This is a genomic window from Ruegeria sp. H3, from assembly GCF_056533095.1.
Genome location: NZ_JBQFOD010000006.1, coordinates 1 through 57278, shown reverse-complemented (window position 1 = coordinate 57278; position 57278 = coordinate 1). Strand labels below are relative to the sequence as shown.

Annotated in this window: 54 protein-coding genes, 1 pseudogene and 1 riboswitch (1 of these 56 running past the window's edge); of the genes and pseudogenes, 21 read left to right on the top strand and 34 right to left on the bottom strand. The window is 57.9% G+C overall.

Features of this window, described 5'->3' with window-relative positions; translation table 11 throughout:
- The 5 genes from ACR0JE_RS09010 to ACR0JE_RS08990 form a co-directional block, all read right to left on the bottom strand.
- On the bottom strand, nt 1–765 hold the start of the coding sequence (locus ACR0JE_RS09010; RefSeq protein WP_480863940.1) for a DUF2339 domain-containing protein. Its footprint begins 1926 nt before the window's first position; the window shows 765 of its 2691 coding nt (coding positions 1–765); its start codon is at nt 763–765; its stop codon lies beyond the left edge, outside the window.
- A gap of 80 nt (nt 766–845) precedes the next feature.
- Nucleotides 846–1556 carry a VIT1/CCC1 transporter family protein gene (locus ACR0JE_RS09005; RefSeq protein ID WP_480541976.1) on the bottom strand — a complete coding sequence of 237 codons (711 nt, stop codon included), beginning with the start codon at nt 1554–1556 and terminating at the stop codon, nt 846–848.
- Nucleotides 1557–1615: 59 nt separating this feature from the next.
- The gene (locus ACR0JE_RS09000) at nt 1616–2605 is read right to left on the bottom strand and encodes a YcjF family protein (RefSeq protein WP_480863939.1); all 990 of its coding nucleotides are present in this window, start codon (nt 2603–2605) and stop codon (nt 1616–1618) included.
- A complete protein-coding gene (locus tag ACR0JE_RS08995; RefSeq protein WP_480542972.1) occupies nt 2598–3050 on the bottom strand; it encodes an N-acetyltransferase family protein in 453 nt (150 codons plus the stop codon). Before ACR0JE_RS08995 ends, ACR0JE_RS09000 begins: the two co-directional genes overlap by 8 nt.
- Nucleotides 3050–4465 carry a YcjX family GTP-binding protein gene (locus tag ACR0JE_RS08990; protein ID WP_480541972.1) on the bottom strand — a complete coding sequence of 472 codons (1416 nt, stop codon included), beginning with the start codon at nt 4463–4465 and terminating at the stop codon, nt 3050–3052. The genes ACR0JE_RS08995 and ACR0JE_RS08990 overlap by 1 nt, the downstream gene beginning before the upstream one ends.
- Nucleotides 4466–4572: 107 nt before the next feature.
- Between ACR0JE_RS08990 and truA the strand changes: the two genes are divergently transcribed.
- Nucleotides 4573–5337 carry a tRNA pseudouridine(38-40) synthase TruA gene (gene truA, locus ACR0JE_RS08985; protein WP_480826659.1) on the top strand — a complete coding sequence of 255 codons (765 nt, stop codon included), beginning with the start codon at nt 4573–4575 and terminating at the stop codon, nt 5335–5337.
- Here truA and ACR0JE_RS08980 read toward each other — a convergent pair.
- Genes ACR0JE_RS08980 through ACR0JE_RS08965 form a run of 4 tightly spaced genes read right to left on the bottom strand, consistent with a single transcriptional unit; the run spans nt 5334 to nt 9048 of the window.
- Nucleotides 5334–6293: a nickel/cobalt transporter gene (locus tag ACR0JE_RS08980; protein WP_480826658.1), complete on the bottom strand. Its 960-nt coding sequence runs from the start codon at nt 6291–6293 to the stop codon at nt 5334–5336. The two genes, truA and ACR0JE_RS08980, sit on opposite strands and share 4 nt — an antisense overlap.
- A complete protein-coding gene (locus tag ACR0JE_RS08975) occupies nt 6278–6952 on the bottom strand; it encodes a DUF1007 family protein (protein WP_480863938.1) in 675 nt (224 codons plus the stop codon). Before ACR0JE_RS08975 ends, ACR0JE_RS08980 begins: the two co-directional genes overlap by 16 nt.
- 47 nt (nt 6953–6999) lie before the next feature.
- Nucleotides 7000–7806: a thioesterase family protein gene (locus ACR0JE_RS08970; protein WP_480863937.1), complete on the bottom strand. Its 807-nt coding sequence runs from the start codon at nt 7804–7806 to the stop codon at nt 7000–7002.
- Nucleotides 7807–7812: 6 nt separating this feature from the next.
- Nucleotides 7813–9048 (bottom strand): acyl-CoA dehydrogenase family protein, encoded by a 1236-nt coding sequence (locus ACR0JE_RS08965; protein ID WP_480541962.1) that lies wholly within the window; start codon nt 9046–9048, stop codon nt 7813–7815.
- A 124-nt stretch (nt 9049–9172) separates the two neighbouring features.
- Here ACR0JE_RS08965 and ACR0JE_RS08960 point away from each other — a divergent pair, with 124 nt between their 5' ends.
- Nucleotides 9173–10108 (top strand): 2-hydroxyacid dehydrogenase, encoded by a 936-nt coding sequence (locus ACR0JE_RS08960; protein ID WP_480863936.1) that lies wholly within the window; start codon nt 9173–9175, stop codon nt 10106–10108.
- Nucleotides 10109–10113: 5 nt separating this feature from the next.
- On the opposite strand, the gene ACR0JE_RS08955 is transcribed toward ACR0JE_RS08960, so the two are convergent.
- Nucleotides 10114–10470 carry a hypothetical protein gene (locus ACR0JE_RS08955; RefSeq protein WP_480541958.1) on the bottom strand — a complete coding sequence of 119 codons (357 nt, stop codon included), beginning with the start codon at nt 10468–10470 and terminating at the stop codon, nt 10114–10116.
- A gap of 175 nt (nt 10471–10645) precedes the next feature.
- Here ACR0JE_RS08955 and ACR0JE_RS08950 point away from each other — a divergent pair, with 175 nt between their 5' ends.
- From ACR0JE_RS08950 to ACR0JE_RS08940, 3 genes are all read left to right on the top strand, one after another.
- Entirely contained in the window at nt 10646–11476 is an 831-nt protein-coding gene (locus tag ACR0JE_RS08950; RefSeq protein ID WP_480826655.1) for a bifunctional allantoicase/(S)-ureidoglycine aminohydrolase, read from the top strand.
- A gap of 101 nt (nt 11477–11577) precedes the next feature.
- Nucleotides 11578–11901: a hypothetical protein gene (locus ACR0JE_RS08945; protein ID WP_480826654.1), complete on the top strand. Its 324-nt coding sequence runs from the start codon at nt 11578–11580 to the stop codon at nt 11899–11901.
- A 54-nt stretch (nt 11902–11955) separates the two neighbouring features.
- Nucleotides 11956–12942, top strand: a complete 987-nt coding sequence (locus tag ACR0JE_RS08940) for a type I glyceraldehyde-3-phosphate dehydrogenase (RefSeq protein WP_480863935.1) — start codon at nt 11956–11958, stop codon at nt 12940–12942.
- A 101-nt stretch (nt 12943–13043) separates the two neighbouring features.
- Here ACR0JE_RS08940 and ACR0JE_RS08935 read toward each other — a convergent pair whose 3' ends face one another.
- Nucleotides 13044–13532 carry an ureidoglycolate lyase gene (locus ACR0JE_RS08935; RefSeq protein ID WP_480546370.1) on the bottom strand — a complete coding sequence of 163 codons (489 nt, stop codon included), beginning with the start codon at nt 13530–13532 and terminating at the stop codon, nt 13044–13046.
- The gene (gene puuE, locus ACR0JE_RS08930; RefSeq protein WP_480826652.1) at nt 13529–14947 is read right to left on the bottom strand and encodes an allantoinase PuuE; all 1419 of its coding nucleotides are present in this window, start codon (nt 14945–14947) and stop codon (nt 13529–13531) included. Before puuE ends, ACR0JE_RS08935 begins: the two co-directional genes overlap by 4 nt.
- A gap of 165 nt (nt 14948–15112) precedes the next feature.
- Here puuE and uraH point away from each other — a divergent pair, with 165 nt between their 5' ends.
- Nucleotides 15113–15469, top strand: coding sequence for a hydroxyisourate hydrolase (gene uraH / locus ACR0JE_RS08925; RefSeq protein WP_480863934.1), 357 nt, complete (start codon nt 15113–15115; stop codon nt 15467–15469).
- A gap of 4 nt (nt 15470–15473) precedes the next feature.
- On the opposite strand, the gene ACR0JE_RS08920 is transcribed toward uraH, so the two are convergent.
- A complete protein-coding gene (locus ACR0JE_RS08920; RefSeq protein WP_480546364.1) occupies nt 15474–16388 on the bottom strand; it encodes a LysR family transcriptional regulator in 915 nt (304 codons plus the stop codon).
- A 97-nt stretch (nt 16389–16485) separates the two neighbouring features.
- Here ACR0JE_RS08920 and ACR0JE_RS08915 point away from each other — a divergent pair, with 97 nt between their 5' ends.
- The 3 genes from ACR0JE_RS08915 to ACR0JE_RS08905 all read left to right on the top strand — a co-directional run bounded on the left by ACR0JE_RS08915 (nt 16486) and on the right by ACR0JE_RS08905 (nt 23735).
- Nucleotides 16486–17709, top strand: coding sequence for a urate hydroxylase PuuD (locus tag ACR0JE_RS08915; protein WP_480863933.1), 1224 nt, complete (start codon nt 16486–16488; stop codon nt 17707–17709).
- 135 nt (nt 17710–17844) lie between these two features.
- Nucleotides 17845–19650 (top strand): autotransporter assembly complex protein TamA, encoded by a 1806-nt coding sequence (locus tag ACR0JE_RS08910; RefSeq protein WP_480863932.1) that lies wholly within the window; start codon nt 17845–17847, stop codon nt 19648–19650.
- On the top strand, nt 19650–23735 hold the full coding sequence (locus tag ACR0JE_RS08905) for a translocation/assembly module TamB domain-containing protein (RefSeq protein ID WP_480863931.1): 4086 nt from the start codon (nt 19650–19652) through the stop codon (nt 23733–23735). Before ACR0JE_RS08910 ends, ACR0JE_RS08905 begins: the two co-directional genes overlap by 1 nt.
- A gap of 78 nt (nt 23736–23813) precedes the next feature.
- Here the strand turns inward: ACR0JE_RS08905 and ACR0JE_RS08900 are convergent, their stop codons facing one another.
- The 5 genes from ACR0JE_RS08900 to ACR0JE_RS08880 all read right to left on the bottom strand — a co-directional run bounded on the left by ACR0JE_RS08900 (nt 23814) and on the right by ACR0JE_RS08880 (nt 32532).
- Nucleotides 23814–24776, bottom strand: coding sequence for a porin (locus ACR0JE_RS08900; RefSeq protein ID WP_480863930.1), 963 nt, complete (start codon nt 24774–24776; stop codon nt 23814–23816).
- Between the two features lie 1130 nt (nt 24777–25906).
- Nucleotides 25907–26803 (bottom strand): LytTR family DNA-binding domain-containing protein, encoded by an 897-nt coding sequence (locus ACR0JE_RS08895; protein WP_480863929.1) that lies wholly within the window; start codon nt 26801–26803, stop codon nt 25907–25909.
- 260 nt (nt 26804–27063) lie between these two features.
- Nucleotides 27064–29847: a formate dehydrogenase subunit alpha gene (gene fdhF / locus ACR0JE_RS08890; RefSeq protein ID WP_480863928.1), complete on the bottom strand. Its 2784-nt coding sequence runs from the start codon at nt 29845–29847 to the stop codon at nt 27064–27066.
- A gap of 14 nt (nt 29848–29861) precedes the next feature.
- Nucleotides 29862–31565: an NAD(P)H-dependent oxidoreductase subunit E gene (locus tag ACR0JE_RS08885; protein ID WP_480863927.1), complete on the bottom strand. Its 1704-nt coding sequence runs from the start codon at nt 31563–31565 to the stop codon at nt 29862–29864.
- Nucleotides 31566–31650: 85 nt separating this feature from the next.
- Nucleotides 31651–32532, bottom strand: a complete 882-nt coding sequence (locus ACR0JE_RS08880; RefSeq protein ID WP_480863926.1) for a LysR family transcriptional regulator — start codon at nt 32530–32532, stop codon at nt 31651–31653.
- Between the two features lie 195 nt (nt 32533–32727).
- On the opposite strand from ACR0JE_RS08880, the gene ACR0JE_RS08875 reads away from it, so the two are divergent.
- The 3 genes from ACR0JE_RS08875 to ACR0JE_RS08865 are packed head-to-tail and all read left to right on the top strand — an operon-like array spanning nt 32728 to nt 35132.
- Complete coding sequence (locus ACR0JE_RS08875) at nt 32728–33546, top strand: ABC transporter substrate-binding protein (RefSeq protein WP_480863925.1); 819 nt, start codon at nt 32728–32730, stop codon at nt 33544–33546.
- A complete protein-coding gene (locus tag ACR0JE_RS08870) occupies nt 33547–34404 on the top strand; it encodes an amino acid ABC transporter permease (RefSeq protein WP_480826640.1) in 858 nt (285 codons plus the stop codon). It begins immediately after the preceding gene.
- Nucleotides 34404–35132, top strand: a complete 729-nt coding sequence (locus ACR0JE_RS08865) for an amino acid ABC transporter ATP-binding protein (RefSeq protein ID WP_480863924.1) — start codon at nt 34404–34406, stop codon at nt 35130–35132. The genes ACR0JE_RS08870 and ACR0JE_RS08865 overlap by 1 nt, the downstream gene beginning before the upstream one ends.
- A 61-nt stretch (nt 35133–35193) precedes the next feature.
- On the opposite strand, the gene ychF is transcribed toward ACR0JE_RS08865, so the two are convergent.
- Nucleotides 35194–36291, bottom strand: a complete 1098-nt coding sequence (ychF, locus tag ACR0JE_RS08860; RefSeq protein ID WP_480826639.1) for a redox-regulated ATPase YchF — start codon at nt 36289–36291, stop codon at nt 35194–35196.
- A 201-nt stretch (nt 36292–36492) separates the two neighbouring features.
- On the opposite strand from ychF, the gene ACR0JE_RS08855 reads away from it, so the two are divergent.
- From ACR0JE_RS08855 to ACR0JE_RS08825, 7 genes are all read left to right on the top strand, one after another.
- A complete protein-coding gene (locus ACR0JE_RS08855) occupies nt 36493–36981 on the top strand; it encodes an acyloxyacyl hydrolase (RefSeq protein WP_480546340.1) in 489 nt (162 codons plus the stop codon).
- A gap of 79 nt (nt 36982–37060) precedes the next feature.
- Nucleotides 37061–37852, top strand: a complete 792-nt coding sequence (gene trpA, locus ACR0JE_RS08850) for a tryptophan synthase subunit alpha (protein ID WP_480541917.1) — start codon at nt 37061–37063, stop codon at nt 37850–37852.
- Nucleotides 37853–38008: 156 nt separating this feature from the next.
- Nucleotides 38009–39175, top strand: coding sequence for an alpha-hydroxy acid oxidase (locus ACR0JE_RS08845; protein ID WP_480863923.1), 1167 nt, complete (start codon nt 38009–38011; stop codon nt 39173–39175).
- Nucleotides 39176–39421: 246 nt separating this feature from the next.
- A complete protein-coding gene (locus ACR0JE_RS08840; RefSeq protein ID WP_170531146.1) occupies nt 39422–40078 on the top strand; it encodes a 50S ribosomal protein L25/general stress protein Ctc in 657 nt (218 codons plus the stop codon).
- Nucleotides 40079–40200: 122 nt separating this feature from the next.
- Nucleotides 40201–40884 carry an aminoacyl-tRNA hydrolase gene (gene pth / locus ACR0JE_RS08835; RefSeq protein ID WP_480826638.1) on the top strand — a complete coding sequence of 228 codons (684 nt, stop codon included), beginning with the start codon at nt 40201–40203 and terminating at the stop codon, nt 40882–40884.
- A gap of 81 nt (nt 40885–40965) precedes the next feature.
- Nucleotides 40966–42129 (top strand): serine hydrolase domain-containing protein, encoded by a 1164-nt coding sequence (locus tag ACR0JE_RS08830; RefSeq protein WP_480826637.1) that lies wholly within the window; start codon nt 40966–40968, stop codon nt 42127–42129.
- Between the two features lie 9 nt (nt 42130–42138).
- Nucleotides 42139–42510, top strand: coding sequence for a DUF2237 family protein (locus ACR0JE_RS08825; RefSeq protein WP_480541909.1), 372 nt, complete (start codon nt 42139–42141; stop codon nt 42508–42510).
- 5 nt (nt 42511–42515) lie between these two features.
- Here ACR0JE_RS08825 and ACR0JE_RS08820 read toward each other — a convergent pair whose 3' ends face one another.
- The 10 genes from ACR0JE_RS08820 to ACR0JE_RS08775 form a co-directional block, all read right to left on the bottom strand.
- A complete protein-coding gene (locus ACR0JE_RS08820) occupies nt 42516–43148 on the bottom strand; it encodes a class I SAM-dependent methyltransferase (protein ID WP_480546330.1) in 633 nt (210 codons plus the stop codon).
- Nucleotides 43149–43192: 44 nt separating this feature from the next.
- Entirely contained in the window at nt 43193–44440 is a 1248-nt protein-coding gene (trpB, locus tag ACR0JE_RS08815) for a tryptophan synthase subunit beta (RefSeq protein ID WP_480863922.1), read from the bottom strand.
- 69 nt (nt 44441–44509) lie between these two features.
- Nucleotides 44510–44845, bottom strand: coding sequence for a hypothetical protein (locus tag ACR0JE_RS08810; protein WP_480826636.1), 336 nt, complete (start codon nt 44843–44845; stop codon nt 44510–44512).
- 46 nt (nt 44846–44891) lie between these two features.
- Nucleotides 44892–45533 carry a phosphoribosylanthranilate isomerase gene (locus ACR0JE_RS08805; protein ID WP_480863921.1) on the bottom strand — a complete coding sequence of 214 codons (642 nt, stop codon included), beginning with the start codon at nt 45531–45533 and terminating at the stop codon, nt 44892–44894.
- A gap of 9 nt (nt 45534–45542) precedes the next feature.
- Entirely contained in the window at nt 45543–45893 is a 351-nt protein-coding gene (locus tag ACR0JE_RS08800) for a LapA family protein (protein ID WP_170531693.1), read from the bottom strand.
- A gap of 7 nt (nt 45894–45900) precedes the next feature.
- Complete coding sequence (ihfB, locus tag ACR0JE_RS08795) at nt 45901–46185, bottom strand: integration host factor subunit beta (RefSeq protein ID WP_170477659.1); 285 nt, start codon at nt 46183–46185, stop codon at nt 45901–45903.
- A gap of 271 nt (nt 46186–46456) precedes the next feature.
- Nucleotides 46457–48133: a 30S ribosomal protein S1 gene (gene rpsA / locus ACR0JE_RS08790; protein ID WP_170354861.1), complete on the bottom strand. Its 1677-nt coding sequence runs from the start codon at nt 48131–48133 to the stop codon at nt 46457–46459.
- A gap of 266 nt (nt 48134–48399) precedes the next feature.
- The gene (locus ACR0JE_RS08785; RefSeq protein ID WP_480541897.1) at nt 48400–48687 is read right to left on the bottom strand and encodes a DUF6525 family protein; all 288 of its coding nucleotides are present in this window, start codon (nt 48685–48687) and stop codon (nt 48400–48402) included.
- A gap of 133 nt (nt 48688–48820) precedes the next feature.
- Nucleotides 48821–50503: a tryptophan halogenase family protein gene (locus tag ACR0JE_RS08780; protein WP_480863920.1), complete on the bottom strand. Its 1683-nt coding sequence runs from the start codon at nt 50501–50503 to the stop codon at nt 48821–48823.
- A 168-nt stretch (nt 50504–50671) separates the two neighbouring features.
- Nucleotides 50672–51208 carry a hypothetical protein gene (locus tag ACR0JE_RS08775; protein WP_170531161.1) on the bottom strand — a complete coding sequence of 179 codons (537 nt, stop codon included), beginning with the start codon at nt 51206–51208 and terminating at the stop codon, nt 50672–50674.
- Nucleotides 51209–51426: 218 nt separating this feature from the next.
- Between ACR0JE_RS08775 and ACR0JE_RS08770 the strand changes: the two genes are divergently transcribed.
- Nucleotides 51427–51903, top strand: a complete 477-nt coding sequence (locus ACR0JE_RS08770; RefSeq protein WP_480541894.1) for a YHS domain-containing (seleno)protein — start codon at nt 51427–51429, stop codon at nt 51901–51903.
- A gap of 23 nt (nt 51904–51926) precedes the next feature.
- On the opposite strand, the gene cmk is transcribed toward ACR0JE_RS08770, so the two are convergent.
- A complete protein-coding gene (gene cmk, locus ACR0JE_RS08765; protein ID WP_480863919.1) occupies nt 51927–52550 on the bottom strand; it encodes a (d)CMP kinase in 624 nt (207 codons plus the stop codon).
- 8 nt (nt 52551–52558) lie between these two features.
- Entirely contained in the window at nt 52559–53911 is a 1353-nt protein-coding gene (aroA, locus tag ACR0JE_RS08760) for a 3-phosphoshikimate 1-carboxyvinyltransferase (RefSeq protein WP_480863918.1), read from the bottom strand.
- Between the two features lie 184 nt (nt 53912–54095).
- On the opposite strand from aroA, the gene ACR0JE_RS08755 reads away from it, so the two are divergent.
- Complete coding sequence (locus ACR0JE_RS08755) at nt 54096–54899, top strand: hypothetical protein (RefSeq protein ID WP_480863917.1); 804 nt, start codon at nt 54096–54098, stop codon at nt 54897–54899.
- On the opposite strand, the gene trmB is transcribed toward ACR0JE_RS08755, so the two are convergent.
- The 3 genes and pseudogenes from trmB to ACR0JE_RS08740 all read right to left on the bottom strand — a co-directional run.
- Nucleotides 54896–55606: a tRNA (guanine(46)-N(7))-methyltransferase TrmB gene (gene trmB / locus ACR0JE_RS08750; protein WP_480863916.1), complete on the bottom strand. Its 711-nt coding sequence runs from the start codon at nt 55604–55606 to the stop codon at nt 54896–54898. The genes ACR0JE_RS08755 and trmB overlap by 4 nt on opposite strands.
- Before the next feature lie 138 nt (nt 55607–55744).
- Nucleotides 55745–56926: a methionine adenosyltransferase gene (metK, locus tag ACR0JE_RS08745; protein ID WP_480863915.1), complete on the bottom strand. Its 1182-nt coding sequence runs from the start codon at nt 56924–56926 to the stop codon at nt 55745–55747.
- Between the two features lie 5 nt (nt 56927–56931).
- Nucleotides 56932–56980, bottom strand: a riboswitch (SAM-SAH riboswitch).
- 21 nt (nt 56981–57001) lie between these two features.
- Nucleotides 57002–57278: pseudogene (locus tag ACR0JE_RS08740) on the bottom strand (apolipoprotein N-acyltransferase); the annotation flags it as partial.

Below are 57278 nucleotides of genomic sequence, written 5' to 3'. Positions count from 1 at the left end.
GTACCCATACAGCCAGGTTGGATCATCCGAAGAACCGCCGACCACAAAAGGCGCTGCAAAACCGCCCAGCAAGCCAACTGCGGCCAGTAAGGGACCATGAAACCAACCAAGAACCAATCCCAAAAGCGCGATTGACACCATGCCGCCCAGTGCGGCTTCGGGTGAGATCAGGTCGTACAGCTGCCGAGCAGCCATAACACCTCCGAACAAAGTCACCAGCCCTGCACCAGAGAAGACGGATGGCAGATAGGCGGTGCTGGCGTCTTCATCATCGCCAAACTTGCGACGGACAAGCTCACCCGCGGCGATCAGAGCCGCGCCAAAGGCAAATGCGGCGGCAACACGTGCTGATGGCGGTAGCAGACCGTTCTCAACCCCGTATTGAACCAGAAATATCCCGGCCAGCGCCAAGGACAGGGCTGAGACGGCATAGAACCAGTTTTCACGCAACCAGCCCCAAAGCGCGGCAAACCGATCCTGCCGAAAGACAACAGCGCATTGCGTGTCCTCCACTGCGTTTGTCTCAGGTTCGATCTTGGCAGCAGGCCAAGGCGATTGAGCGGGCCCTACGGCAGGTGCAGGTTCCTCTGACTCAATCTCAGGTTCTGGCGGCAGAGCCTCTTTCGGTGTTGGTGACACGGACTGAAGCTGCTTTTCCAACTGCTCGACCCTGCGACGCAATCGTGTTTGCCCAACCAACAGCACAATGATCGTGACAGGTATCGCCAAAACAATTAGGCCAAGAAGAACAAGCAGCGATTCCAATTGAAGCTCCGTAGCTGTTATCGGCGCAAGCTACACCGCCTGAGCCCCAGAGCAACAGTCAGGAATTCCGGCCACAACGGTCAGGGATGAAACAGCGAGCCCACCAGATAGGCAATCGCTGCCGCTGCGCCGCCGATCAGCAGCGTCTCAAACCCGGATTTCCACCAACGCACCAACGACCATCGGCTTTTTAACGCACCAATGGCAAAGAACACACCCATCGTCATCCATGCCGAGATTGCAAAGGCATTCTCCAGTGCGATTAAAAAGGGCAACAACGGGATCAACCCAGCTACCAGAAAAGCAAAAAACGTAGCCAGCGCTGCCTTGATGGGATGCGGGTCGACGCTGCCCAGTCCGTATTCACCCTCGATCATAAGATTGATCCAGCTTTCGTGGTTCGAGGTGATGGCAGCTGTTGCATCGTCCAGCACTGGCCCTGACAGACCTTTCTGCGCCAGAATTTCACGCACTTCGTCCTGTTCCCCTTGGGGATAGAGCGCGATGTGGCGTTCCTCGATCGCACGGATGCGTTCAATGTTGTCCAGTTCAGCCTTGGTGCCCGAGTAATTCCCTGCCGCCATCGAAAACCCATCGGCCAACACATTCGCCAACCCCAGCGCCACGATGACAAAGGATGACAGCCCAGCCCCAGCGACACCTGCAACGATGGCAAAGGTGGTGACCGAACCGTCGATACCCCCATAGACCACATCGCGCAGAACGCCGCGGCCCGGTGGTGCGTTAATCCGCTGTGCGATCTCCTGCTGGCTGTGACCGTGATCTGTCATGGTTGGCCCTCCGTCCCGTTCAGTGTGACGAAGGGCTGTCAGATGCGCTTTGCGTCAGATCAACCCTTGGAAAACAGCCCCTTCAATGCCCGCTTGATTACGGCACGGGTCGATGGTTTGTGGCGATCCGAGAAAGGCAAGGGTCTGCACACCTCCATCGCGGCAACGCCAACCCGGGCGCTGAGTGCGCCGTTCACCAACCCCTCGCCGAACCGGCGGGACAGTTTGCTGAGGACCGAGCCACCGAGCACCGGTTCCAAAAGGTCATCACCCACCGCAACCGCGCCAGTTGCGACCAGATGCACAAACACCGCACGGGTCAGACGCCAACTGCCCAGAAATCCAGCTCGTCCCCCATATATCTCGGCAATCCGCCGGATCATCCGCAACGAGGCTGCAAGCGCCGTCGCCACATCCGCCAGAGCTAAGGGCACCAAAGCCGTCACCGTCGCCACCTGACGAGCTGCGGCCTCAACCTCTCGGCTGGCAGCGGCGTCCAGCGGGGCCAGCAGTTCATCTTCAGCCAAAGCCAGCAGGCCGGACGCATCCAAGTGCTCGGGCATCCGCTCAGACAATCGGTCGCGACCCCATTGGGTTTCATCACGACCCTTGTAAAAGGCAATCAGGCGGGTCGTGACAGCGCGGGCTTTGGCTAAATCGGCGTCGGCCAGCGCCTCATCGGCAGCGCGGCGCAAACCATCGACGCGGGCCAAGCGACCAATCGCTGCCAGTTCCCGGATAGCGATGATCAGTACGACGAAAACCAGCGCCGCGATCAACCCGGTGACAATCCACCCCAGAACAGGGGCACGGGCCATCAGTGAAGTGGCGAAATCCCAAGCGGCAACCGAGATTGCAGCACCAACAACCGCCAGCGCCAGCCCCCAGAACCATCGCGCCAAGGCCGAGGGTTTGCGGGCGGCAAATCGCGCCGCGCTTTGCATGGCCTGCCCTTGCGGCGGCACCAGATCGGGCACCGGAGGGGCTTTGGCCACGTCAGCGGTGGGTTCGTCTGTTTCGAGATCGATCAGAACAGGGCCTTTAGCCATTCTCTGCCCCTTCACTGCGCCAGACATATTTGATGTCAGGCAGGTTTTCATCGTTGTCCGCCCCGTCGCTTCGGGCGACCTCGGCAAAGCCGTTGCGTTCATAGAACCTGCACGCGCCAGTGTTTGCATGAAAGGCAAACAAGGAAAGGTGCGGGTGCTGCGCCTTCGCATGATCGAGCAACCGCTTGCCGATCCCTTGCCCGCGCACTGCAGGCGCCAAATACAGTGAATGCACATCCGATCCGTTCAGGGCCAGAAATCCAACCACTGTGTCCGAGACCTCAGCGACTGTAACCCAGCCTTGATCAATCATACGGCCACAAAAGGCGATGGTTTCGGCGCTACTGTGCAATTCCGGCATCCAGTCATTCTCACATGAAAACCCGTGCAGGATTTCCCCGGTCGCACCGGCATCGGTGCTGCGGGCGGGGCGCAAAGTGACCATCACAGCCGGTCTCCAATCAGGAATTGTGCGGCCCGATCCAGCCGGATATGCGGCGGTCCGTCGCCCGGGCGCAGCGTCAACTGGGCCGGAGCGAAGGCCATGAAACCATAGTCGTCGCCAAGCCACGTCTCGGCTCCGTTCCGGGCAGGGCCAAGCAGATGGGATGGATCATCCGGAAGCTCTCCGGGGTAGAACGCGGCTTTTTTGCCGCTGTCCAGCAAGGTGCCCCGGACGCAGGGAAGCTCAGTTCCGTTATGGCTGCGCATCTCTTCAGTCGTGGCACGCAACGAGGCCAGCGACAGGGCCGCCGTTTCAGCACCAGCGAAGCTCGCCCGGTCCCGCGCCTCACGGGTCAGTGCCTCCATGATCGCGGTCAGGCGCGGGTGTTGCGTGTGGTGCAGATGGTCGGCCTTGGTGGCCGCAAACAGAATGCGTTCAACCCGTTTGCCCAGCAACAACTGGCTGAGCCACGCGTTGCGCCCCGGACGGAAGGCCGAGAGGATATCGCCCATGGCGCGGCGCATATCCTCGACCGCTTGCGGGCCTTTGTGGATTGCGCCCAACGCATCGACCAGCACAACCTGACGGTCGATGCGTGAGAAATGATCGCGGAAAAACGGCTTCACCACTTGGGACTTATAAGCCTCGTAGCGCCGCTCCATCTCGCGGTGCAGGGTGCGACGGCGCGAGGGATCGGACACCGGCAAAGGCGCAAAGGTTAGAACCGGAGAGCCTGCCAGATCGCCAGGCAAGAGAAAACGACCCGGCGTGCAATCGTAGAAACCAGCGTCCCGCGCCTTATTCAGATAGGTCGTGAACGCAGCGGCCAGAGCCTGCGCGGTAGGCTCGTCATGCGTTGCCGTCAGATCGGTGCCACGGGCCTGCGCCAGAAACTCGACCGCCTCGGGGCGGTTTTCGATGCGCGACAGCGTCTCCTTTGACCAGCCGGCGTAGGATTTGTCTAGCAGCGCGAGGTCCAAAAGCCACTCGCCGGGATAGTCAACGATGTCCAGATGTACGGTGCGCGGTCCCTGAAGCCCTGCCAGCAATCCGGCCGGTCGCGCCTTGAACGACAGGCGCAGCTCGGACACGGCGCGGGTGCTTTCGGGCCAGTGCGGCTGCGGGCCTGCGAGGTCGGAAAGATGGGATTCGTAGTCGAACCGCGGGACCGTGTCGTCTGGCTGCGGTTGCAGGTAGGCCGCGTTGATCCGCCCCTCTTGCTGCGCGACAAGGCCGCTCATGCGGCCCCGGTCCAGCAGGTTTGCCACCAGCGACGTGATGAAAACCGTCTTGCCGGAGCGCGCCAGACCGGTGACGCCCAGACGGATGACCGGCTCGAAAAACGTCTCGGACACGCTGTCGCCAATGGTTTCGACGCCGCGCACAAGACTGTCTGCCAGGGATGAGATGACCAAACTGTCGCCCCGCAATTATCGTTTTGCCCAAGATAGGTAGCCGCTGCCGGACATGCCAGCGCTTTCGCCCCCTTGCCCGTTTGCGCGCCGCGCGCTACCAGCGGCCCATGCCCAGATATGCGTTGAAAGTCGAATACCAAGGGGAGCCGTTTGCCGGATGGCAGCGGCAGAAGGAGTTGCCGTCGGTGCAGGGTGCCATCGAAAGTGCCCTATCCCGCATCCAGCCCGGTGATCACACCATTGCTGCCGCCGGGCGCACCGATGCAGGTGTGCACGCGCTGGGGCAAGTGGCGCATTGCGATCTGGTCAAAGACTGGGACCCCTTCCGCCTATCCGAGGCGTTGAACTACCACCTCAAGCCGCAACCAGTGGCCATTGTGCAGGCCGCGCGGGTCGCGGATGACTGGCACGCACGCTTTACAGCGGTTGAACGTCAATACCTGTTCCGCATTCTCATGCGCCGCGCACCCGCGACCCACGACAAAGGGCAGGTTTGGCAGATCAACCATCAGCTGGATGTCGAGGCCATGCAGGCGGGTGCGGATATGTTGATCGGGCGGCATGATTTCACTACCTTCCGATCCTCGATCTGTCAGGCGGCCAGCCCGGTGAAAACCCTGAATGAGTTGCGGGTTGAACAGGTGCAGGGTTTCTCGGGCCCCGAGGTTCATTTCCACGTGCGCGCGCGATCCTTCCTGCACAATCAGGTGCGCAGCTTTGTGGGCACTCTGGAACGTGTTGGCGCCGGGTCGTGGTCGCCCGAGGATGTGCGCGACGCTCTGGAAGCCGAAGACCGCGCCGCCTGCGGGCCGGTTTGCCCGCCGCAGGGCCTCTACCTGGCGCGGGTTGGGTATCCCGATCCGGTCTTCTAAATTGCCCGCAACAGCAGGCCGCTCGCGATCACGACAATCACCAGCCCAGCCACCAGTTCAATTGTCGGCGCGAGTACAGACGCAAAGCGCGTCGCCGATGCCGAAGCCAGTAACCCTCCACGCAATCCAAAAGACGTCCAGCCTACCAAGGTGGTGACCAGTGCGGTGCCCAGTGCCATAGCAAAGGCCCCGGCGATTCCGACCCAGGCGATACCCATCTGCCAAGTCAGAATCAGGACAAACAGCGCTCCGGTACAAGGTCTTGCAGCGATGCCTGCGATTAGGAACATCGCCTCGCGAACACTACCAACATTGGCAACCTCCTCCGCGCTGGGGCCATGTCGATGGCCACAATCCGAGCAGACCTCACCCTTGTGGTGATGATGGTCGTGGTGGTGGTTACGGTCGTGCGTATGACCATGCGTGTAATCATGAGCCTGCGCTGGCTCGACCGCAATACGTGATCGCCTTATAAAACTGCGAACGCCCCTGAAAACAAGCCAAAGCCCGATTGTGGCAATTGCTGCGTAGCTGATTGGGGCCATAACCTGTTCGGTCGTGCCTACAAGCGCCTCACGCGACATCTGAAAAACAAGGACCCCAGCGTAAACCAGAACCACCGCTGTCACCGCTTGCCCAAGGCTCGACAGCACACTGATGGCTGACAGGCGCCAGAACGCAACGCGCCGGCCCAAGCCGTATCCGCCGATCAGAACCTTGCCATGCCCCGGTCCAATCGCGTGGAAAAACCCATAGGCAAAGCACACTGTCAGAAGCGTTGCGACGGCCTCGGGCTCTCCGGCGCGGGTGGCGCGCAGGGCGCGGGCGATCTGGTTCTGGAATTCGCGCTGCTCTCCGGCGGCCCAGGCCGCGAGGCTGTCAAATCCACCGCTGCCCCAGAACCACAGCAATAGACCACATGCAAGCGCAACAGGTACAATCAGGTATTTGGACATGAAATCAGGATTTCGGTTGCAAAGCTTTCCCCGACCAGCGGGATATCATTCTCTTCCAGATCGTATTCTGCATCCAAGGTCAGCAAGAATGCCTGCATCTGCGCCAACTGTCCATCAATATCCGGGTCGATCCGCTCCATCACGCACGACGCAGGCCCGGTAACGGTTACCGGTCGGTTCACCTCGTAAGCGGTATAGTAGGTCTCATCAAACGGTTTGGCCGACAGGGCGGCCGCTGAAACAGCGCCCCCTTTGACCGCGCGCAGATGCGATGTGATAATCCGCCCGTTTTCCGCCGTGGCCTGAGGTTCTAGCGGGCCGGACAAAGCAACCGGAGCACCGCCCGCAGTCAACACAAGATCTCCGTTATACCCTTCGATCCATTCCGCATCAAAACCTGTCAGTGTGGCTTCTTCGCGTTTCGTCAGCGCACCATCGCCATCCTGATCCAGCTTCATATCCTCAAGCTGCAGCAGCGAGAAAAATTCGTCATAGGCCCAGGTCACGCGGATATGAGTTAAATGGCCAGTCTCATCCACGATAAATTCCAATCCGGTGTCGATGAAGACATGCGGATGGGCCAAGGCCGGTAATGGCAGGCAACAGGTCAGGAACGGGATCAGCCAACGCATGCGCGCAAGATAGGGTGCCGACCTCATAGCGGCAACGCGTTTAGCACGCATCATGCAAAAACCAGCCGATAGGGTCAGCTTGGCGGGAATAGAATGAGGGTCTGCAGCGCCGTCCCGACAGGACCCTCAGTGTCAAAGAGGACCGATTGCGACATACCAACACCCGACGGTTGCCAGTGTGACAGCGACTCGGACGCCAACCAATCCGACGCAGGCTCTCGGTGGATGTTCACAGTCAGATCCGTGTTCATGAAACCCATTTCAGATGTCGGTGCATTCCAAGAAATGCCATTGCCACAATCCGCAAGCGCGCAAATCGACTGGATTGGCGATTGCGCTTCACCCTCAAGCAATTGAGGCGTACGCATCCAGACGGTTTTCGGGCCGGGCCCATGCTGCGTACCCGCAGGGTATTTCACATCGCTGAAATGCGCGAAACCAGGTTTTTCATGACGAATTTCACCAATCGGAAATGGGCCATCAACCGCCGAGTCATAAATTGGCCCGGTGATATCGACATTGGGCACAGCTCCGAGATCACGCCGCACCAGATGCATGGTCGAGGCAGTTGCACAGAGCGTGTCATCCAAATCGTGAACCGTGACCCGCGTTGTTGCCAACGTCTTGGTGTGGCGTGTCGTCTCTGCCGCCACACGCAACCCGGCCAAGGGTAGTGGACGCAGCAGATCGACCGTCAACCGGGTCAACATCTTCTCGGGGCCGACCTCGGTTTCGGCGGCGCGCACGATCAGTCCCGCGACCGGCCCGGCATGGCAGTGATCAGGGGACCAAGGCCCACGGGCCGGATCATTGCCGACAAAGGCTCCATCTTCGACCTGACGAAAATAGGCCAAACCTTCGAAATCCAGCGCTGCGGCCATCTGGGATCAGACCCTTTCCTGCGTATGTTTTTTCAGTTCCGCACGTGCGACCTGACGACGGTGTACCGCATCCGGCCCATCGGCCAGCCGCAAAGTCCGCACATGGGTCCAGGCGGTTGCCAGCGGCGTATCCTGACTGACCCCCTGACCGCCAAACATCTGTACAGCCTCATCGATTACCTTGAGTGCCACACGCGGAGCAACAACCTTGATCTGGCTGATCCAAGGGGCCGCCGCACGCGCATCGCCCTGATCCATATACCAAGCCGCTTTGAGACACAGCAGGCGGGCCATCTCGATCTCCATCCGGCATTCAGCGATGATGTCGTAGTTGGCCCCCAGCTGCGCCAGTTTCTTGCCAAACGCCTCGCGCTGCATGGAGCGTTTGCACATCTGTTCCAGCGCGCTTTCCGCCTGACCGATGGCGCGCATGCAGTGGTGAATGCGCCCCGGCCCCAAGCGACCTTGTGCAATCTCAAATCCCCGGCCTTCGCCAAGAAGAATATTCTCTGCAGGCACACGCACATTGGCAAACCGGATATGCATATGGCCATGCGGGGCGTCGTCGTGACCATACACTTGCATGGGCCGCAAAATTTCGATCCCCTCTGCATCTGCTGGCACCACGATCATCGACTGGCGCTGATGCTTTGGCTGATCCTCCCCGGCCGTCTTGACCATCACTATATATACTTTGCAGCGCGGATCGCCTGCGCCTGATGACCACCATTTCTCGCCATTCAGGACATAGTCATCACCGTCCCGCACGCAGGACATCGACACATTGGTCGCATCGGATGAAGCGACATCCGGTTCGGTCATCAAATAGGCCGAACGGATCTGACCATCGAGCAGTGGCTTCAGCCATTGCTCTTTCATCTTCTCGGTCCCGTAGCGTTCGAACACCTCCATATTGCCCGTATCGGGCGCAGAACAGTTGAACACCTCAGCCCCCAGCGGGGTTTTGCCCATCTCTTCTGCGAAATAGGCATACTCAACGGTCGTTAGCCCAAACCCCTTGTCGCTGTCGGTCAGCCAGAAATTCCACAGCCCGGCCACCTTGGCCTTAGCCTTCAGCCCTTCAAGGATTTCAGCCTGACGTTCGGTGTACTGCCAGCGGTCGCCTTTGTTGATCTCGGCCTGGTATTCCTCTTCCAGTGGCATGATCTCATCGCGGACCATATCGGCGACACGTTGCAAAAGGGCGCGGTTCTCTTCGCGCAGACCAAAAGACATATTCATGAGAATCCCTCCTGCCCCGTGAAATCCGGGCTGTACCTTATGCCCCGAGGATGGCTTAACTGTCGGGACTCTGTCCAGTTGGGTGACGGAACGTCATCCATCATTTTGAAACGAAGGAAACACCATGGCGCTGTTGATAGATACCGGGCTGACCAACTGGATCAGTGATGCCGAGATCGCCAATGAGGTTCGATCCGCGATACCCGGTGCCGATATTCGCACACCCGACGCGATCGGCAACGCTGATGAGATTACGATGGTCGCTGTTGTTGGCATGCAAGATGACCACCTGCGCCTATTGCCGAACCTGGAACTGGTGCAAAAGCTTGGGGCCGGTGTGGAAACAATCGTTGGCAATCCAAACCTACCCAACCATATGCGGATCGCACGTCTGAAACCCGATGCACCAGCACAGGGCATCGCGGAGTGGTTTCTTGCCTACATCCTGCGTGCCCAGCGCCATATGGCGTTTCACGAGGCAGCACAGGCCCGTGGTGAATGGCTGCCGAAAGAGCCGACCTTTACACCCCATACGACCGTAGGCGTTCTGGGTCTGGGCCATATCGGGGATCGTACGGCGCGAATGCTGCGCGCCGTCGGGTTTCAGGTCTTGGGTTGGAGCCGCTCACCCAAACAGATCGAAGGTGTCACCTGCCTGCATGGTGATGATGCCCTGCCCCAATTGCTGGGTCGGTGCGATTTCGTCTGCGCCATCTTACCCTCGACCCCGCAAACGGTGGGTCTGTTCGATGCGCAAATGCTAGCCGCGATGAAGCCTGGTAGTCAGTTGCTGAACGCAGGTCGGGGCGATCTGATCGACGAAGACGCGCTGATCACCGCACTGGATCAGGGCACGCCAGGCCATGCGGTTCTCGACGTCACTTGCCAAGAACCCCTGCCTACCAGCAGCCCGTTGTGGCACCACCCACATGTCACGATCACACCTCATGTATCGGGCTGGCACCTGGGCGATGCGCTGTCGGATGTGGCCGAGAATTTCAAAAGACTTAGCTCAGGCGCGCCCTTGTTGAATGAGGTCGACCGCGCACGCGGCTATTAACGGGATCAGGGGGCCATCACCCAATTGCCTCCGGCATCTTTGCACTGGCGCGTTCTAACCCCGCGCGAGGCTTCCTCGCCTTGTGGCTGAATATCGTGTTCCAAACGAACACAATTGCCTTCGACCGCAATGATGCGGATTGTTCCCTGTGATCCGGTTTGGCCATTCGCCCAACCCATCTCTTTGCCGACACTCGGCGTGCCATCAGTCAGCAAGGCGCGCGAGGTTTTGCTCGCCACCTCGAAGTCCGACGGCGACAGCCCCATCTCGGCAATGATTCGGGACAGCGGTTTAGCCGATGCGGTCATGCCGAACCCCATCGTGCTGAGAATTGACAAAACGAATATGATCCGGGCTTTCATGAGTGCCTCGCTGAACTGAGATAAATGCCGCTCAAGGATATACCTGCGCTGAAACGGGGCCAACCCCCGCCTGGCCGGACCTTCAAATTATCCCGAACAAACCTATCGTCAGCCCGGCGCTAGAGGCTGCTCCATCTTCCCCTCATAGTACCAAAAAGACAGCCCGAGGCATTCGATGACCCAACCGACCTATTTTGCGCCCACTGGCGGACATCCCGGCCAGGATCAGTTGCTGACCGACCGCGCCATGTTCACCGATGCCTATGCGGTGATCCCCAAGGGAACGATGCGCGACATTGTCACCAGCTATCTGCCGTTCTGGGAAGGTACGCGCCTGTGGGTTCTGTCGCGTCCGCTCAGCGGATTTGCCGAGACATTCTCGCAATACATCATGGAGGTTCAGCCGGGTGGCGGCAGCGACCAGCCCGAGACCGATGCTCGGGCTCAGGCGGTTTTGTTTGTCGTCGAAGGTTCCGTACAAATTACCCTGCATGGTCAGGAATATGATTTGGAAACAGGGGGGTATGCCTATATCCCGCCGGGTGCGGATTGGACCTTGAACAATCGGTCTGACGACGAGGCGCGATTCCATTGGGTGCGCAAAGCATATGAGGCCGTACCTGGATTGCCCACGCCCGAACCAATCATCACAAATGAACGCGATGTAGCACCAGTTGAGATGCCCGGAACTCAGGGTCGCTGGTCCACAACCCGTTTTGCCGACCCGCAAGACCTGCGCCACGACATGCATGTCAACATCGTCAATTTCGAACCCGGCGGCGTGATCCCTTTTGCCGAAACCCATGTAATGGAGCACGGGCTTTACGTTCTGGAAGGCAAGGCCGTCTATCGCCTCAATCAGGACTGGGTCGAGGTCGAGGCAGGCGACTACATGTGGCTGCGCGCCTTCTGCCCTCAGGCTTGTTACGCGGGTGGGCCGGGGCGATTCCGGTATCTGCTGTACAAAGACGTAAACCGGCATATGCCGCTCTCCGTGGCGCGCTAAAGCGGGTTTAATCGCATTTTATCCCGGCAGGGGTTCACACTCGCCCCGGAATTTGCTGAAATCCCGGCATATTCCACTGTTTGAGTACTGGAGACTGGCCGATGAACCTGCGCACCCCCCTGATGGCACTGGCCGCAATCGCCATGGTGGCCGCTTCGGTTTCCACGCCGGTCGCAGCAAAAGACGAAACCAAATCGGTCTTTGTCATGAGTCGCACCTGGGCCGTGACCAAAGTATCGGACGAGCCGGTCATTTACCGTGCCACGCGCGACAATAACAACCTCAACCCCTTTGGTCCGCCACCGCGCCTGCGCACCCTGCAGGCCATTGCAGCAATCCAGCAGGCAACGGGCTGCAAACCGATCGTGACCAGCATGTATCAGAACATCTCGGGGCAGTTTTTCTCGCAGGTCAGTTGCGGCTGAAATTGGTACAATACTTTCATTGAGATCGCCTGATCTGCCTGCCATAGCTTGCGCATGAAACTCGCGATTAACGGATTCGGCCGCATCGGCCGCACGATCCTGCGGCAGGTTCTGGCCCAGCCGCAAGGATCAGATATCGAACTGGTGCTGATCAACGATATCGCGCCGCTCGATACCTGCGCCTATCTGTTCAAATACGACAGCACCTTTGGCCCCTATGCCGGTGACGTCGCCGCACACGACAATGCTCTTGTCATCGACGGACGCAAAGTGCCTATGACGCACAGCTCCGATCTGACGAACGTCGATCTGACCGGCGTTGATGTTTTGCTCGATTGCACCGGGATCGCGCGCACATCTGATGTGGCCCGCCGGGGTCTGGCTTCCGGGGCGCGCAAAGTTCTGATCTCGGGACCCTCGCCCGCTGCCGAGTTGACGGTGGTTCTGGGCGCGAATGACGATCAACTCGGCGATGCCAGCGTCGTCTCGAACGCGTCCTGCACCACCAATGGCCTTGCGCCGTTGGTCCGGGTTCTGGACCAGATCGGCGGCATCGTCTCAGGTCACATGACCACCATTCATTGCTATACTAACAGCCAGCCGATGGTCGACGCACCCCGCGGCGACCTTGCCCGGTCGCGGGCGGGAGCACTGTCGATGGTACCGACGACCTCCAGCGCGACGCATCTGATCGATGTTGTTCTGCCGCATTTGGCCGGGCGCATTTCAGGCGCGGCGGTGCGGGTTCCGACAGCCAGCGTATCTGCCGTAGATCTTGTTGTGACGCTCGAACGCGGGATGAGCGCGCAAGCCTTCGATACAACATTCCGCGATGCGGTAGAGGCCTCGGACGTGCTCGGCTGGACCGATCTGCCGCTGGTCTCTTCCGACCTTAGAGCGCGCCCTGAATCGCTGGTCATTGCGGGCCCTGAAACCCGTATGGTGGGCGAAAATCAGGTCCGCGTTTTCGGCTGGTATGACAACGAATGGGGCTTCTCAGCTCGTATGCTCGACGTCGCCCGATTGATGGCGACGGGCTGATACAGACCAGCCGCAGTGGGCGGGCCTGCCCGCGCGCTGCCCGGCCCAACGGGTCATGGTGCATCTTTGATGCGCCCTGACCGGGCGGGAGCGTGCCGGGCTCAGCCAGCGATCACCTCATAAGGAGTGTCGAACCAATGCTCCTCAAGATTTGTACCCTCACCGATACGGTCAACCACAGCAAACAAACCGGGGTCATGTAGCGGGGTCAGCACGCCGTGCCAGGTGCCCCGATGGTAGTTCACCGCTTGCCCCGGCTCTGTCAGGAAAGCCCGAGGAATGCCGGGCAAACCATCGCGATCGGGTGCGACGATCACCAGAAAGGGCTGATGGGTCATCGGAATGAAGGTCTGGCTGCCATCGGGATGACGCTCGACCATATCCAGCGCGTAGGGCAGCGCGCGTGGATTGGCGTTGAACAAGCTGATCCCGGCGCGCCCGTCAGTGAACTCCAGCAACGCGCGGTCATGATACCGTCCGCATTGTCCCTGATTGATAATCTTGTCCGGATCGCCAGACAGCTCGATCAAGTCCCCAAACGGCGCAAAAGCCTCAGCTGTCAACGGCGATGCAACGATCTGGCGGCTCATGAGGGTAATATGTCCCGCAGTCGAAACTCGGCGATACGTTCCACCTGGCGGCAGGCTTCGGCAAACTCCGTGTCCCGGTCCTGTTCGATACGCCGTTGAAAAGCGGCCAGGATTGAGGCCTTGTCATGATCCCGCACCGCAATGATGAAGGGAAAACCGAATTTCTCGGTATACCGCGTATTCAGATCGGTGAAGGCCCTGCGCTCCTCATCTGTCAGCGCATCCAATCCGGCTGAGGCTTGCTCGGACGTGCTTTCAACAGTCAGCCGCCTGGCCTGCGCCAGTTTGCCCGCAAGATCGGGGTGCGCAGTCAAAACACCCAATCGTTCGGCATCAGAGGCCGACCTGAACATCCGCGCCAAGGCGTTGTGCAACCCGCCTGCGGTGTCATGCGCGGGCCCAAGCTCCAGATCATAGGCCCTATCCGCGATCCAGGCCGAGTGTTCGAAAATACCCCCGTAGGCTTCGACAAATGCGTCCCGCTCCATCTGCGATGGCTTTGGATTGGATTGCGGCAGGTGGTTCTGCGCCCAGTGTTCAGCAATCTGCAACCGCGTGGCGAACCACACATCCGCATGACTGCGCGCATAGTCCAAAAACCGTCTCAGCGCCATAACGCGCCCCGGTCGCCCGATCAGACGGCAATGCAGGCCAATCGACAGCATCTTGGGGGCGCCGGCCTCACCTTCGGCATAGAGCGCATCGAAACTGTCCTTGAGGTAGGCCAAGAACTGATCGCCTGAATTGAACCCCTGCGGCGTTGCAAATCGCATATCGTTGCAGTCCAGCGTGTAGGGCACGATCAGCTGATCCCGGCCGCCGATCTGCATCCAGTATGGCAGGTCGTCATCATAGGTGTCGGCGACATAGGCGAACCCACCTTCTTCGCTGACCAGACGCACGGTGTTGTCGGAACATCGCCCGGTGTACCAACCGCGCGGGCGTTCGCCGACAACCTCGGTATGCAGGCGAATTGCCTCAGCAATCTGGGCGCGTTCCTGCGCCTCGGGCATGTCCTTGTGTTCGACCCATTTGAAACCATGGCTGGCAATCTCCCAATCGGCATCCTTCATGGCGGCAACCTGATCCGGGGATCGTGCCAGGGCAGTAGCCACACCATACACCGTGATTGGCAGCTCCTTCATCAGCCGGTGCAACCGCCAGAACCCGGCGCGCGCGCCGTATTCGTAGATCGATTCCATGTTCCAATGGCGCTGAGCCGGCCATTGGGCAGCACCTACGATTTCGGACAAAAATGCCTCGGACGCTGCATCCCCATGCAATACACAGTTCTCGCCACCTTCTTCGTAGTTCAGGACAATCTGAACCGCGATTTTCGCCCCGCCCGGCCATTTGGCATTCGGCGGGTTGGCACCGTATCCGATCATATTGCGAGGGTATCGAGGAGGTTGCATGAGGTCTTCCGGGCTTTGAACTGTTTCGACAGGCTTATCCTAGAAACTCGCCGATGATTATCAAATCAAACCGAACGCTGTTTCGGGTTCTTTCGGCATTTCCCCTGTTTCGATGTTTGCGCCACACTGTCAGAAAGCGAAGTTACGCACCTGAAGGAGGTTCACGTGGCAGGCTATCTGACAACCCATGTACTGGACACCGCCCGGGGTTGCCCCGCCGCTGGTATGAAAATTGCACTCTACCGAGTATCCGGCAACTCGCATCGCAAGCTGGTCGAGATGGAGACCAATGTCGATGGACGTACTGACAGTCCAATCCTACCCACCGAAAAATTCAAGACCGGCACATACGAGTTGATCTTCTTTACTGGGGATTACCTACGTTCAACCGGCCAACATAGGGATGATCCCTTGTTCCTGGATCAGATCCCAATCCGGTTTGGTATGTCAGATGCCGAGGCGCACTATCACGTGCCGCTGCTTTTGTCGCCTTACGGCTATTCGACCTATCGCGGCAGTTGATCTGTCAGGTTTCGGCGCTTCGAACAACGCCACCGATACGCTCGATCATGAAATCCATGAACAATCGGGCTTTGGGGTCCTGATGACGCCGATGGGTGTAAAGGCACGCCATTTGAACCGGAACAGGGGGCGTGTCTTGCGCTACCGTGACGAGGCGCCCGGCAGCCAAGTGCTCTGCCACTTCAAAAACAGGCTTCATCGCAATGCCTTGGCCTGACAGCGCCCAATCGGTCAGCACGTCCCCATCATCACATTCGAATCGACCGGACACGGCAAACCGTTTTGGGCCGTCGGGGGTTTCCAACATCCACTGAAACTCGGTCGCACCGGGAAAGCGAAGATTCAAGCATTCGTGCTGGCCTTTGATCAGGTTCTCACCGGATTGCGGCATGCCCCGCCTCGCCACATAGTCGGGTGCGGCACACAACACCCTTTGACAATCCGCGATCTTACGAATGCGCAGGGTGCTGTCTTCCGGCTGCCCGATGAAGAAGGCCAGATCCAGCCCTTCGGTCGTCAGATCAACGGATCTATCCGTCAGACGCAATCGAACATCAATTTCGGGATAGTCGGCGAGAAAATCAGGCACATGCGGGGCTAGCAACCGCCGCCCAACCCCCAGCGGAGCCGCCACAAACAAGGACCCGCGCGGCGCTTCGGTCAGATGCGTTACCTGCGCCTCGGCCTCATCCACCGCATCCAGCACCGCCACCGCACCGGGGTAGAACGCCTTGCCCTGCTCAGTCGGCGACAGGTTACGCGTTGTACGCTGAAACAGCCGCACGCCCAGATGATCCTCAAGCTGCGAGATTCGCGCCGACGTCACCGCAGGGGAAATGCGCAAATCGCGCCCGGCGGCGGACATACTGCCCAAATCATAGACACGGACAAAGGTGCGAATATTGTCGAGATAGGACATCTTTTCGTTTTTTTTGATACAGTTTGACAATATACGGGAATACCGAAGAAAACCCCGTTTGCCTAGTGTGGCGGCACCTTATCGGAGACTTCTGAAAATGTACGACTTCGCCGTGTTCTGGGATTGGATGGCCTTTGCCGTGCGCTGGCTGCACGTGATCACGGCCATGGCCTGGATCGGATCGTCCTTTTACTTCATCGCGCTGGATCTGGGCCTGAACCGCAATATCCCCGGCCCAGCGGACGGCGAGGAATGGCAGGTCCATGGCGGCGGCTTCTATCACATCCAGAAATATCTGGTCGCGCCCGAACGGATGCCGGACCATCTGACCTGGTTCAAATGGGAAAGCTACTCGACCTGGCTGAGTGGTGCTGCGCTGTTGATGATCGTCTACTGGGTCGGTGGAGAGCTTTATCTGATCGACGCGGAAAAGGCCGATCTGGCGTTGTGGCAAGGCATTCTGATCTCGGCAGCCTCGCTAACTGTTGGGTGGCTGGTCTATGATTTCCTGTGTAAATCGGGGTTAGGAGAGCGCCCGACCCTGTTGATGGTTCTGCTGTTCGTGCTGCTGGTGGTCATGGGCTGGGGCTATAACCAGATTTTCACCGGTCGCGCCATGATGCTGCATCTGGGGGCCTTCACCGCTACGATCATGACGGCGAATGTGTTTTTCATCATCATGCCGAACCAGCGCATCGTTGTGGATGACTTGAAGAACGGGCGTACACCGGACCCGAAATACGGCAAGATTGCCAAGCTGCGGTCGACCCACAACAACTATCTGACTTTGCCGGTCCTGTTTCTGATGCTGTCGAACCACTATCCGCTGGCATTTGCCACCGAATACAACTGGATCATCGCGGCATTGGTGTTCCTGATGGGCGTGACCATCCGGCACTACTTCAACACCCTCCATGCGCGCGCTGGAAACCCCACCTGGACCTGGTTGGCCACCGCCCTGCTGTTCATCGCCATCATGTGGCTATCGACCGCGCCGATGTACAAGCCCCTGGAAGAGGCCGAGGCCCAGCCGCTGACACCGTATGAACAGCGCTTTGCCGCTGCAGACGGGTTTACCGAAGCGCATGATATCGTTCTGGGCCGCTGCTCTATGTGCCACGCCCGCGAACCGGTTTGGGAGGGTATCCTTTGGGCACCCAAAGGTGTGCTGCTTGAAACCGAAGCTGATATCGCGCGGAATGCGAAACAGATCTACCTTCAAGCCGGTATCACCCACGCGATGCCCCCGGCCAATGTCACCTACATGGAGCCCGATGACCGCGATGCGATCATTCGCTGGGTCCGTAACGCCGGGCTTTGACGCGCGCAGGAGTTCACGCTGGCGAATGTTTCCCCCTTCCCCCGGGGCGCTCCAAATGATCTAACTTAACCTTAATCAGCCGCGTCATTTAGGCGGTATAAGTGATTTCGAGTTTGGGGGCAGTTGGAGCATCTGATGCAGGGATACAAGCCGCGGCGCGGTCTGACATGCTGGCTATTTGGTGCGCTGATGGTTTTTGCGCCCGCGATTGCTGAAGCATTGGAGACCACGCTGACCGTGCCCGGCGCCCCGAAAGAGGTAGTCGAGCGGCTAAAAGAAACCTCCTCAATCACTACGGCTGAAGAACGGGGTCTGGACACGCCGCTTGAAATTCTATCTGCCGCGCTTTCTGATTATCGAACACTGGTTCAAATTCTGTATGACGAGGGGTATTTCAGCCCCGTCGTCAGCATCAAGCTGGATGGGCAGGAAGCGGCCGAGATGAGCTCGCTCACCGTGCCGTCCCAAATCAGGCGCGCGGTGATCACGATTGAGCCTGGACCAACCTTTACCTTTGGCACCGCAATCGTGCAGCCGCAGGCGCCGGATACCGAACTGCCCGAAGGCTTTGCCACCGGCAAACTGGCAACAACGGGCGCTATTCAACAAGCGGCCTCAGCCGGCGTGCGCGCTTGGAAAGATGCAGGCCATGCAAAGGCCGATGTCGCAGATCAGCGCGTCATCGCGCGCCATGCTCAGGCGCGGCTGGACGCGGAAATCGATCTTGATCCGGGGCGGCGGCTGACCTTCGGCAAGATGTTTATCAAGGGCGATACAGACGTACGCCACCGGTCGATCGAAAAAATCGCCGGGTTTCCCACTGGCCAGGTCTATTCGCCTGCACAGGTTCAGAAGGTTGGAACCCGCCTGCGCCGCACAGGTACTTTCAGCACGGTCTCACTGCAAGAACGTGAAACCCCAAACCCGGACGGAACGCTTGATTTTGATGCCACCTTTGAAGACCTGCCCAAACGCCGCCTGACCCTGGGTTTTGAGCTGGCATCGCGAGACGGGGTCGACCTGAGTGCAACCTGGACACATCGTAACGTCTTTCGCCGCGCTGAACGGCTGCGGTTCGAGGCCACCCTACGAAACATCGGCGGGTCCGAAGATCTGGATGGCCGGATTGGCCTGAGGCTGGATCAGCCCGACCGGCTTGGCCCAGATGACAATACGTTCTGGAGCGCGCTTCTGGAACGTCGCAATACCGACAATTACAACGTCTCGGTCGCGTCACTGGCTTATGGTGCCCGGCGTACGTTCTCGGATCAGCTCTACGCAGAAGCCTCAGCCGGCTTTCAATGGTCTGACGCGGATGACGCCTATGGCGACGGGCGAAAGTTTCGCTATTTCATCCTACCCTTCAGGTCCGAATGGGACCAGCGCGACAGTAAAGTCAGCGCGACGAAAGGCTTCTATCTCGACGCACAGGCCATGCCATTCATTGGTCTGTCCGGCACCGATACCGGGCTGCGGCTGTTCTTTGACAGCCGTGCCTATACAAGCCTTGGAACCGGGGGCAGGCTGGTGCTGGCAGGCCGGATTCAACTGGGCTCGGTCATCGGGCCGCCTGCCGATGGGGTAACGCCAGACTTCCTGTACTTCTCGGGTGGTGCTGGCACTGTGCGCGGCCAACCTTATGAAAGCCTTGGGATACCGGTTGGCACCGGTGTCGCAGGTGGCAAATCCTTCCTTGGTTTCTCCGGAGAGGTGCGGGGCAAGATCACTGACACCATCTCTCTGGTTGGGTTTTACGATTACGGTATCGTCGATACATCATCCTTCGTGGGCTCAGGCGCCGAAGACCATGCGGGCGCCGGGCTTGGTGTTCGGTACGATCTGGGTGGGTTCGGGCCGCTGCGCGTTGATCTGGCGGTACCGGTACAAGGCGACACCGGCGATGGCCTGCAATTCTATATTGGGATCGGACAGGCCTTTTGATGCGACGTCTCTCATATCCACTTCTGGTCGGCACCCTGATCGCCGTTCCGTTGGCCACTGGTGCCCAAGAAGACGACGGCGGAAGTATGATCGAACGCTTTCTTCAGGACACTTTGTCCGGAGACAACCAGAACGTCACTGTCAAAGGCCTAGAGGGCGCGCTGAGCTCGCGTGCGACGATTCAGGAAATCTCGGTCGCCGATGATGAAGGAGTGTGGCTTACCATCAAAGGGGCAGAGCTGGACTGGAATCGCCTCGCCCTGATCCGAGGACGGTTTTCAGTCGATGCCCTGACCGCGCAGGCGATCGATGTCGCGCGTGCGCCTGGCACCACAACAACCGAAGACCCACCGCCTTCGGCTGAAACGCAACCCTTTCAATTGCCTGAGCTGCCCGTTTCGATTGAAATCGGTGAAATCCGTGTTGACGAATTGGCGTTGGGGCAACCGCTGATCGGGGTCGCAGCAGAGCTGAAAGTGACCGGGAACCTGTCTTTGGCAGATGGGGCGCTGGATACCGATCTGGATATCACGCGGCTGGATCGCGCAAGCGATGAGATCACGCTTTCAGCCGGATTCCAGAATTCAAACAGCCAGATCGATCTGGATTTGAACGTGACCGAAGCCTCGGGCGGTCTGATCTCCACCGCGTTGCGGATTCCCGTTAGCCCGCCTATCGGGCTGAGCGCCAAGGGCTCGGGCCCGCTTACGGATTTCACCGCCGATATCGGCCTGAGCAGCGACGGCCAGCAACGTGTTGGCGGACAGGTCAGGCTGCGCGCCGCCCCTGATGTGGATGATACCGCCGCGGACGGTATCGCCTTTACTGCAGATATCAATGGCGACATGACCCCGTTTGTTGCCGATGACATGGATGTTTTCTTTGGTCAGGACACACGCTTGTTGGTCGATGGCCAAACGCAGCCCGAAGGCGCGTTGATCATCAACGATCTGGCCTTTACCTCACAAGCGTTGAAACTGGAGGGTAAGCTGGAACTGGCAACCGGTGGGGCGCTGCAGCTGGCCGCGCTGCAAGGACGGATTACACCGCCAAATGGCGAAACCGTTGTCTTACCTGCTTCGGGTGGAGAAACCTCAATCGAAGCGGCCCAGATTTCGGCGCTGTTTGATCAGGCAAATGGAAACCTTTGGGACCTAAGTTTGACGGCGGATGAGTTCAAATCCCCCCAGATTGCCCTGGAGCGCGCGCAGATTACCGCGCAAGGTTCGTTGGAACAAGGGAATGTGACCAAGGTTGAGGGTGATGTTCAGGCTGCGCTTGACGGTATTGATCTGGAAGACCCTGCGCTGAACAGCGCATTGGGGGATCGGGTCACGCTGGACGGGCTTTTCGATTACAGCACCGATGAATCTTTGAACCTTTCGGGGTTTGAGCTGGTCGGGACCGACTACACACTGGGTGTTGACGCATTGATCAGCGGCTTGACCAGCGGTTTGAACATTGACGGCACTGCCACGCTGGATGCAACCGATCTGTCCCGATTTTCCGACCTTGCCAAACTGGACCTTGGGGGTCAGGTGTCGGCGCGGCTGACGGGCAGCGGGTCCCCGTTGGAGGGGAGCTTTGACGGCAAGTTGGACTTTCAAGGCAATGATCTATCCACCGGGCGTGATGACATAGACCCGGTTATTCAGGGCGAAACAACGATAACCGTGGACGCCAAGCGCGGAACAGATGGCATCACGCTGCGCGATTTCACCCTGATCGCGGACGCTGCACGGGCGCAGGCCAACGGGACTGTCACAACACCTGATGGCAACCTGTCCATCGATGGTCAGGTCAAACTATCCGCCCGTGATCTGTCCGTTTTCTCAGGGCTGGCGCAGCGGGACCTAGGCGGGTCGCTACAGGCCAGTTTGGATGGCAAGGGAACGGTACAGACCCTTGAATTCGATGGCACCGCAAGCGTCACAGGTCGAGACGTCAAAACCGGAATGGACGAGATTGATCCGCTGCTGAGCGGTGAAACCTCGGTCGTGTTTGACGGGGCGCTGTCGCAAGATCAGATCACGATCCGGCAGGCTACGGTGAATGGCCAAGCGGTCTCTGGTCAAGTCGCCGCCGCCATCGACGATCCGACCGGAGAGATTGCGGTCGCCGGAGAGGCTAGCTTGAACATCCCGGACCTGTCTCTCTTTTCAGGGCTGGCCAAGCGAGAATTGGGCGGCTCCGTTGATGCAAATGTGCAAGGGAATGGGGCTGTCGGCAGCAAGGCTTTCGACGTGAAGGGCACAGTTGCAGCGGACGATATCCGCACCGGAATCGACCAGTTGGATGGGCTGGTTCAGGGTCGAACAACCCTGAACGTAGACGCGTTGAACGGTGATGAAGGATTGAACATTCGCACCTTCCGCCTGCAGGGCACGGCCCTATCTGCGAATGCATCGGGCCAACTGAGCCGCGATGCGGGTGGGCTCAGCTTTACTGCCGCGCTGGACAATCTCGGACGGCTTTCAAACACACTATCCGGCCCGCTAAGCCTGGATGGCAACGTTGCCCCTACTGGTTCGGGGTTGGAGGGAAAGCTCAACCTAAATGGACCAGACAGCTCGTATGCAAGTCTGACAGGCACGGTCGACACAGATGGCGCAGCCGATCTTGATTTTGATGCCAAGTTAAACCGGATCGAACGCTTTGCCCCCGATTTCCCCGGGACAGTTGCCGCGACCGGCAATGCAAAACGGGCCAAGGGCGTTTGGACCATCGATGCCAAAGCCAAAGGGCCTGCGGGGATCAACAGCACCGTGGCAGGGACGTTTGACGAGACCGCAGGCACTGCTGATCTGAGGGCTCAGGGCGGGCTCAACCTGGGGATCGCCAACGTCTTCCTCACACCCAACAAAATCGAAGGTTCGGCTCGGTTCGACCTTGCGTTGCAAGGAGAGCCAGCGCTGGAGGCGCTGCGGGGGTCGATCACCACATCCGGGACATCCTTCGCGATTCCCAGCGCAGGTCAAACAGTGACTGGGATCAGCGGATCGGTCGATCTGGCGCAAAGCCGCGCCACGATCTCGCTAAACGGTGGCATGCGTTCCGGTGGTGGATTCTCCGTCACAGGGCCGGTCGATCTGAAACCACCCTTCAATGCACAGATCACTACGCGGCTGGACAACCTCGTTTTAACGGATCAATTGCTGTACGAGACCAAGCTAAACGGCCAGATCGCGATGACCGGGGCCCTGGCCGGGAACAGCAGCCTGGCAGGGCAGATCACCTTTGAAGAAACCAATATCAATCTCGCGGCAGCCTCTGGCGCGGTGGGTGCAGCACCGATCCCCGAGATCACGCATATCGGAGAAAGCCGTGCGCAATACATCACCCGAGAGCGCGCGCAGCTGGTCACGAAAGAACAATCTGGCCAAAGCGCCTCCAGAATTGCGCTGGACATCATATTGTCTGCACCCAAAGCCGTATTTGTGCGCGGGCGCGGCGTTAATGCTGAACTGGGCGGGCGCATCGCTATTGGCGGCACCACGCGATCTGTAGTGCCATCGGGTCAAATCGAACTGATCCGGGGGAATTTCGACATATTGGGGCGCCGCCTTGCACTGACCAAAGGGATCGTAACGCTACAGGGCGATCTGACCCCGTATATCGAATTCGCCTCATCAGCCAGCACACCCGATGGAACCGCAACGATCGAAATCGCAGGTCCGCTGGATGCGCCAGAGGTTGATGTCTTTTCCGACCCCGAGCGCCCAGCCGAAGAAGCCCTGGCCATGCTTCTGTTTGGAAATCGCTTTTCGGAACTGTCCCCCTTTGTCATCGCGCAAATGGCAGCGTCACTGGCACAACTGAGCGGTGCCGGGGGCGATGCCACCAAAGGGTTGCGTGAATCCACTGGTGTGGATTCAGTCGATATCGGAGCGACCGAAGGCGGCGCAGGCCGTCTGGGCGCAGGTGCCTATCTGGGGGACAATCTGTACACGGATTTCACCGTCAACACAGAAGGCGATACCGAGGTGAACCTGAACTTGGACATCAACGACAACTTCACCGTCCGAGGGACTGTAGACGGACGCGGTGAAACCGGGATTGGTCTGTTCTTCGAGCGTGACTACTGAAGGTTCACTTGAAACAAAGCTGCCAATACAAAAAAGGCCGATCCAAAGACCGGCCTTTTCCTGCAGTCTGGCGTTCGATCAGAAGTTGAACTGAACACCAAAGTCAGCGATGGTCTGAGCTTCGCCCGCACGACCGACCTTTTCACGACCAACTGCACCGCGCAGCGTTGCGCCGTTGCCCAGATCATAGATCGCGCCAACACCATATTGCTGCGTATCACCTTCGGCCGAACCATCACCGTAAGCCGCTGTAATGGTGGTGGCGGCACCAAGGTTATAGGCAAGTGACGCACCATAAACAGTGCCGTCGGTATCTTCTCCAAAATCATTGACCGGCGTGTCACCATCACGTCCAACGAACAGTGTTCCGCTAAAGTCTCCGAGCTCAGCACCCAGAGCCAGAACAATCAGATCCTGTTTGTCGCCGCCAGCAACGGCTTCGGTCTGACCGTAGATCACTGTGGCAGAATAATTGTCGAAGATGTATGTCGCACTGACGTCCCAGCGATCTGCGCCATTGATGGCATCGGTGTCATAGGACGCACCAAAGGCCAAGTCTCCAACCGCATATTGGAAGAACACCGCATTCGAACCCGCGCCGGTCGATGAATATTCCAGGAAATCGTAATCGACACCTGAATATTGACCCAGAAACTCTTCTAGGCCCGGTTCGTTACCAAAGTACAGGTCTGAGTTGTCAAACGCGCCAGAGACGTTGCCCGCATCGACACGCAGACCGCCAAAGATGACCGAGAAGCGGGCACCGTTCAAACCGGCTGTGTTTGCCTCGCCGGTATCGCTGTCTTCATCGGCCTGCAATCGAACCCGCGCCGAGAATCTGACTCCGTTATCCGTTTCCACATCCCCGTCGATGTTTAGACGAAAGCGGGAAACCAGAATTGTGTCGCTCACATTCGTGTCGGTTGATCGATCTTCCTGATAGCCGATACCAAAACGGCCATAACCGCTGAATTTCACCTCTGCTGCCGCGACACTAGCAGTCGCGATTAGCGCTGTTGTTGCGAAGAGAACATGTTTCATGTCGTTTTCCGTAAATGTGTGAATAGGCGAGCTATGAAATTTCGCTCGAGCCCTAATCGAACAGATCAGTTCAGTTCACAAGATGCTCAGAGCAGTTTTCACCCAGCGCTTTCTTTGACCCGCCTTCTTGCGGGGTGCTTTGACGGCAAAACACCTCATCAAAGGGGCGCTTTTGAGTTTACCAGGCGGTATGCGAAGATGGTGTGCGAACTTGGTAACCTATTGTTAGAAATAAGCATACAATCCATGTGCCTGTCTCTAGACCTTCGAAGTGCCGTAGCGGAACAGCGTAGTGAGCCTTTTGTGCGGATCAGGGGCACACGTCCCAAAAGCCACAGTTTCAAAACTCAAATATTTGTGATCCAGCGCAGCCCTTGTAAAGTTTCTTTCTGATACCTAATGCGCCCAAGGCGAGTGGCATGTGATGCCTGCACCGAAGTTGGCACCACGTTATTCTGGGCAAATACACCGCCACCTTGGACGAGTATCGATCAGGCCTGAAATTCAAGCGGAACGGGGTGTCCAGTTGAACATTCCTAATCCCGAAAAGACCAACAACCATGATGGGGACTTAGAGACTGATCTGGAGCAGTCGATTGACCTCAATTCATACGTGATTCAGGGCGACAAACGAATTGAGGCCGAACCGTTCACGCCTAAACCCTCAGGAAACGAGAACAGGGTATCTCGTTCATCGTGATGAATTCCTAGCGGCCAGAAACAAATTAAAGACTTGGAATCAATATATTAAAGAACATGTCGCGAAATTCATTGCGCCCGCAACTCGTGCGACATGAACTGCAGGCCCCATTCGTTACGAATTTTCGACGTTTCGTACCAAGCTCGTTGCCTGTTTCAGGCATTTGTTCGAAAAGGTTGCGTGCTGCGGTTGTTGCAGCGCATTTAACCAGTGTGTTTGGTGACGAGTAATGCCTGATGAAGGAGGGGGTTAAATCCGAAATCGGGGGAAACGAAAGTGGTACTAACAAACCGTTTCAGCATTCAAGCATTTGATACGTTCACCTTCCTGCGTGCCGCTATCCAAATCAGCGAGAAACGCGGGAAGGTGTTCTTTTTTCCGCAAACGTTAGCGAAAGCCTGCCCCTAATATCGATATAGCCTGTGCGTAATCAGGCTCCAACACTCTGCGGACCTTCAGAGGAGGCGAGGCTTGCCAACCAATCGCGTACCGCACCGGTGCGGCTGCGGGCAACGGTCACTTTCTCACCGTTGCACAGAACGACATGTCCGATCTCATTCAAACTACGTGCGATGTCGACGCAGGAATTGGCAACCCAACACGAACGATGCACCTGCAACCCTGCCCCTGTGGGCAGCTGGGTCAGAACCCCCTTGAACGTAGAGCGCACCAACACTTCACGATCATCAAGTTGCAGGGTCACATAGTGCTGGTTTGCCTGAATGAACTTGATGTCCTTGATCAGGAAGCTCTGACCATTTGCCGTCACCACCCCGGTCGCATTGTTTTCGGGCGTATCCTCGATTGGGCTCTCGCTTTCCCCTAGCCGGTCCAGATAAGGTGGTAAAACCCAAACGATAACAATGCTCTCAATCCCGACAATCAGCAGGTACTGCGGCAGGAGCATAGGCATATACATGAAATCTGATGTCTGAAACAGATTGAGCACCCAGTTCGTCGTGAGCTCGGCGAACGTCATCGCGCCAAGCGCCACGGGGATACATGTGACAGGCGAGAAGAATCTTTTGATGCCCAAAAAACTGCTGCAGCTGGCTTGAACCAGGATCATGACAAAGGCAGATCCCATGTATCCGATCAACATCGACATCCAATAAACCGCACGACCAAACCCGCTCAGCCGGTCGGCAAACAAAGAAGATGTCGCGCCGATCAGCAACAACATCAAAGGCACCAGAAATAAGATAAAATTCCTGGACAGAAAGAAACTGGGCAGGGTGTCCACGGTTGCACGAACCGTCACCCGCGGTAGCACGACATATGTAATGTCGGCCTGTTTCAATCTGAGATACACATCGTTGAGTGTCATATCGCCCTGCTGCTCTGGTCGCGCCCAAGTCCTTCCCTTTGGGCAATCCCCTTAGATTTGATGCCTTTGCTTCTCCTTGCCCTGCGGCGAATGGAGGCGTTCTTGTGACGTTTTCGCATTCGGGGATGTGTAGAAACAGACAATTGTGGCGCAAATGGTGCAAAGAAAGTCCAAAATAATGCAGCAGGGAGTGACGTAGCGGCACTTAGGAAAAGGGCGGCCCCATCGGACCGCCCTTTCAGATTCATCGCTGCCTAAGATCACTCTGCCGCGATGGCGTCTTCAATCTTTTCGACACGGATCGCCGAGAACTTGAATTCGGGGATTTTGCCATAGGGATCGATGGCCGAGTTGGTCAGGATGTTCGCGGCAGCCTCGACATAGGCAAACGGGATGAACACCATATCCTCCGCAATCGCCCGGTCGGCGCGCACCATGATCTCGATCGAGCCGCGACGCGTCGTCAGACGGATCGTCTCACCCGGTTCGATGCCCATCAGTTTCAGGGTACGCGGGTTCATCGAGCAGTTCGCCTCAGGCTCCACCGCGTCCAGAACAGTGGCGCGGCGGGTCATGGAGCCGGTGTGCCAATGCTCCAACTGACGGCCAGTTGTGGCGATCATCGGATAATCCTCATCCGGGGCCTCATCCGGTGGGATGATGCTGGCCGGTGTGAACTTGGCCTTGCCATCGGTGCGTGGGAAGCCATCCCCGAACACAATGGACTGGCCCGGATCGGTTTCGCTGAGCGACGGATAGGTGATCGTCTCGGTTTCAAGCCGTTCCCAGGTGATGTTGTCGAGAGACTCCATCGTTAGCTTCATCTCGTTGAAGACCTGAGAGACATCCGTGTAGTCCCAGTTCAGCCCGATGCGCTGCGCCAGATCGACCGTGATCGCCCAATCCTCCCGCGCCTCGCCCGGCGGGGCCACGGCGGGCCGCACCCGCTGCACCTGACGGTTAGTATTTGATACGGTGCCGTCCTTTTCATAAAGCGCCGAGGCTGGCAGGATGATGTCGGCATAGTTCGCCGTTTCGGTCAGGAAGATATCCTGGACGATCATCAGATCCAACTTGGCCAAGGCCTCGCGTGCGTGGTTCACATCCGGGTCGGACATGGCCGGGTTTTCACCCAGAATGTACATACCCTTGATGTTGCGCGCATAGATCTGATCGATGATCTCGGTGACAGTCAGGCCCTTTTCATTCGAGAAATCATCCGAGCCCCAGACATCCGTAAACTGCGCCCGAATGCTGTCATCCGTGACCGTCTTGTAGTCCGGCAGGAACATCGGGATCAGACCGGCATCGGATGCCCCCTGCACGTTGTTCTGACCGCGCAGCGGGTGCAGACCTGCGCCCGGCTTACCGACATTGCCGGTCATCAGCGCCAGGCTGATCAGGCAGCGCGAGTTGTCGGTGCCGTGGATATGCTGGCTGACGCCCATACCCCAGAAGATCAGACCGGCCTCGGCCTGCGCAAAAGTACGAGCAACGCGGCGCAGCTGATCCGGTTCGATACCGCAGATCGGGGCCATCGCCTCGGGCGTGAACTGGCGCAGGTGCTCTTTCTCGGCTTCCCAGTTCTCGGTCCAGCGGTGGATGTACTGGCTGTCATACAGCTCTTCCTCGACGATCACGTTCATGATCGCGTTGAGCATCGAGACATCCGCACCCGGGCGGAATTGCAGCATCTCATCTGCAAACTTGCGCATGCCAACACCGCGCGGGTCCATCACGATCAGCTTGCCACCGCGCTTGGTGAACTGCTTGAAGTAGGTCGCCGCCACCGGGTGGTTCTCAATCGGGTTGGCTCCGATGATGATCGCCACATCCGCGTTTTCGATCTCGTTGAAGGTCGCGGTCACAGCGCCCGAACCGACGTTTTCGATCAGAGCAGCAACGGACGACGCATGGCACAGACGGGTGCAATGGTCGACATTGTTGTGCTTGAACCCCTGACGGATGAACTTCTGGAACAGATAGGCTTCTTCGTTGGTGCATTTGGCCGAACCAAAGCCTGCAACATTGCGCGGATCTTCGTCGCGCAGTGTCTTCAGTTTGGAGGCGGCCAGATCCATCGCCTCTTCCCAGGTCGCTTCGCGGAAATGGGTCGACAGGTCCGCCGGATCGACGTTCAGGCCCTTTTCAGGCGCATCCTCGCGCCGGATCAGCGGCTTGGTTAGGCGGTGGGGGTGGTGAATATAGTCAAAGCCAAAGCGGCCCTTGACGCACAGACGACCTTCGTTAGCGGGGCCATTGATGCCCTCGACATATTTCACCTTGCCGTCTTTGACCTTCAGCGAGACCTTACAGCCCACGCCGCAGAACGGGCAGACGCTTTCGGTTTCGCTGTCATAGTCCTTGCTGTCACCCTTCTGCTGGTCGTCCAGCACGGTAGCAGGCATCAGCGCGCCGGTCGGGCAGGCTTGAACACATTCGCCACATGCCACGCAAGTTGATGCGCCCATTGGGTCGTTCTGGTCAAACACCACCTGCGCGGTGTGGCCGCGACCGGCCATGCCGATCACGTCATTCACCTGCACGTCACGGCAAGCGCGAACGCAGAGGTTGCAGTTGATACAGGCATCCAGATTGACCCGCATCGCAACGTGGCTGTCATCCAGCAGAGGGATTTTCTCGGCCTCTTTCGCCGGGAAACGGCTGTCGCTGACATCGTTCAGCTTGGCCATGTCCCAGAAGTGGCTGGAGGCGTCATGTGCCTCTTCCGGCTGATCGGCGACCAGCAGTTCCATGACCATGGCGCGCGATTTCTCGGCCCGGTCGCTGTCGGTCTTAACGACCATACCGTCTGCGGCGGGGCGGATGCACGAGGCGACCAGCGTGCGCTCGCCTTCCACCTCAACCATACAGGCGCGGCAGTTGCCGTCCGGGCGATAACCCGGCTGCGGCTTGTGGCACAGGTGCGGGATGGTGAACCCCTGGCCCTTGGCGGCTTCCCAGATGGTCCAGCCCTCAGGCACGGTGACATCTTCGCCGTTCAGGTTGAAGGTGACGGTCTTGGTTGGGCTTGCGTCTAGCATGGCTCTGTCTCCCCTCAGATTTCGTCAGCGAAATGTTTCATGACAAGGCGGATCGGGTTCGGGGCCGCCTGCCCCAGACCGCAGATCGAGGCATCGCCCATGACCTGACACAGATCCTCCAACAGATCGGTGTCCCATTTATCCGCTTGCATCAGCTTGACCGCTTTTTCACAGCCTGCCCGGCAGGGCGTACACTGACCGCAGCTTTCGTCTTCGAAGAAGCGCAGCATGTTCAGCGCAGCGTCGCGGGCGGTGTCCTGATCTGACAGAACCACCACGGCGGCCGACCCGATAAAGGTGCCATGCGGTTGCAGCGTGTCGAAATCCAGCGGCACATCGTCAATGGAGGCAGGCAACAGGCCCGAGGACGGCCCGCCCGGCTGATAGGCCTTGAACTGATGCCCTTCGGCCATGCCCCCAGCGGCCTCGATCACGTCCAGAATGGTTGAACCGGCGGGCAGCAGGTACACGCCCGGCTTGGCAACCCGGCCCGACACCGAATAGCTGCGCAGGCCGATGCGCCCGTTCTTTTCCGTGCTGTTGAGGCATTCCGGCCCTTCGCGGCAAACCTTAGTGACCCAATAGAGCGTCTCAACGTTGTGAACCAAGGTCGGACGATTGAACACGCCAACCTGCGCCACAAACGGTGGACGGTGGCGCGGCAGGCCCTTCTTGCCTTCGATCGACTCGATCATCGCGGATTCTTCACCGCAGATGTAAGCACCAGCACCCCGGCGCAGGTCGATGTAGCCTTCTTCGACGATCCCTGCCTGCTCCAACGCGGCGATTTCACGACGCAGGATTTCCAGCACGGCCGGGTATTCGTCGCGCATGTAGATGAAACACGTCTCAGCCTCGACCGCCCATGCGGCGATCAGCATGCCTTCGAGGAAGACATGCGGCGTGCGCTCCAGATAGTAACGGTCTTTGAACGTGCCGGGCTCGCCTTCATCGCCGTTCACGGCCAGATAGCGCGGGCCTTCATTCATGCGAACAAAGCCCCATTTCTTGCCCGACGGGAAGCCAGCACCGCCCAGACCACGCAGGCCCGAGGACAGAACGTCTTCCTGCACCTTCTCCCAATCGCCGCCCTTGCGCAGCTCTTTCAGCTTGGCATAGCCGCCTTCGGCCTCATAGGTCGCGAAGGTTTCGTAGTCAGGCAGATGTGCATGGGTGTCATCGGCAGCAATTGCAGCCTGCACCTTTTCGGGGGTCGCATGGTCAATGTGGTTGTGGCCGATCTCAAGCACCGGAGCGGTGTCACAGCGGCCCATGCAAGGGGCGCGGACAACACGAACCTCGGACGGGTCCAGTCCGTCTTGCAGCGCTTTTTGCAGCTGTTGGGCACCGGCCATCTCGCAGGAAAGGGAATCACAAACGCGGATCGTCAGCGCGGGCGGAGGTGTCTCGTCTTCTTTCACTACGTCGAAATGAGCATAAAAGGTCGCGGTCTCATAGATTTCAGCCTGTCCAATCCGCATCTCGACCGCCAGCGCAGCGATGTGGTCGGCGCTGATATGGCCGTGCGCGTCCTGAACCAAATGCAGAAACTCGATCAGCAGATCACGGCGACGCGGGCGGTCACCCAGCAGACGCGCAATTTCGGTCTGCGCCTCATCCGTAAACTGACGGCCCTTGGGCGTGTGCCGCCCCTTGCCTTTACCTGACTTCCAGACGCCCTTGGGTGCGCCTGATGGCTTGGTATCTAATGGTGCCATGATGCCCTCCGATTAAGGCCCCGTGTCTCATCAGACCAGCATATCGTCAAATCGCATTTAGCTATCGCACGATAACGACACGTTATCACCGCAAAGAGGTCACCACAGAGCGCAGCGCTTGTATGGTTGGCAATTCGGGATCTCGGCTCAGGGTCGCCAGACAAATCGGCTTACTGACCACCGGATCGACCAAGGGCAGCACTTTTGTACCCTTCAGTTCGCCCAGCGCACGCACCAGAACCCGTGGCACAACGGTCGCCGCTAGCCCTTCACGAGCCATCACCATCGAGGCCGTGAAGCCGCTGGTTTCAGCCACGACATCCGGATGCAAACCTTGCTCCGCGAAAATTCGATCCAGAATACGACGGTTCTGCATTTGTGGCTCCAACAGGCTGAGCGGGAACTCGGCCACGCGCGCCCATGGGATCGGGTCGGTTTCAGCGGTCATATGCGACGGCACCAACAGCACATAGGTTTCTTCGTATAATGACTGCACCTGCCGCAGATCGGTACCGATACTGTCGCCATAGGTGATGCCCGCGTCCAGACTGCCCTCATCCAGCCGGTGTTGAATGGCGGTGGCTGACATGGTTTCGATCCGTGTGATGATGCGGGGATGCGCGTCGCGCAGCCGCTTGATCAGGCGGCCCGTAAAGGCAATGGCGGTCGGGATCACGCCCAGGATCAACGTCCCGGTAATCTCACCCTTTGCGGCCAACACCTGTTGCTCCAAAGCTTTGGTATCGTCGAGAATACGCCGGGCCCGCAGGACAATCATCTCACCCTCTTCGGTCAGACCCTGAAACCGGTTCGCGCGACGTACAATCGAGACGCCAAGCCGATCCTCAAGATTTCGGATTCGCATCGAGAACGCAGGCTGCGAGATCCCGCATTCCTCGGCCGCCTTGGCAAAGTGGCGATGCCGCGCAAGGGCGCTGAGCAATTGCAGGTCGCGGATTTCAATCATGTAGTGCAGTCTCGGATCATGGCTTGCCCCTTACACTAGCGGGCTCTGCGCCCGAGCGGAATGCATGATGCGTTCAAGCCATAAGCAAGCAATTCCATCAGACCGATGTTACGGGCATTCCATATCGTGACACACTAGACAAATACGTGCGTCCGTAAGAACCTGTGCGCAAACAATATCCAGGGAGATGCTTCAATGAAACTGATTGCGGGCACGGCATTAGCCGCCATTCTGTCCTCGACCCATGCCTTTGCCGCAGGGGAATGCGCGACAGGTAAGACTCTTACGGATGGCACCTTGACTATCGCCACCGGAAACCCGGCCTACTACCCTTGGGTGATGAATGACGCGCCCGAAAGCGGCGAAGGGTTTGAAGCTGCCGTTGCCTATGCCATCGCTAAAAAGATGGGTTTTGAGGCCGACAGTGTCACTTGGGTGCGCACCAGCTTTGACGAGGCCATCCAGCCCGGGGCAAAGAACTTTGATTTTAACATGCAGCAATATTCGATCACGCCCGAGCGCGAAGAGATGGTCGATTTCAGCCTGCCCTATTACACGTCCGCAATGGCGGTTCTGACCACGCAAGGTGTGGTGGATGCAGGAGCCGAGGCAACGCTGGACAGCTTGAAGGGACTGAAATGGGGCGCAGTCGCTACGACCACCGCGATACCGATGTTGAATGACGTGATCCAACCCGCAAGTGATCCCCTGCTTTACAATGACAATGCAGATGTGAATGCCGCGATCATGGCCGGCCAGATTGATGCTGCCCTCTACGATCTGCCCACGGCCTTGTATCTGTCAGCGGTCGTGGTTGAAAACGGGGCATTGCTGGGGCAGTTTTCACCCGATCAATCAGAAAGCCCTGATCAATTCGGCCTTTTGATGGAGGACGGCAATCCACTCAAGGAATGCGTCAACGCTGCCATCTCGGAATTGGTTGAAAGCGGAGAGCTTGCCGCCATCGAAACCCAATGGCTGTCCGAAGCCACCGGAGTGCCGGTTATTCAGTAAATGAACGACGCGTCACTACAAAATCCGCCTGAACCCCAAGGTTCGGGCCCAACACGCCGCGAGCTGTATGAGGCTGGGGTCAGGCGACGCTCGAACCGTATCGCCCTGATCTCTACGGTCAGTGTGGTTCTTGCGCTGATCATCTTGATCCCGCTTGCCCCCGGTTGGGAGGCTGTTCAGCGCGCCTTTTTCAATGGCAGGGTGTTTGCAGCAACCTTTCCCGGCTTGCTCGAAGCCTTTGTGCTGAACGTGATGATCTTTGCCTGGTCCGCACCGCTGATCGCGGTGACGGGCTTGATGATCGCGCTTTGCCGGGATACGCGCGCACCCGCGCTGTTTCCTTTGCGCCTTTTCGGGATCGCTTATACCGACATTTTCCGCGGCTTGCCTGTGGTTCTGGTGATCTACATTATCGGCTTCGGCGTCCCCGGGCTGGGCCTGCCGCGGCCTTGGAACAGCCCTTATATCTGGGGCACCCTGGCGCTGGTTCTGGTGTATTCGGCCTATGTGGCCGAGGTGATCCGGTCGGGTATCGATTCGATCCACCAATCACAACGCTCTGCCGCAGCCTCGCTGGGGCTAAGCGCGCAAGACACCATGCGCTTTGTGGTGCTGCCACAGGCCATCCGCAACGTTGTGCCTGCCAATATGAACCTGTTCATCGCGCTGCAAAAAGACGTGGCGCTGTTGTCTTTCATTGGACCGGTCGAGGTGTTTCGTCAGGCTGGGGTCTACAAATCGCTCTATGCGAACTTCACACCCTATGTAGGGGCCGCGCTGATCTTCCTTGCGCTGACCATCCCCGCAACACGCTATGCCGATTACCTCATGAATAAACAGAACCGGGCGCGAACATGATGGCGAAGTTAAGTCTACGAGGTGTGCGCAAACGGTTCGGTGATCATGAGGTTTGCAAAGGCATCGATCTTGATGTGGCCGAAGGGGAAATGGTCTGCCTGATCGGGGCGTCCGGGTCTGGCAAATCCACGCTGCTACGCTGCATGAACCTGCTTGAGCCTGTCGACGACGGCACGATCTGGCTGGACGGCAAGGATATATCGGAACCCGGGCTGGATCCTCAGCCTGTGCGCCAGCAGATTGGCATCGTGTTTCAAAGCTACAACCTGTTTCCCCATATGACGGCGGTTGAGAACGTGATGCTTGCGCCACGCCGCGTGCACGGCCTCAGCCGGGACAAGCTGCGCCCAGAGGTCACGCAGCTTTTTGCCCGCTTCGGGCTAGAAGACCGGATGCAGCACTATCCCGATCAGCTTTCAGGCGGACAGCAGCAGCGCGTAGCAATCATCCGGGCGTTGGCAATGCAGCCGCAGATCATGCTGTTTGACGAAATCACAAGCGCCTTAGACCCCGAACTTGTCGGCGAAGTGCTGGACGTACTGCGGGACCTGCATCAGCAGGGTATGACCATGGTGCTTGCCACCCATGAGATGGGATTTGCCCGAGAACTGGCAGACAAGGTCTGTTTTCTGGACGCAGGTCGCATTCTGGAACAAGGCACACCCGAACAGCTGTTTTCCCAACCACGCGAGCCGCGCACCAAGGCCTTTCTGTCGCGCGTCCTATGACCCTATGCATCATGATGCGCTGGGTGATCTCAGCACCAATCGCAATGCCCGTTGCGAGACTTTAGGTGTTGAACAGAAAGTGCATCACATCACCATCTTTGACGATGTAGCCTTTGCCCTCAGCCCGCATCTTGCCCGCCTCTTTCGCACCCTGTTCGCCATTCGCGGCAATGTAGTCGTCATAAGCAATGGTCTCGGCCCGGATAAAACCCTTCTCGAAATCGCCGTGGATCACACCCGCGGCCTGCGGTGCGGCAGTGCCGGTGCGGATGGTCCAGGCGCGGGCCTCTTTCGGGCCAACGGTGAAATAGGTTTCTAGTTTCAGCAGGTCGTACCCAGCGCGGATCAGGCGGTCGAGGCCGGGCTCTTCCAGACCCATCTCTTCAAGGAACATCTGGGCCTCATCCTCTTCCAGAAGGCTGATCTCTTCTTCGATCTTGGCGCTGATGATGACATGGGAATTGCCCTGCGCCGCCGCCATTTCGGCGACCTTGGCTGAATACTCATTCCCTACGGCCGCTTCTTCTTCGGAAACGTTGCAAACATAAAGCACCGGCTTGGTGGTCAGCAGTTGCAGCATCTTCCAGGCCTTGGCGTCCTCGGCAGATACCGCGACCAAACGCGCAGGTTTGCCGTTTTCCAACATCTCTTGCGCCTCTGCCAGCAAACGGTCCTGCTGCTGCGCCTCTTTGTCATTGCCCTTCAGCTTGCGCACCAGATTGACGCGGCGCTTTTCGATGCTTTCCAGATCGGCCAGCATTAGCTCGGTCTCAATCGTGTCCGCATCGGCCACCGGATCAACGCGTCCATCCACATGAGTCACATCGCCATCTTCGAAACAGCGCAACACATGGGCGATGGCGTCTGTCTCACGAATATTGGCCAGAAACTGGTTACCCAGCCCTTCCCCCTTCGACGCCCCCTTCACCAGACCGGCAATATCCACAAAGGTCATACGCGTCGGGATGATTTGTTTCGACGCGGCAATCGCCGCCAGCTTGTCCAACCGGTCATCCGGCACGGCCACATCGCCAACATTGGGCTCAATCGTGCAAAACGGGAAATTCGCAGCTTGCGCCGCAGCTGTTTTGGTCAGCGCATTGAACAGGGTCGACTTGCCCACATTCGGCAGACCCACGATTCCCATTTTAAAGCCCATGATGGCCTCCTGAAGCGATGTGACGGCGTCTTCTATGCACCTGAGTTGGAATGCGCAAGCAATAGCTCGGGCCCGCGAAACATGGGGCGGATAGGTCACATCACAAAACTGTTCCCCAATCGTGTTCTTGTACCAATTGAAAAATACGATTTAGGGTAGCCACTTAGCGCATGTAGACATAACGATTGAAGAACTCCGGCTATGAAGACTTTCCTTTTCGCGTCCTTGATTGCACTTTCCACCCCGGCAGTTGTGCAGGCCCAGACCGTGATCTTTGGGGCCGGCTATGCAGATTATTCTGACAGTGCGTCGGTGGATCAGGGCATTGTATCCCTTGAATATCAGCATCGCCCCTTCCATCAGGCAACCCGGTTCAGTGCGACCTGGGGTGCGGCCCTTTCGGTTGACGAAGACGGCGATACCCATATCGGCGCAGGCCTCGTCGGCATCTACAATCTGAATGACCGCTGGTTCGTCGAAGGCAGCGTGATGCCCGGCTATTACAACGAAGGCAACGATCTGAACGATCTGGGCGGCAATTTTCAGATCCGCAGCTTGCTGGGGCTGGGCTATACCTTAAATGGCGGGAACAAAGTGTCGGTGGCGATCACTCACAAGTCCAATGCCAGCACAGAGGAATTCAACCCCGGCGTAAACGCGGTGCTCGTGCGGTATCATCTGGGCTTCTGAGCCGATCAGACCCGGGCGGGATTGATTTTCGGGTAAAGTTTCTGCACATCAGGTTCAAACCTGACTGCTAGGACACCCGATGACCCGTATCGACACGAAGTTCGCCGCCCTGAAAGCCGAAGGCAAGAAAGCATTTGTTGCCTATATCATGGCGGGCGATCCCGACTATGACACCTCGCTAGAGGTGGTCAAAGGCCTGCCTGCGGCAGGCGTCGACGTGATCGAGCTGGGCCTGCCTTTTACCGACCCGATGGCGGATGGGCCCACCATTCAGGCCGCGGGTCAACGGGCGCTGGATCAGGGCATGACGCTGAAGCGCACCCTCGACCTGGCCCGCAGCTTCCGCGAAACAGATGACACCACACCGATTGTTTTGATGGGCTACTACAATCCGATCTACAGCCACGGTGTTGATGCCTTTCTGGGCGACGCTAAAGCTGCAGGCATTGATGGGTTGATCGTCGTGGACCTACCGCCGGAAGAAGATGACGAGCTCTGCCTGCCGGCGCAGGCTGCGGGCCTGAATTTCATCAGGCTCGCCACACCCACAACCGATGATAAACGCCTGCCTCGCGTTCTGCAAAACACCTCTGGCTTTGTCTATTATGTGTCGATTACCGGAATCACTGGCGCGGCTGAGGCTGAGGCTACTAATGTCGGCCCCGAGGTCGCGCGGATCAAATCCGCAAGTGACCTGCCCGTGATCGTGGGTTTTGGGATCAACACACCCGAAAAATCGCGCGCCATAGCATCGGTTGCAGATGGGGCTGTCGTGGGCTCAGCGATTGTAAGCCAGATCGGCGCGGGAAAACCCGTGCCTGAAGTGCTGGAATTTGTAAAAACGCTGGCGGATGGTGCGCATTCCGTCTGACTTTAATCACCAAGAACAAAACCGAAGCCGCAGTCAGCCCCTACTGACTGCGGTTTTTCGTTATACGGGCATGTCCATCAACCGCAATTATCCAGCGTTGCGATCTTTGATGCGAATTGGTAAAGAAAACAAACCAATCCTTCAGGGGCCGGACAAATGCCAGTCATCACCACCATCGACGACCTAAAACGTATCTACGAACGGCGCGTGCCGCGCATGTTCTATGACTACGCCGAAAGCGGCAGTTGGACTGAACAGACCTTTCGCGAAAACAGCTCGGACTTCGAACAAATTCGCCTGCGCCAGCGGGTCGCTGTGGACATGGCCGGGCGTTCAACCGCGTCTCAGATGATCGGGCAGGATGTCGCGATGCCGGTGGCACTTGCACCGGTAGGTCTAACCGGAATGCAGCATGCTGATGGCGAGATGAAAGCGGCCAAGGCAGCCGAGGAATTCGGTGTCCCGTTTACGCTATCGACGATGTCCATCAATTCGATTGAAGATGTGGCAGAATACACCAGCAAACCCTTTTGGTTTCAGCTCTACACCATGAAGGACACCGACTACGTCAATCGGCTAATCCAGCGTGCAAAAGACGCCAAGTGTTCGGCGCTGGTGATCACGCTGGACCTGCAGATCCTGGGTCAGCGGCACAAGGATCTGAAGAACGGACTGTCCGCCCCGCCAAAACTAACCGCCAAAACCATTGCAAACCTGATGACCAAATGGGCCTGGGGCATCGAGATGCTGCGCGCCCAAAGGCGTGAATTCGGAAATATCGTCGGCCATGTCGAAGGCATCTCGGACGCCTCCTCACTGGGCGCCTGGACGGCCGAACAATTCGACCCCAGCCTGGATTGGTCAAAGGTTGAAAAGCTCATGGAACAATGGGGCGGCAAGGTGATCCTCAAAGGCATTCTGGATGCCGAAGATGCAAAAATGGCCGCCAAGCTGGGGGCTGACGCCATCGTTGTCTCGAATCACGGCGGCCGCCAACTGGACGGCGCGCTCAGTTCAATCCGGATGCTGCCGGAGATCATGGACGCCGTCGGCAGCGATATCGAGGTGCATCTGGACAGCGGCATCCGCTCCGGCCAAGACGTTCTCAAGGCATTGGCGTTGGGCGCTAAGGGCACCTATATCGGGCGCGCTTTTGTCTACGGGCTGGGCGCAATGGGTCAAAAGGGTGTGACAACAGCGCTCGATGTCATTCAGAAAGAACTTGATACGACTATGGCCCTGTGCGGGGAACGCAACGTTTCGGATTTGGCTCGGCACAATCTGCTGGTGCCCCAAGACTTTGGTGGTCGCTGGCAAAACTGACGAGTGAGAGGAGGCTCTGCCCCCGTCGCCCTTACTGGGCGCCTCCCCCGGGGATATTTATAGCCAGATGAAGTCTGGATTCTTCATTCACCTGGCTAAAAAATATCCCGGAGCGCGAGGCAAAGCCTCGCAAGAAAACAGACGCTGCAAAAACCCCTTTCCAAACCCAATGAATCAAGCTAAGGACGCGGCTTCACGCGGGCATACAGCCTTGGAGGATGCCCGCCCTAACATTGGAGAATTATCATGGCTGGAGAGATTCCTGATCTCGTAGCTCTGGAACGGACGGGGACAGGCAAGGGCGCCGCTCGTCAGGCGCGCCGCGATGGCATGGTTCCGGGCATTGTGTTTGGTGGCGATAAAGAGCCGCTGCCGATTCAGATCCCGTTCAACGAACTGTTTAAACGCCTGAAGGCTGGCCGGTTCAAGTCGACCCTTTGGAACCTGAAGGTTGACGGTCACGAAGACGTTCGCGTGATCTGCCGTGACGTTCAGCGTGACGTCGTCAAAGACCTGCCGACCCATCTGGACCTGATGCGCCTGCGCCGGACCACCAAAATCGCACTGTTCATCCCCGTTGAGTTCATCAACGAGGAAGCAGCCCCTGGAATCAAGAAGGGCGGCGTTCTGACCGTTGTGCGCCCTGAGGTCGAACTGATGTGTACCGCTGGCGAGATCCCCGAGAAGATCACCGTTGATCTTACTGGCATGGAGATCAACGACGTTGCCACCATCTCGTCGGTTGACCTGCCCGCAGGCACCAAGCCGACAATCGACCGGGACTTCGTGATCGCCAATGTGTCAGCGCCGACCGGACTGTCGACCAGCGACGATGAGGAAGAAGGCGAAGAAGTGGCCGCGGACGAAGTAGAAGTCGTCGGCCAGGAAGAAGCTGAAGAGTAAACCCGGGCCCAAGAGTTCGGACTTGAAACGGGGCCCTTTGCGGGCCCCGTTTTCTTTTGGTCGGGCTGGAAACACGTGCAATTCCGTGCCATCAACCCACTGCGCTGTACAAGGACGAGAAAATGAAACTGTTTGTCGGACTGGGGAACCCGGGCTCGAAATACGCCCGCAACCGACACAATATAGGTTTCATGGCTTTGGATCGAATTGCCGAAGATCATGGCTTTGGTCCTTGGAAATCAAAGTTCCAGGGTGAGATCGCCGAAGGACGTTTGGGCACAGAGAAAGTACTGCTGCTAAAGCCGCAGACGTTCATGAACCGTTCAGGCCAATCGGTTGGCGAAGCAATGCGCTTCTACAAACTTGAATCCACGGATGTGACCGTCTTTCACGATGAGCTGGATCTGGCCCCGGGCAAAGTCCGGGTCAAGGCGGGCGGCGGTCACGCTGGTCACAACGGATTGCGGTCGATCCACGACCACATTGGGGCGGCCTATGACCGGGTGCGCCTGGGCATCGGGCATCCTGGCCGCAAGGAAATGGTATCGCCTTACGTCCTATCAGATTTTGCCAAAACCGAGGGCGACTGGCTGGACAATGTACTACGCGGTGTCTCAGACGGGGCTGAACATCTGACAAAGGACGAGGGTGGCAAATTCATGAACGCCGTTGCGCTGCGTACTACACCGGCACGATCCTCCAAGTCGCCTCCGGCCGACGACCCCACATCTAAGCCCGCTGAAAAACCCGGACCAGCTGCAGATGACCGGACGGCCATGCAAAAGCTGTTGGATAAATTCAAATAGTCCTGATCGCGCTTTCCGTTACGTCTTGATTGCGCAATGCGCCCTGCAACGCTCCTATGTAACCGAAACAGGGAGGGTTGCATGAGAACTGTGATCAAATGGCTGCTGCGCATCACTTTGGCCTTGGTGCTGGCTGCAATTGCGGTTGGGGTCTGGAAGCGTGAAGAGATTCAACGCTTGATGGCGGTGAACTCTTTGTTTTCCGAAGAGAAGATCGTTCACAACTTCTCGCACATGGATGAGGCGTTTCTGACCGCCCCCCTGCCCCGTGGAAACGGACCAACTTGGGAATTGCCCTATGGGGCTGGCTTTGACCTTCCCGATGGCACAGATGAATGGGTCGATGAACGCGCCGTGACCTCTTTGCTTGTTATGCAAAACGGTGAGGTTCGGTTTGAAGAGTACTATCTGGGCACCGGCTCAGATGACCGGCGGATATCTTGGTCGGTTGCAAAAAGCTATCTGTCGGCCTTGTTCGGCATCTTGCTGAGCGAAGGCGCAATCACCTCGCTGGACGATCCTGTCGTGCAATATGCCCCGCAGTTGAAAGGCAGCGCATATGACGGCGCAACGATCCGGAATGTGCTGAACATGGCCAGCGGTGTAACCTTTGACGAAGATTACCTGGACCCTAATTCAGACATCAACCGCATGGGCCGTATCGTTGCGCTTGGTGGGGAACTGGATGATTTTGCCGCGTCGCTCAATGAGAGTTTTGCCCCTCCGGGGGAAACCTATCAATATGTTTCGATCGATACGCATGTGTTGGGCATGGTAATCCGCGGGGCCACTGGGCGCAGTGTTACCGACCTGCTGACCGAAAAGATCATTCAGCCCTTGGGCCTAGAGCATGACGGCTACTACGTGACTGACGGCGCTGGCGTGGCCTTTGTCCTGGGTGGGTTGAACTTCACCACACGTGACTTCGCCCGTTTTGGACAGATGATCTTGCAAAACGGCGTACACAATGGACAACAGCTGGTTCCGGCGGACTGGATCGCCGTATCAACAGCGGCATCATCGCCAACCAAACCGGGCAAAATCGGCTATGGCTACCAATGGTGGATCCCTGTTGGTGCCGAAGACGGTGAATTCATGGCGCGCGGCGTTTACGGGCAATACATCTATTTTGACCAGGCCCGCGACGTTCTGATCGTCACGACCGGCGCAGATCGGCGATTCCGCGATCCCGGCGTCAGCGAAGAAAATATTGAAATGTTTCGCAGCATCGCCCGAAGCCTGTAAGGTGGCCCTATGCAGAAACAAGACAGCATCAATGTTCTGGGGGGCGTTCTGGCCCCCTGCTCACGCGATCCTCTGACCGGGTTTTTCCGGGACGGGGCTTGCAACACATGCCCCGAGGATCAGGGCAGCCACACGGTCTGCGCCGTCATGACGGCTGAATTCCTGGCCTATTCCAAGTATGTAGGCAACGATCTCAGCACGCCGCGCCCCGAGTTTGATTTCCCGGGCCTTAAACCCGGTGACGGCTGGTGCCTTTGTGCAAGTCGTTTCCTGCAGGCCTATGACGAAGGCTGTGCCCCGATGGTGCATCTTGAAGCAACACATCAGCGAGCTTTGGAGATCGTTCCGCTCAAGGTATTGGAAGCCAAGCGCGCTGACTAAGATAGTTATATCGCCACTGCGCGATATCCACGGGATGTGCGCGAAGGCGGGCCGGTTGGAAAACCGTGCTCTGCCTCCAAACCCCACCCTGATTGTGCCAGCAATTTTGCCACCACATCCGGACGATAGGTCCGGTGGCGCCACTGCAGCCATATGATCGCATTGCACCAATGCGGTTTGCTTACGACCAGCCACAGCGTCGCTCCCGGTGCAGCCAACTCGCGCATTTGACGCAGTGCATCGACCGGATCAGTACAGTGTTCCAGAACATGCGCCGCTAGGATACAATCATAGGGCTGAACGGCCTTGAACTCTGACAGCCAGTTTCTCGCGACCGCTGCATCAATTCCGCGCCGAGCGAGGGCACCCTTTGCCCGAAACAACATGTTCTCTGATGGCTCAAGCAACGTGACGGAACCGTGCGGTTGTACAACGGCACGCGCCTCGGCAAAGGCACCGGTTCCGCACCCAACGTCCAACGCATTGTCGCCTAGATTCGCCGCCGGGTCCGCCGATAGAAACCCGAGATAGGCGTCGAAATAGCCAAGCAACCGCATCTTGTCCGCCCATCCGGGCGCTGCGGCATCATACTTCTGACCAAGCTGTTCGGACTTGATGGATTGAGACGGGTCGCGCATGGGCGCAACCTGACACAATTCAATCGAGTCTCATAGCTCCAAGGCTAGTCTGCCGAGCGCCCTTCGGTATCCGACATATCAAAGTTCAGATACTTGGCCACGGTCTGTACGTCCTTGTCTCCTCGCCCACACATGTTCATGCAGATCAGGTGATCTTTGGGCAGGTCGGGCGCGATCTTCATGACATGGGCCAGTGCATGGCTAGGCTCCAGCGCAGGAATGATGCCTTCGGTCGCGCAGCACAGCTGGAACGCCTCTAGCGCTTCTTTGTCTGTGATAGCGACATAGTTTGCACGACCGATATCGTTCAGCCATGAATGCTCAGGTCCGATGCCCGGATAGTCGAGACCAGCCGAGATCGAATAGCCTTCGAGAATCTGACCATCGTCATCCTGCAACAGATAGGTGCGGTTGCCGTGCAGCACGCCCGGACGTCCACCAGTGAGTGAGGCGCAATGTTCCATCTTTTCGTTCACGCCTTTGCCGCCAGCTTCGACGCCAATGATGTTGACGTCCTTGTCGTCGAGGAACGGGTAGAACAGGCCCATCGCGTTCGAGCCACCGCCAATGGCGGCGATGATCGTGTCGGGTAGGCGGCCCTCAGCCTTCATCATCTGCTCTTTCGCTTCCTTGCCAATGATCGACTGGAAATCGCGCACCATCGCCGGATACGGGTGCGGACCGGCCACCGTGCCAATGCAGTAGAACGTGTCGCGCACATTAGTCACCCAGTCGCGCAGTGCGTCGTTCATCGCGTCTTTCAACGTGCCACGACCTGAAGTCACTGGGATCACTTCGGCGCCCAACAGACGCATCCGAAACACGTTCGGGGCCTGACGCTGCACATCATGCGCACCCATGTAGACGATGCATTTCAGGCCGAACTTGGCGCAGACGGTGGCGGTAGCCACACCGTGCTGCCCGGCCCCTGTTTCCGCGATGATCCGGGTCTTGCCCATGCGCCGCGCCAGAATGATCTGGCCCAACACGTTGTTGATCTTGTGCGCGCCGGTGTGGTTCAGCTCATCACGTTTCAGGTAGATCTTCGCGCCGCCCAAATGCTCGGTCAGGCGTTCCGCGTAATACAGCGGCGAGGGGCGGCCTACATAATTGGCCCACAGATCATCCATCTCGGCCCAGAAGGTCGGATCATCCTTGGCCTTGTTGTATTCCTCTTCCAGCGACAGGATCAGGGGCATCAGCGTTTCACTGACGAACCGTCCGCCGAAGATACCGAAACGCCCCTGTTCATCGGGGCCGGACATGAAAGAGTTGAAAAGATCGTTGGCCATGGGTGTCTCCACTCGTCGTACCCGTTGTTCATAGGAGGTGGTGGCAGGATTTGCCATGGGCAAAACGCATCATTCGGCTGCTTGAACCTGTTGTCGCCAGTGTTGAAGCGCTTGTTCGGCTGTTGGAACCCCTACGCACGAGAAATGGCAGAATCGGTTCACGTTGGCGAGGCGATCAGCTGCCAGCATGACACGGCGATGCGGGCCAGTGCGCGCAAACGCCATCATCGCCTCGATATCCTGCCAGACGCTTAGCGAGAAATAGAGGTCGTCCAGTGGGAACACCTCGGCGTGCAGGCACAAAGGATCCCGGCGTGCTTGCCGCAACGCCTGACCTGCGCGCCAGAAAAACTCTGGCGTATGGTACCAATGCCGTAGGGAAACGCCGCCAATCGCTGCAAACATAATCGAACCCTCCTCTTTGGAGGTACGGCGCGCATGCCTTTTCAGATCACTGTGCCGAGTCGATAAATGCCTGAATCAACGCCGCATCCTTGACGCCGGGTGTGCTTTCAACCCCTGATGCAACATCAACCTGACGCGCACCCGTCATACGAATAGCTTCGGCCACGTTGGCGGGATTAAGCCCACCGGCTAGCATCCAAGGCCTACGCCAGTATTTGCGCCCAGCTAGCAGGCGCCAGTCAAACGCCAAACCATTGCCGCCCGGTAAGACAGCGTTTTTCGGGGCCTTCGCGTCGATCAGCAGTTGATCGGCTACATGACTGTAGGTGTCGATTGCCGAGAGATCTTTCGCATCAGCAACACCTATAACCTTCATCACGGGCAGGCCATACCGATCCTTGACCTCTTGCACCCGCTCGACCGTCTCGGCTCCGTGCAATTGCAGCATGTCGAACGGTGCAGTTTGCGTGATGCTGTCGAGCAATTCATTCCTGGCGTTCACAACCAGCGCGACCTTAGCGACACCAGCGGGGACACCTGTCACCAACCCGGCGGCCTGTTCTGGGGAAACATATCGTGGTGATTTTGGGAAAAAGTTAAACCCTAAGTACCGCGCACCCGCATCTACCGATGCGCGCACGTGATCAGGGGCGGTGAGACCGCAGATTTTGACGGATACCTCGGCCATGGCGTCGGCTCAACTCGCCTCGTCCAGAATGGCCAGAACTTCGTCTTTGTCTTCGTTCTGCTTTTTCTTGAGCTTCTTGACCTCGCGCTCGAGCTTGCGCACTTCGCTTTTCTTGACCGAGGCGTCTTTGCGATGCTTGTGCTCTCGCAGCCATTCCCACAGAAACCCGATGACCAGCCCCGCCACGACGCCGCCCAAAACGACGATGAACAGCGGCAATGAGGTGGACAGGTTAAAGCCCAGCAGTTCTGCCAAGGCGTCAGGCATCAGCTTCAGCTCGACCGAGCTGACATTGGCCAGTGAAATCGAGATCAGAATGATCCCCAAACTCGCCAGAAAAGCATATCGAAGGTAGCGCATCATGGGATCAGGCTTTACCGTTCAATCGATCCCTTAGCAACTTGCCGGTTTTGAAAAACGGAACTGATTTTTCTTCGACCTGAACCGTCTCGCCGGTTCTTGGGTTACGGCCCACGCGAGCGTCACGCTTTTTCACCGAAAACGCACCAAAGCCGCGCAGTTCGACACGGTCGCCGCGCGACATCGCATCGGTGACTTCTTCAAATACGGTATTCACGATCCGCTCGACATCACGCTGGTAGAGATGTGGGTTTTCATCGGCAATCTTCTGAATCAATTCTGAACGGATCATTCGCGTTACCCTCCCAGGCGGCCAATATGTCAGGTCTATTGTTCTGACAGTATAGGGAAAAAGCCGGATCAGGGGAAAGCAAACTATGGGCGCGGGTGCCTGAATTTGGCACAGACTCACGCGATTTTTTGCCAGTTCACCCGCTTTACACACCTAATGCGCGAGCAATCAGCCGGATAGATCGAAGAATCGGAACATATTGATTCGCAACAAAAACGGCCCCGCGCGGATGCACGGGGCCGATTATCATGTTCAAGCTTGCGCCCTGAGTTTAGTCGCCGGATTTCAGCGCTGCGCCCAGGATATCGCCCAGCGATGCGCCCGAGTCGGAGGAACCGTACTGTTCCACGGCCTCTTTCTCTTCGGCGATCTCGCGTGCCTTGATCGACAGGCCCAGACGGCGGGTCTTGCTGTCGACATTGGTGACGCGGACGTCGACCTTGTCGCCGGTGTTGAAGCGCTCAGGGCGCTGCTCGGCGCGGTCACGGCTCAGGTCCGAACGACGGATGAACGACTTCATGCCTTCGTACTCGACCTCGATGCCACCATCTTCGATCGCGGTAACTTCGACAGTGATGACCGAGCCACGCTTCACGCCGCCCACAGCTTCGGCGAACTTGTCACCGCCCAGGGCTTTGATCGACAGCGAGATACGCTCTTTCTCAACGTCAACTTCCGAAACGACGGCCGAAACCATGTCGCCTTTGCGGTAGTTCTGGATCGCATCCTCGCCACGCTCGTCCCAAGACAGGTCGGACAGGTGAACCATACCGTCGATGTCGCCTTCGAGGCCGATGAACAGACCGAATTCGGTGATATTCTTGACTTCGCCTTCGACCTCGGTGCCCTCGGGGTGAGTTTCTGCAAACACTTCCCACGGGTTGCGCTGAGTTTGCTTCAGGCCCAGAGACACGCGACGCTTGGCGCCGTCGATTTCCAGAACCATGACGTCGACTTCCTGGCTGGTCGAAACGATCTTGCCGGGGTGGACGTTTTTCTTGGTCCAGGACATCTCGGACACGTGCACCAGACCTTCGACACCGGCTTCCAGCTCGACAAACGCGCCGTAGTCGGTAATGTTGGTGACGCGACCCTGATGGACCGAGCCCAGCGGGTATTTCGCAGCAACCAGATCCCATGGATCTTCCTGCAGCTGCTTCATGCCCAGGCTGATGCGGTGGGTCTCTTTGTTGATCTTGATGACCTGAACCTTGATGGTTTCGCCGATCGTCAGGATTTCGGACGGGTGGTTCACACGACGCCATGCCATGTCGGTGACGTGCAGCAGACCGTCAACGCCGCCCAGGTCAACAAATGCACCGTATTCGGTGATGTTTTTGACAACACCTTCGACGGTCTGACCTTCGGACAGGTTGCCGATAACTTCGGCACGCTGTTCGGCACGCGATTCTTCCAGGATGGCGCGACGCGACACAACGATGTTGCCACGGCGGCGGTCCATTTTCAGAATCTGGAATGGCTGCTTCAGACCCATCAGCGGGCCAGCGTCGCGCACGGGGCGAACGTCAACCTGCGAGCCGGGCAGGAACGCAACTGCGCCACCCAGATCGACGGTGAAGCCACCTTTGACGCGACCAAAGATTGCACCTTCGACGCGCTGGTCGTCGGCATATGCTTTTTCCAGACGGTCCCATGCCTCTTCACGGCGGGCCATCTCGCGCGAGATGACGGCTTCGCCACGGGCGTTTTCTGCGGCGCGCAGGTAAACTTCGACCTCGTCACCTACAGCGATTTCAGGGGCTTCGCCGGGATTTGCGAATTCTTTCAGATCAACGCGGCCTTCCATTTTGTAGCCTACGTCGATGATGGCTTGGCCGGCTTCAATCGCCAGAACCTTACCTTTGACGACAGAACCCTCTTCGGGTGTGTCCATTTCGAAGCTTTCGTTCAGGAGGGCTTCGAATTCCTCCATAGATGTATCAGCCATGTGGCGTCGTTTTCCTTTACAGTACGTTTTTGCTGGCCGAGCGGTTGTCTCCGCCGGTCTTGTTTCATGATGTCGTCGGGCGTGATCCGGTGCGCCCCTGAGCAAACAAACACAAAGGGCCGAGGTAACCCGGCCCTGCTCAGAAACGTCATCCGGGCGTTGACCGCCCATGTATCGACAGCGCGCGTATAGGCGGATTTCAGTGCGGACGCAAGGGCAAAGCCCATATTTTCATGGCCCAGGGGAATCCGGGCGCCCTTGTGCAATCAGACAGACTGGGTCCAGACTTTCGAATCCTTTTGCAGCATCGCCTGCTCGACCGCGTTCAACCGTCCAATCGCAGCTAAGGGGTCTTTGGCACCGTCAATTCGGTTCCAGATTTTCAGGGCCGAGCTTGGGCTCCACGGCAGACAGGCCTGTGCCAGCCAGCGCCGTAACGGTTGCGGCAAGTTATCATAGGTCTGCATAGGCGACGCCTGTCGGCGACGCCGTTTCAAATCACTCCGCAGATTGCGGCCTGCGCCGGGTCGGTATTGGGGTCTCGGTTGCCTCATGACGTGATGATATTACATTTCTCATCACAGGCTGCAACACGGATTGATCACCTTACCAAGTCATAGAGTGGGGCACTTGGCGCTTAGCGCACCAGTGCTTGACAGTTGCCCCCTGTAACCCGCCGCTGGCACCCTAGAAAAGCTGCAAATCCTTGCTGCCACTTTGAATTTCGGCAAGATTCGGCATGTTCTGAATCGCCACAGGCGCAGGCACCTGCCCCGGCATTGCCACCGTCGCCGCAGCAACGGCCTTGTCAAAGGCGGGTTTATCCAGTTCTCCCCGAATATCGCGCAACAGAGTTTTGTGGTCTGGCATCGTGCGCAGAATCTGCGCAAGGTCCACCTTGGCCCCCTTCCACCATTGAAACCAGATCGGTTTTTTCAGCGGACGTATCCGATCGCGTATCCCCGCACCATAGCCTGTGTCATAGACCTGCTTGCCCAACAGAACCGTCTGATAGACGCGGAAATTGAACAGGGTAGCGAACTCGATATCGTGCTCCATTGGCAGGCGGTGCTGCCACAATTCCAGGTTCTCGGCTAAGCGATCCGGTATCTTCATCTCGTTCCGGGCGTCGATCCAGTACTGGTCATCCGTGCGATTGCCCAAGCGATAATGCAGGCAGATGAAGTCCAGAACCTCATCATAAAGCTTATTCATCTGGCGATTATATCGCGCCCGCAAAGACGGCTCGATATCGCGCGTGGGCAGATGCTCGGCGAACCAGCGGATTGCGTGGTCAATCATATGGATCGCGGTGCTTTCGAGCGGTTCGATAAACCCACCGGACAGACCAATCGCCAGACAGTTCTTGACCCAGGCATTGCGCACCCGCCCGATACGCATCGGGATAACACGTGGCGTCAGCCCCTTGCCGCTGTCGCCCAGCCATTCCAGATACTCGTCCGCCGCCTGATCATCAGTCCGATGCGCCGATGAGAACACATAGCCCGTCCCAACCCGATTGTAGAGCGGCACGCGCCATGTCCAGCCCGCGCCCAGTGCGGTCGACCGCGTGACGCTTTCGATCTTTTCCGGATCGGGATGTTCGATCTGTAACGCCATGGCGCGGTCATTCGGCAAATAGTCCGAATAGTCCATGAACGGCTCGCCCAGAGCCTGGTTGATGATCAATCCCCGGAATCCGGTACAGTCGATGACCATCTCAATGTCGTGCCGCCCTTTGCGCTCCAGCATCAGATGGCTGACATTGCCCTGCTCGTCCAGCTCGACCGACTGCACCTCATCCTGAATGTGCTCCACACCACGCTTGGTGCAGACCCGCGTGAGCATGCCCGCAAACTTTACCGCGTCCAGATGATAGGCATAGCCAAAGCGCTGTTCGAACTCAGGCGCACCCAAAGGCCGCGCACCTTTGCACAGGCGGGCCAGATCATCATGAGGCGCGATTGACTGCGTAAAATCACGATCCCCATTGCCGAACCGCAGAAAGTATTCCGCGGCCTCGAGCCCTTCCAGCAACTGCCCATGGGCAAAGGGGTTCACGTAGTCGATACGGTTTCCCTTGGCATCCTTATTCCAGTTGCAAAACTTCACGCCCAGCTTGAACGAAGCGTTGGTTTCACGAAAGAAATCCCGCTCGGAGATCCCCGCCTGGCGCAATGTGACCGGCATGCGGGGCACCGTCGCCTCGCCCACACCGACGGTCGAAATATTCGGGCTTTCGATCAGGCAGATACGCGGACGATCCTTGGTTGCGGAGGTGCGTGAAAACACCATGTCCAGGATCAGCGCAGTCATCCAACCCGCCGTACCACCACCGACGATGGTGATCTTACTCAAACGATTATTCATATTTTCTGTCCCTGTTGGCTTTTGGGATTCTGTAACCGCCTCCCCATTTATTGAGGTTGTTTGGCGGCTTTCCCATTTAGCTTGCAGGAGACTATAGCAGCTTTCCTGCATCCAGCTAGGGTCTTTGGGATGGGGCCATCAAAGAGGATGGGGGATCGCCAATTGCGTTCAGATTTCTTCGCCCTTCTTCAACAGCTCTTCGAGCAACTCGCGCTGCAAGTCATGACTGTCGCCGCCGCCAAACTCGGCCGCACCACCTGTGTACAGAGTGCCATAGGTGATTGCGATGTTCACAGTCTGGGCCAAACCCGAAATCAACTGATCCTTATCCAATCGGGACAAGGGATGGATAAACGCCGCCCAGAGTGTGCCATTGGCAATAGCGTAGCGGGCATCCAGCGTACTGTCGAAATTTGCCTGCATCATGCGCTGCAGGTCTGCGTGCGACAAATCTTCGGCGCTGCCAATCGCAACCAAAGCCCGCATCCGATCCAATGTCGTATCGGTGACAACCAGCACCGTCTGTTCTGATATCGTCAGCTGAAAGCCCGGTCCAAACGGCTGCGCCTCGGGGTCGAGCGCGAAGAGGATCTTGCCCAGACGCTCATATGTCATCGCAGGTTCGACATCTGGCTGCTCGGGCTGAGCCTCCTGCGCCATCAGGCTTCCGGCGGCGAGGAACAAAATCAGGGCTAGTCGGATCATGGCGTCTCTCCTGCTGGCATAGGGTGAACATATGGCCAGATGTTTCGCATGACCAAACAAAGCTTGGTGAACAGCATAAGCCTGCAATCCGACAAGTTGTACGATCTGCAAGTAATCGCGACCTATCTGCGATTAAACGTCCGACCACCCTTGCCTAGCTATGTTTCATCGGTCGCCACAGTGATCGACTTGAACCCAAAGCAACAAGGAAACGCACAATGAAAACTCGATTTTTGACCGCCCTCGCAGCTGCCATTGCCCTCACCACACCGGCCTTTGCGGCGGATGAAATCAATGTCTCGAACGGCATCTCAGCCGCAGGTGCGCCGCTGGCTGCCCACGGCGTTGATCTGGTCGCACTGGTCAATAACGGCAACCCGGTCGAAGGCTTCGCGACCCATACAGCAACTTATGATGGCGCATCATACTATTTTACCACCGCCACAAACCTCGAAGCATTCGAGGCGAACCCGACGGCGTATCTGCCGCAACACGGCGGTTTCTGTTCGTTTGGCGTATCGGTCGGCAAGAAGTTCGATGGCGATCCGGATCAATACCTGATTGCCGATGGCAAGCTGTACCTGTTCTTGAATGCTGATACCCGCACCGCCTTTTTGAAGGATGTTGCTGGCACCGCAAAAACGGCGGACGATCAGTGGGCAAACATTCAAAGCATCGCAGTTGGCGATCTGTAAACTGCGCCTTGCTGCCCGCGGCTTTAGTCAGCCGCGGGCAGTTTCGCGTTGATCGCGGCCAAGGCTTGGTTCAAAGCGGCCTCGATGCTCAGATCTGTGGTATCCAGCATCACGGCATCTTCGGCCGGTTTCATCGGCGCTGTACTACGCTCGGCATCGCGCGCATCGCGTTCTTTCACATCCGCCAGAACCTGATCACGGGTCACGTCAGCGCCTTTGGCCTGAAGCTCAAGAAACCGACGCTCGGCCCGAACCTCAGCACTTGCGGTGACGAAAAGCTTCACTTCGGCATGCGGGCAAATCACAGTCCCAATGTCCCGCCCATCCAGGACCGCCCCGCCTGCCCGTCGGGCAAAAGCGCGTTGAAAATCGACAAGTGCGGCGCGCACTTCAGGGATCACAGCGACTTTCGAGGCGGCCTGCGCTATCTCAGCCGTGCGCAGGTCGCCTTGATCTAAATCCTCGGCCGTCAATGTCTGCGCGGCTTCCACCGGATCGACGCCCAGCAAAGTCCGTCGCCCAACCGCGCGATAGAGCAGTCCCGTATCCAAATGAGCAAACCCAAAATGCGCCGCGACGGCTTTTGAGATGGTGCCCTTTCCTGCTGCTGCCGGGCCATCAATCGCGACAGTGAAGCTGTAGGTCATCGCCCGGCTCACTGGTTGTTTCTGACAAGCCGCGCCCCAAGGCCGGCCATCAGAGGTTCGAATATCGGGAAAGAGGTTGCGATTGGGCCAGCGTCATCAACTGTCACAGAGGTCTTAGCACCCATACCGAGGATCATAAACGACATGGCGATGCGGTGATCCAGAAAGCTCTCGCAGGTTTTGCCGCCGGGCACGTTACCGATGCCCAACCCTTCAACCGACCACCAATCATCGCCGTCTTCCACAGTGACGCCATTCGCGCGCAAGCCGCGGGCCATTGCGTCGATCCGGTCGCTTTCCTTCACGCGCAGCTCTTTCACGCCAGCCATCATCGTAGTGCCGGTCGCGTTGGCGGCCACAACGGACAGAACCGGATATTCATCGATCATCGAGGCGGCGCGTTCGGGTGGCACCTCGATCCCCTTCATATTTGGCGAATACTTGGCGCGCAGATCGGCAACGGGCTCGCCCCCTTCTTCACGTTCGTTCTCATAAGTCAGATCAGCCCCCATCTCGCGCAGCGTGGTGAACAGACCCGCACGGGTTGGGTTCAAACCAATACCAGGCACCAGCACGTCTGAGCCGGGCGTGATAAGCGCAGCACAAACTGGGAAAGCCGCGCTGGACGGGTCGCGTGGCACGGCAATGACCTGAGGTTTCAACTCGGGGCGACCGGTCAGAGTGATCACGCGCCCCTCATCCGTATCCTCAACGGTGATTTCAGCCCCGAAACCCGCCAGCATCCGTTCGGAATGGTCGCGGGTGGCTTCTTTCTCGATCACCACGGTCTTGCCGGGTGCATTCAACCCGGCCAGCAGCACAGCCGATTTGACCTGCGCCGAAGGGACCGGCACTTCATAGCGCACCGGAACCGGCTCAGCCGCGCCCACGATGGTCATCGGCAAACGCCCGCCCGAGCGGCCCACCGATTGCGTTCCAAACAGAGCCAGAGGGTCTGTAACCCGCGCCATGGGACGTTTGTTCAAGCTCGCATCCCCTGTGAACGTAGCCGAGATTGGACAGGTCGCCATTGCGCCCATAATCAGCCGCACCCCGGTGCCAGAGTTGCCGCAATCGATCACCTGATCGGGTTCAGCAAAGCCGCCAACGCCGACGCCATGAACCGACCATTCGCCACCGCCGTGATCTGTCACCTCGGCCCCAAAGGCGCGCATCGCCTTAGCGGTGTCCAGAACATCCTCACCTTCCAGCAGACCGGTGATCCGCGTCTCGCCCACAGCCATCGCACCCAGGATCAAAGACCGATGCGAAATCGACTTGTCGCCGGGAACCTCGGCCGTGCCTTGCAGCGGGCCGCAGGGATGCGAGGTCATCGGGATGGGCGTGCCGTGTCCGGACATGGGAGCTCCTGTTTTCGCTATCAATCCTCAGGCCGATTAGCGAATTGGGCGTGCAGGGTCCAGCGCCAAAGCCCCGGGTTGCAAGCTTGTTTCTTCGATTCTGTGCTAAACACCTGATTTGTGGTATACTGAAGCCATTCATATTCAGTGATTTATTTTATCTATGAAAGCTCAGGATTTTACCATGAACAGAGCACCAAACATGTTGGAGCGCGGGCCAACTCAGCTTTTCCACCCCGCCGATCCCACGCGCACAGAAAGCAAACTGGAACAAAGGCTGGCGTTTCTGGTCGGACTGGTCGCCTTTGGCCTGCCGATCATTCTGGCAGTCGGGGCCAACTTCGGCGGAAGCTGTTTCCGCGACAGCATCAGCCATTTCTACTATGCCCAGTTTCTTGGCACAATCTTCGTTGGCCTGCTGTATTTCATTGGCGGCTTTCTGATCGCCTATACTGGAGATACGTTTTTCGAAGACACCCTCAGCAGCGTTGCAGGTGTCGGCGCATTCATCGTCGCCTCAATCCCAACACTGGGCACCGGGTGCGAGAATCGGGCAACTTTTCTGTCCCGCGTATTTGTCGAAGTGACCAGCGGCCCGCCGATCACAGTTGCAGAGGCACCGCATCAAGGGTTTTTCAACCTGTTCAGTAGCGCCAGCAACTGGCACCTGATCGCGGCTGGCATCTTGTTTGTTTATCTTGGCCTATACTGCCTGATCGTGCTCAAGCGCGTGGTTCCCGAACGGCATGAAAAAGACGGCGTGCTGATCGAAAGCAAGCGCAAGCGGAACCGGCTGTACACGATCTGCGGGATCACAATTCTAGCCTGTGTCGCCGCACTTTATGTCAAAGACAAGTTCGGAACAGACTTCGTTGACTGGTGGAACAGCCTGAACCTGACCTTCTTTGTCGAAGCCCTCGCCCTGTGGGCCTTTGGAATTGCTTGGTTCGCCAAGGGACGTACCTTCCCCAGCTTGAACGACGCCTAGGCCAACCGCCGGAAGGTCAGATAGTGCGGGGTCCTGCCTTCGCGCAGGGCCTTTTGCTCATAACGGGTTGAAATCCAATCCCCCCAAGGCTCGCGCCAATCCGCGGGCCGCTCTGCGAGCCATTCGAATCCCGCACGCGGAACCTCTTCCAGCGTTTGGCGCACATAGTCGGGGATATCCGTCGCAACACGGAAAATCGACCCTGGCTTGAGCGCGCGCGCCAGTGGTTCCAGATGCTCGGGTGTGACAAAGCGGCGGCGGTGATGTCGTGTTTTGGGCCATGGGTCAGGATAAAGCAGGAAAGCGCGCGAGATGCTGGCCTCAGGCAACACATCAAACAAGTCGCGTGCATCGCCGGGGTGAACGGCAAGGTTTTGAACACGCGCCTGTCGGATTTTGCCAAGCAACATCGCAACGCCGTTGATGTAAGGTTCAGCTCCGATGATCCCGATCTCCGGGTTGGATGCGGCCTGATGCACCAGATGCTCGCCACCGCCAAAGCCGACCTCAAGCCAGATATCCTTGCCCCCGAACAGGGCATCCAAGTCCAACGGAATACGCTCGGGGTTCACATCCCAGCCCACATCCCCCGGCGACAAAGCATCGAGGTCTTCGTTCAGATAGGTCTTTTGGCTTTGCTTCAGGGTCTTGCCCTTGAAGCGGCCATAGAAGTTTCTGCGGGGGCGTTGGGGTGTCTGGGTGCTCATGGCCGTGCCCATACTGCGCTCATGATATTGTTGCAATAGATGGCAAGGGCGGAAGCGGGGGCCAGCCCCCACACCCCCGGGGTATTTTCAAACAGAAGAAGAGCGCGCCCGTCAGGGCGCACCTTCGGATTAGGGTCGTTAGACGGCCTTTTTTAGATCGTCAGTCAGATCGGTGCGTTCCCAGCTAAAGCCGCCATCCGCATCCGGTTCACGACCAAAATGGCCGTAAGCGGCCGTGCGCTGGTAAATCGGCTTGTTCAACTGCAGATGTTCGCGGATGCCACGCGGGGTCAAATCCATAACCTGCCCAACCGCCTTTTCGATTTGCGCATCCTCAATCTGGCCGGTTCCGTGGGTGTCTGCATAGATCGACAGAGGTTTGGATACGCCAATCGCATAGCTCAGCTGGATGGTGCAGCGTTCGGCCATGCCGGCGGCGACCACGTTCTTGGCCAGATAGCGCGCAGCATAGGCGGCTGAACGGTCCACCTTGGTTGGATCTTTGCCCGAGAATGCACCACCACCATGGGGCGCAGCACCGCCATAGGTATCCACGATGATCTTACGACCAGTGAGACCAGCATCTCCATCCGGGCCACCAATGACGAATTTTCCGGTTGGGTTCACATGCCACTCGGTCTCAGCCGACAGCCAACCATCGGGCAAGGTTTCGGTGATATAGGGTTCGACAATGGCGCGGATGTCATCCGAGCTCAGCGCTTCATCGAGATGCTGGGTCGACAGCACGATGGAACTCACGCCAACGGGCTTGCCATCGCGATACACAACCGACAGCTGCGACTTTGCGTCCGGGCCCAATGCAGCCTCAGCTCCGCTCTTGCGCACCTCGGCTAGACGCCGCAGGATCGCGTGCGAATACTGGATCGGTGCAGGCATCAGCGCAGGGGTTTCGGTCGTGGCATAACCGAACATGATGCCCTGATCGCCCGCGCCCTCATCCTTGTCGCCCGAGGCATCCACGCCCTGAGCAATATGGGCGGATTGTTCGTGCAGCAGGTTCGTCACCTCGACTGTTTCATGATGAAACTTGTCCTGCTCGTAGCCGATATCCTTGATACAGTCGCGCGCAATCTGATCGATGCGCCCCATGTAATCGTGCAGCTTTTCCTGATCAGACAGACCTACTTCGCCACCGATGACGACACGATCGGTGGTCGCAAAGGTTTCGCACGCCACGCGTGCTTCGGGTTCTTCATTCAGAAATGCATCAAGGACGGCATCCGAGATCCGGTCGCAAACCTTATCCGGGTGCCCTTCGGAAACCGATTCCGAAGTGAAAGTATAGTTCTGTCTGGACATAAAATTGCTCCATTAAGATTTCTCTGCCACGCCAGGAAGCCGTTGTGACAGGCTTTTGCGGGGATACGCGCGTTGTTACACGGGGTCAATCGGTATTTCTGAACGACCCCGGTAGGCCGTGAAGCAACACCCGGCAAACAGGAACAATAAAAAGATCAGAACCGGGTTGTCCCCAAATCGCGAATAGACCGTCGGTGCGTGCGGCGCAGGCAGTATGGCATCCACGAATCCCGCTTCTCCCAAAGGCAATGAATCTGTGATCTGACCCAGCGGGTCGATCATTGCAGAGATTCCGGTATTGGCGGATCGCATCAGCGGCAAACCCTGCTCAATGGCCCGCATGCGGGCCTGC

Coding starts and splice junctions, on each gene's coding strand:
- ACR0JE_RS08825 (WP_480541909.1), top strand. CDS start 42,139: ATGCAGAAACAAGACAGCATCAATGTTCTGGGGGGCGTTCTGGCCCCC.
- ihfB (WP_170477659.1), bottom strand. CDS start 46,185: ATGATCCGTTCAGAATTGATTCAGAAGATTGCCGATGAAAACCCACAT.
- ACR0JE_RS08870 (WP_480826640.1), top strand. CDS start 33,547: ATGAACGACGCGTCACTACAAAATCCGCCTGAACCCCAAGGTTCGGGC.
- ACR0JE_RS08935 (WP_480546370.1), bottom strand. CDS start 13,532: ATGAGCCGCCAGATCGTTGCATCGCCGTTGACAGCTGAGGCTTTTGCG.
- trmB (WP_480863916.1), bottom strand. CDS start 55,606: ATGAGCACCCAGACACCCCAACGCCCCCGCAGAAACTTCTATGGCCGC.
- truA (WP_480826659.1), top strand. CDS start 4,573: ATGCCCAGATATGCGTTGAAAGTCGAATACCAAGGGGAGCCGTTTGCC.
- ACR0JE_RS08830 (WP_480826637.1), top strand. CDS start 40,966: ATGAGAACTGTGATCAAATGGCTGCTGCGCATCACTTTGGCCTTGGTG.
- ACR0JE_RS09000 (WP_480863939.1), bottom strand. CDS start 2,605: ATGGCTAAAGGCCCTGTTCTGATCGATCTCGAAACAGACGAACCCACC.
- ACR0JE_RS08785 (WP_480541897.1), bottom strand. CDS start 48,687: ATGAGGCAACCGAGACCCCAATACCGACCCGGCGCAGGCCGCAATCTG.
- ACR0JE_RS08875 (WP_480863925.1), top strand. CDS start 32,728: ATGAAACTGATTGCGGGCACGGCATTAGCCGCCATTCTGTCCTCGACC.
- ACR0JE_RS08950 (WP_480826655.1), top strand. CDS start 10,646: ATGACCCAACCGACCTATTTTGCGCCCACTGGCGGACATCCCGGCCAG.
- ACR0JE_RS08855 (WP_480546340.1), top strand. CDS start 36,493: ATGAAGACTTTCCTTTTCGCGTCCTTGATTGCACTTTCCACCCCGGCA.
- ACR0JE_RS08810 (WP_480826636.1), bottom strand. CDS start 44,845: ATGTTTGCAGCGATTGGCGGCGTTTCCCTACGGCATTGGTACCATACG.
- ACR0JE_RS08995 (WP_480542972.1), bottom strand. CDS start 3,050: ATGGTCACTTTGCGCCCCGCCCGCAGCACCGATGCCGGTGCGACCGGG.
- fdhF (WP_480863928.1), bottom strand. CDS start 29,847: ATGCTAGACGCAAGCCCAACCAAGACCGTCACCTTCAACCTGAACGGC.
- ACR0JE_RS08755 (WP_480863917.1), top strand. CDS start 54,096: ATGAACAGAGCACCAAACATGTTGGAGCGCGGGCCAACTCAGCTTTTC.
- ACR0JE_RS08885 (WP_480863927.1), bottom strand. CDS start 31,565: ATGGCACCATTAGATACCAAGCCATCAGGCGCACCCAAGGGCGTCTGG.
- rpsA (WP_170354861.1), bottom strand. CDS start 48,133: ATGGCTGATACATCTATGGAGGAATTCGAAGCCCTCCTGAACGAAAGC.
- ACR0JE_RS08780 (WP_480863920.1), bottom strand. CDS start 50,503: ATGAATAATCGTTTGAGTAAGATCACCATCGTCGGTGGTGGTACGGCG.
- ACR0JE_RS08920 (WP_480546364.1), bottom strand. CDS start 16,388: ATGTCCTATCTCGACAATATTCGCACCTTTGTCCGTGTCTATGATTTG.
- ACR0JE_RS08910 (WP_480863932.1), top strand. CDS start 17,845: ATGCAGGGATACAAGCCGCGGCGCGGTCTGACATGCTGGCTATTTGGT.
- ACR0JE_RS08940 (WP_480863935.1), top strand. CDS start 11,956: ATGAAACTCGCGATTAACGGATTCGGCCGCATCGGCCGCACGATCCTG.
- ACR0JE_RS09005 (WP_480541976.1), bottom strand. CDS start 1,556: ATGACAGATCACGGTCACAGCCAGCAGGAGATCGCACAGCGGATTAAC.
- ACR0JE_RS08975 (WP_480863938.1), bottom strand. CDS start 6,952: ATGAGGTCGGCACCCTATCTTGCGCGCATGCGTTGGCTGATCCCGTTC.
- pth (WP_480826638.1), top strand. CDS start 40,201: ATGAAACTGTTTGTCGGACTGGGGAACCCGGGCTCGAAATACGCCCGC.
- ychF (WP_480826639.1), bottom strand. CDS start 36,291: ATGGGCTTTAAAATGGGAATCGTGGGTCTGCCGAATGTGGGCAAGTCG.
- ACR0JE_RS08965 (WP_480541962.1), bottom strand. CDS start 9,048: ATGAATATGTCTTTTGGTCTGCGCGAAGAGAACCGCGCCCTTTTGCAA.
- ACR0JE_RS08880 (WP_480863926.1), bottom strand. CDS start 32,532: ATGATTGAAATCCGCGACCTGCAATTGCTCAGCGCCCTTGCGCGGCAT.
- ACR0JE_RS08905 (WP_480863931.1), top strand. CDS start 19,650: ATGCGACGTCTCTCATATCCACTTCTGGTCGGCACCCTGATCGCCGTT.
- metK (WP_480863915.1), bottom strand. CDS start 56,926: ATGTCCAGACAGAACTATACTTTCACTTCGGAATCGGTTTCCGAAGGG.
- ACR0JE_RS08805 (WP_480863921.1), bottom strand. CDS start 45,533: ATGGCCGAGGTATCCGTCAAAATCTGCGGTCTCACCGCCCCTGATCAC.
- ACR0JE_RS08800 (WP_170531693.1), bottom strand. CDS start 45,893: ATGCGCTACCTTCGATATGCTTTTCTGGCGAGTTTGGGGATCATTCTG.
- trpB (WP_480863922.1), bottom strand. CDS start 44,440: ATGGCCAACGATCTTTTCAACTCTTTCATGTCCGGCCCCGATGAACAG.
- puuE (WP_480826652.1), bottom strand. CDS start 14,947: ATGCAACCTCCTCGATACCCTCGCAATATGATCGGATACGGTGCCAAC.
- ACR0JE_RS08915 (WP_480863933.1), top strand. CDS start 16,486: ATGTACGACTTCGCCGTGTTCTGGGATTGGATGGCCTTTGCCGTGCGC.
- aroA (WP_480863918.1), bottom strand. CDS start 53,911: ATGTCCGGACACGGCACGCCCATCCCGATGACCTCGCATCCCTGCGGC.
- ACR0JE_RS08945 (WP_480826654.1), top strand. CDS start 11,578: ATGAACCTGCGCACCCCCCTGATGGCACTGGCCGCAATCGCCATGGTG.
- ACR0JE_RS08895 (WP_480863929.1), bottom strand. CDS start 26,803: ATGACACTCAACGATGTGTATCTCAGATTGAAACAGGCCGACATTACA.
- ACR0JE_RS08900 (WP_480863930.1), bottom strand. CDS start 24,776: ATGAAACATGTTCTCTTCGCAACAACAGCGCTAATCGCGACTGCTAGT.
- cmk (WP_480863919.1), bottom strand. CDS start 52,550: ATGACCTACAGCTTCACTGTCGCGATTGATGGCCCGGCAGCAGCAGGA.
- ACR0JE_RS08775 (WP_170531161.1), bottom strand. CDS start 51,208: ATGATCCGACTAGCCCTGATTTTGTTCCTCGCCGCCGGAAGCCTGATG.
- ACR0JE_RS08770 (WP_480541894.1), top strand. CDS start 51,427: ATGAAAACTCGATTTTTGACCGCCCTCGCAGCTGCCATTGCCCTCACC.
- ACR0JE_RS08865 (WP_480863924.1), top strand. CDS start 34,404: ATGGCGAAGTTAAGTCTACGAGGTGTGCGCAAACGGTTCGGTGATCAT.
- ACR0JE_RS08955 (WP_480541958.1), bottom strand. CDS start 10,470: ATGAAAGCCCGGATCATATTCGTTTTGTCAATTCTCAGCACGATGGGG.
- ACR0JE_RS08960 (WP_480863936.1), top strand. CDS start 9,173: ATGGCGCTGTTGATAGATACCGGGCTGACCAACTGGATCAGTGATGCC.
- ACR0JE_RS08845 (WP_480863923.1), top strand. CDS start 38,009: ATGCCAGTCATCACCACCATCGACGACCTAAAACGTATCTACGAACGG.
- ACR0JE_RS08970 (WP_480863937.1), bottom strand. CDS start 7,806: ATGGCCGCAGCGCTGGATTTCGAAGGTTTGGCCTATTTTCGTCAGGTC.
- ACR0JE_RS08840 (WP_170531146.1), top strand. CDS start 39,422: ATGGCTGGAGAGATTCCTGATCTCGTAGCTCTGGAACGGACGGGGACA.
- trpA (WP_480541917.1), top strand. CDS start 37,061: ATGACCCGTATCGACACGAAGTTCGCCGCCCTGAAAGCCGAAGGCAAG.
- ACR0JE_RS08980 (WP_480826658.1), bottom strand. CDS start 6,293: ATGTCCAAATACCTGATTGTACCTGTTGCGCTTGCATGTGGTCTATTG.
- ACR0JE_RS08820 (WP_480546330.1), bottom strand. CDS start 43,148: ATGCGCGACCCGTCTCAATCCATCAAGTCCGAACAGCTTGGTCAGAAG.